The organism is Myxococcaceae bacterium JPH2 (genome assembly GCA_016458225.1).
Classification (GTDB): domain Bacteria; phylum Myxococcota; class Myxococcia; order Myxococcales; family Myxococcaceae; genus Citreicoccus.
Genome location: JAEMGR010000003.1, coordinates 922745 through 980415 on the forward strand (window position 1 = coordinate 922745; position 57671 = coordinate 980415).

The window sequence follows — 57671 nt, forward strand, 5'->3', positions numbered from 1 at the left end:
CGCAAGAAACGAGGTCCTCGTTGCCTCCGCGATAGAGGCGAGCGTGTCGGAACGATGCACTCAGCTCAAGGGCTGGTCGCGGCGCAAACTGGGCGGTCGGCGCAGCGGAGTGCTCAGCCCGGCCGCCCCGCTGCTGCGATGGATCCGAGTCCCTGTCCCGAGGGAGTCAGTGCAGTCATGCCGGCTGCGCAAGGTTCGCGAGCGCGTTGGAGCGAAGCGCTCGGTTGGAAGTGCGAGGCACCGCTTCGAGCCGGCTCTGAAGACTGCGCTGACTGGCCGAACAGCGACTGACGATTCAGCCGCCCGGTATGACGCTGGCCGATGGTGGCGAGCACGTTGGAACAAAGCGCTTGGTTGGAAGTGCAAGGCACCGCTTCGAATCGGCTCCGCGAATCGCTCTGTCTGGCCGGACAGCGACCGACGATCCAGCCTCACGGGGCGCTGGCCAATGGTGGCGAGCGCGCTGGGGCGAAGCACTCGGCTGGAAGTGCGGGGCACCGCGTCGAACCGGCTCCGCGAATCGCCCTGTCTGGCCGGACAGCGACCGACGATCCAGCCTCACGGAGCGCTGGCCAATGGTGGCGAGCGCGCTGGGTCGAAGCACTCGGCTGGAAGTGCGGGGCACCGCTTCGAACCGGCTCCGCGAATCGCCCTGTCTGGCCGGACAGCGACCGACGATCCAGCCTCACGGAGCGCTGGCCAATGGTGGCGAGCGCGCTGGGTCGAAGCACTCGGCTGGAAGTGCGGGGCACCGCTTCGAACCGGCTCCGCGAATCGCCCTGTCTGGCCGGACAGCGACCGACGATCCAGCCTCACGGAGCGCTGGCCAATGGTGGCGAGCGCGCTGGGTCGAAGCACTCGGCTGGAAGTGCGGGGCACCGCTTCGAACCGGCTCCGCGAATCGCCCTGTCTGGCCGGACAGCGACCGACGATCCAGCCTCACGGAGCGCTGGCCAATGGTGGCGAGCGCGCTGGGTCGAAGCACTCGGCTGGAAGTGCGGGGCACCGCTTCGAACCGGCTCCGCGAATCGCCCTGTCTGGCCGGACAGCGACCGACGATCCAGCCTCACGGAGCGCTGGCCAATGGTGGCGAGCGCGCTGGGTCGAAGCACTCGGCTGGAAGTGCGGGGCACCGCTTCGAACCGGCTCTGCAACCTGCGCCAGCTTGCCGGATAGCGACTGACGATTCAGTCGCTCGGAGGGCTGGCCCATGGCGGCGAGCGCACTGGGACGAAGCGCTTGGGTGGAAGGGCGGGGCACCACTTCGAACGGCTCTGCGAGTTGCTCTAGCTGCCCGCACAACGGCCGACGATTCGGCCGCTCGGAGCGCTGGCCAATGGCGGCGAGCGCGTTGGTACGAAGCGCTCGGTTGGAAATGTGGGGCACAGCTTCGAACCGGCGCTGCAAACTGCGCTGACTGGCCGAACAACGACTGACGATTCAGCCGCACGGTGCGTTCGCGGAAGCGGCGAAGTCTTGCAGGCTTCGCGATGGTGCCGAGCGTGACGGAGTGATTGGTCAAGTGCATGACCCAGCACCTCTTCAAGTGCATGGCCCGGCACCATGCCGAGCTCGTGGACGCCGGAGGCTGTGCAAGGCCGGGAGTAATGCGGCAGATGATTGCGCCGAGGCGTGACGCTCACGGGGCCAGCGAAGTCATGTGCGCTGCGATGGTGCTGCGCGTGCCGGTCTGAGGGGCGCACGGAGGGAACGGCGGCGCTGTGCCGAGCTGCCTGCTGCGAGCCGTGTGCACGAATCAGCTGCGGCGAGAGGGTGATTGCCGTCGAACGCTCGCGCCGACGCAGGCGATGATGTCCTAACCGGCCACGCACGGGTTCCAGGCGAATCGGAGCGCAGTACGCGGTTGGCGGCATGGCGGCGCTGCGAAGCGCGTGGCCCGAACCTGCTGACTGCGAGCCCAGTCACAACGCAGGTGATGACGGACGCGAGTCCCACCGACCCACTCAAGCGCTGAACCAGGTGAGGCGTGATGAAGGGGAGCGTGCCGGAACGAAGTGCTCGGCTGGAGGTGTAGCGACACTGCGAGCCACGCTGGCGAATGTCGCTGGCTGCGCAGGGGGGCCGCACTTGAACTGCTGCGGGATCCACCCCCCCCGCGCCCACGCCGTTCGTGAAGTCCTGGCCGGGTGCGCGATGGTCGCGAGCGCGTTGGAAGGACGCGCTTGGTCGAAGACCTGGCGAGACTGCGAGCCGCACGGACGGATGCTGCTGTTTGCGCTGCCGCGACTGAAGGAGACGAGCCCTCAGGCGCCTGTAGCCGTGAGGTCGTGTCTGGGCGCACGACAGTCCTTCGCGATGGAACGAAGCGCTCAGCCGGAGGAGGTCGGGGCCGCTGGGAATGGGGTGGTTCAATACCGCGGAGCGCTCAGACCGCTCGCCCTCCGGGCTTGGCTCACTCCGACTGACGATGAGCCGGAACCGGCGCTTGCAATACCTGCACGCGCTTGTTTGCCGCGTGATGAGGCTGCGCGCGTTGAACGGAGCGCTCGGTTGATGGGCTGGTGGTTCACCCCATCGCGCCGACCGAAGTGGTGGGCTGCACAGCTCGGGCGCATCGTGACCGACGACTGTGTCGATCCCTTGTTCCCTCGTCACTCAGCGAGGGCTGGCTCGGTGGCTCGGAGGTGCTGTGCGTAGGGAGCCCAAGCGCTTGGGCGGCTGAATGGGGGGATAGGTGTCACTTCACGTTCAGAATCCTGAGCGCCCTCGGACGCTGGCCGCACTCAGCTCGTTTCGGGATGTGGCTGCGCCCCATGAATCACGGAGATACCAGCGTCGAGTGCGGATGCTCGACGGTGCCTCGTTTGTTGAAAGAGAGGACTCGGTTGATGCCGTGGATAGTGGCCGGCTCTCCTGCCTACTCGCATTGAGACCTCGCTCGCGTCGCGGCGTAGTTGAGCTTCTGCTCACTGGATTTGTCGGGAGCGTTTCGGTGCGATGCATCCGTGCGTGCTGATTGCTGTCTCGGAGGTGTTGATTGCACGCCTACGGGAAGCGCGTCGCTGCGAGCGCCGCACGTTGGGTGCCCCACGTCGGAGTTGAGGCCGGTGCGCGGTGGCTGTGGATGCTGTTGAGCGCTTGGACTCACTCGCCTCGGTGATGGAGGTGGCTGAGTTTCGCGCGTGTGTTGGAACGACAGGCCCAGTCAGAACTTGGGTGTGGTCGCGCGGATCATCTGTCTATTCGTGGATGACGCGGCCCGAATTCTCCTTCGTGCGTGGCTTGTGCGCGTTCACGGTGTGGCCTGAACTCCGTGCAGACGATGGCGCGGAGCTCCTCCGCCTGTGATGTGCTCGGACGATGTGGTGTTTGCCTGAGGGACGTCTGGGCTACGCGTGTCGATGACTCGTTTGCGGAGTGTCGGCGGGGGTGTCTTCGACACGGGGTTCGCTTTGGTCGTGGAACAGGGGCGCATTGTCTTGTGCTGCTTTGCCTATCACCACGCTTGCGCGACTTCGGATCCAGCTGTTCATGGGTAGCTGACGACTGGTCGCGATGCGCAGTGCCTCGTTGAATCAGTCCACTTGTCTTCGTGGTTTGCTGACCGCGAGGCTTTGCCTTGCGAGTTGCTCACTCTCGCTCAGCCTGTGCTGCATTCAGGGCTCGACTTGGCGCAAGGCTTGAGTCGTTTCACTCCACGAAGGCGCGACCCTGATGGGCCGGACCTTGAATGCGCGAGGTTCACGGTCCACGCATGTCGAACAGAATGGGTTCCATTGCCGCGCCGCGATTCATAGGCCGTGACGGAAGCTGCTTCGGAAGAACGATCCGCACCTGCCTGAGGAGGAGCGCGTCAACGGAATGGCAGACAGGCGGTCCTTGCGGGCTCGTGGAGCCGCTGCGCCCAATGGCCAACGTCGGACCGACCGCACATGGTTTTGACATCCACGTGCCTCGCGGCTCTCGTGTGCGTTCTCCGCACGGAGCTTCGTCATGACTCGGAAGGACATTTTCAGTCCGTGCAGCACTTCCTCGACGTGGTCGACGCGCGGACTTATTTCGAGGACCGTGAGCGAGCGCTGCGCGCGGCGCTGGACCGTTTGGCGCTGGCCTCGCACTTCGCCGAGGCGCCGCCCGACGACACGGAGTATCCAGACGCGCCCGAGTCCGACTATCAGGCACTGCTCGGATCCATCGCGCCACTCTTCCCCGGCCTCGGCCTCTACAACGCGGCCTTGAACATCGCGGACTCCGTGGGCGAGCCCTCACTCAGTACAGGCGATGCGCTCGACGACCTCACGGACATCGCTCGGGACCTGCGCGACGTCCTCTTCTTCTGGGAGCACACGCGCGAAGAGAACGCGCTCTGGCACTTCCGCTTCGGCTTCGAGTCCCATTGGGGACTGCACCTGCGCAGCTTGCAGCTCTACCTCCACGCGCGAGCCACCGGCCGCTGAGCTGCCTCCGCGGCGGGTGTCCATGCTGCGCCGCGCCTCCCACACGTGCGGCGCCGCTCGGCTGCTCGGCGCCAGTGAAGGCTCAAGCGTCGCGGGCCCTCGCACCGTGCCCTTCCGCTGATCGCCTTGCGCGACTTTGGCGAAGTTCTTGACCCGCACGCGGCCGGAAAACGAGGGAGCGACCGGGCGACTCTCACAAGAGCGGTCGCGAATTTGATCGGATCACAAACCCCGTGCTAGCTGCCGGGGCAGCGTTAATGAGTGCGCCTCCGGCACGAATGGATGCGGAACCCCGAGCCTCGGGGTGAGAGAGGATGGAGCACGTGGGTCGAATCATCTGCATCTCCAACCAGAAGGGCGGCGTGGGTAAGACCACCACCGCCATCAACCTCGCCGCGAGCCTGGCCTCCGCCGAGCGCCGCACGCTCCTGGTGGACATGGACCCGCAGGGGAACGCGGGCAGCGGACTCGGCCTCAAGCGCGACGTGCTCCACGGCACCGTCTATGAGGCGCTCCTGAACGGCCGCCCCGCCGAGGAGCTGCTCCACGCCACCGAGCTGCGCTACCTCCAGGTCATCCCCGCGACGCCCGACCTCACCGGCGCCGAGGTCGAGCTGGTGAACCAGGAGGGCCGCGAGTTCCGCCTCCGCGAGGCGCTGCGCCCCCTCAAGGCCGCATACGACTACATCATCATCGACTGCCCGCCGTCGCTCGGCCTGCTCACCCTGAACGCGCTCATCGCGGCGGACTCGGTGCTCATCCCCCTCCAGTGCGAGTACTACGCCCTCGAGGGCCTGTCGCAGCTGACGCACACCATCGACCTGGTGAAGCAGGGCCTCAACCCCGAGCTGAAGATGGAGGGCATCCTGCTCACCATGTTCGACTCGCGCGCGAACATCGCGCACCAGGTCGTCGAGGAAGTGCGGGGCTACTTCAAGGAGCAGGTGTTCGAGGTCCTCGTGCCGCGCAACGTGCGCCTGTCCGAGTGCCCGTCCTTCGGCAAGCCCATCATCCTGTACGACATCAAGTCGAAGGGCTGCGAGAGCTACCTGGCGCTCGGCCGGGAAATCATGCGCCGGGAGACGCCGCCCGCCGCGCCCAAGCGGCGCGTGGCCTGAGTTGCGTCCCTCGTCGCGAATGAGGGGATGCCGCCGCGGGTTGGCCGCGCGTCCCCTCTCCCTTGAGTGAATCGCCGCGAGGCACTGGAGCGAAGACGACGTGGTGAATTCAGACAAGCACAAGCGCGCGCTCGGGCGAGGCCTCTCCGCGCTCATTCCGCAGGCCGCTCCGGCCCCCGCGCCCGCGGCCGAGCCGCCTCCGCGCGCCGGCGTCCTCAAGCTGCCCATCGAGTCCATCCACCGCGACACCGAGCAGCCGCGCCGCCACTTCGACCCGACCAAGCTCACCGAGCTGACCGAGTCCATCAAGGCGCAGGGCCTGCTGCAGCCGGTGCTCGTGCGCAAGTCCGGGGATGGCTACAAGCTCATCGCCGGTGAGCGACGGTGGCGGGCCTCTCAGGCGGCCGGGCTGAAGGAGATTCCGGCCATCGTCCGGGAGGTCACCGAGGTCCAGGCCTTCGAGCTGGCCCTGGTGGAGAACCTCCAGCGCGCGGACCTCAACCCGATTGAAGAGGCGGACGGCTACAAGCGCCTCATCGACGAGTTCAAGCTCACGCAGGAGCAGGTGGCGCAGCGGGTGGGCAAGGAGCGCTCCACCGTGGCGAACGCGCTGCGGTTGCTCGCCCTGCCCGACGACGTGAAGGACATGGTGGCCGACGGCGCCCTCTCCATGGGCCATGCGCGCGCGCTGCTCGGCGTGCCTCGGCTGCCGGAGCTGCAGAACCTGGCGCGCCAGGTGACGGAGAAGAAGCTCTCCGTGCGCGACACGGAGAAGCTCGTCCAGCAGAACCGCTCGACGAAGAAGGACGCGGGAAAGCCGGCACCCAAGCAGAGTCCGCAGGTGCGCTCGCTCGTGGAGGAACTCCAGCGCAGATTGGGGACGAAGGTCCGCCTGTCGGAGAAAAGCCCAGGAAAAGGCACCCTCGAAGTGGACTTCTTCTCCTACGATGACCTGGATCGTCTGTTGAAGATTCTCAGGAAGGAGTAGCGCGTGGCGCTCCTTGGCGGGAAAAAAGACGAAGCACCCAGCAAGCCTCTGTTCAAGCGGGAGGAGGAATTCGTGTCGACGCGTCCTGGTGAGGTTCACACGCTCCTGGGCAAGGGGAGCGAGTTCGAGGGGAAGCTCACCTTCGAAGGGCAGGTCCGGATTGATGGGAAGTTCCAAGGGCAGATCGTCACCAAGGACGTGCTCGTCATTGGGGATGGCGCCCGGGTGAATGCGGAGATTCAGGCCGGCACGGTCATCATCAACGGCACGGTCGAGGGGAACGTGAAGGCCACGACCCTCATCGAGCTGAAGCAGCCCGGCCGCATCAAGGGCAACCTGGAGACGCCCGCGCTGTCCATGGACCGCGGGGTCATCTTCGAGGGCTCGCTGAAGATGGAGAACATCAGCAAGTCGGTGCCCCCGCCCGTGGGTGGGGAAGGCGCGAAGAAGTAGTGCGCGGCCTCCCACATGGTGTGTCGCTGGCCTCGGGGCTGGCGCTCGCCCTGCTGGTGGGCTGTCCGGAGTCCAAACGCGAGGCGGAGCCGTCCGCCGCCTCCCCAGACGCGTCGCCCCGCTCCACGGGACTCCGCTCGGGTGTGAAGGTCCCGCTGCCATCCGGGTGGTCCGCGCAGGTGGCGGCGGATGGCAGCTTCCAAGCAGGTCCCCCGGGACGCTCCAGCCTCCGGGTGGACCTGCGCCCAGGGCAGGGCGAGCAGCTCCCGTCCGCTCGCGCGCTGACCCAGGCCATGCGAGGCCCCCTCAAGGACTTCGTCGTCACCTCCGAGCAGGAGGAGGGCACGGAGGACTTCACGCTGGTGCGCGGGGCGCTCGCGCCGAAGCTCGGGGATGGAGGCGTGGGCTCGCCGGCGCCGGCGTTCTTCGCGGCGCGCCGCGTGGGGCAGGACCTGTTCCTGTGCGCCAGCCTCCCGGGTGCGTCGGCCGAAGAGGTCCGCCTGGGCGCTGACGCGTGCCGCGACATCCAGGTGCAGGCCGCTCCGCGCTGAAGCCTCCCCGTGAGGTTCGCTCCGATGGCGACTCCCGAGGAGGGGCCGCGCGGGGCTCGTGCGCGCGCCCCGCCTGGAGAGGCGCGCTCAAGTGGGCGCTGCGTGAGGACGCGGAGCGGGGCGCCTCGCGGGTTGGGCCGCGCCGTGAGCGAGCCGCTTCGTCGGGTAGCGGGCAGGCGGTGTCCTGCCGCGTGAACTTCCTGCGCCGCTCGCGTGTCCCAGTTACGTGAACCGGGTGCTCCTCTCGCGTCAGGTCAACGACAGGACGATGGCCTCCGACGCGGGAACACCCAGTCGCGACGCGGGGTGCAATTCCGTGCACGGCATGTCTTCATCTGTTCGCAGGGACTTCCCGAACTCGTCACGACTTCTTAACCTTCACATTCTGGCCTGCGAGCGCGCCCCCCGGGGCTCGCGCCAGGTCGTCACGCAGTGCCCGCTTGAAGGAGTTCGCGCATGACGCTCGCCGAGATGCTTCCCCTCCCGCTCGCAGCCGTGGACCTGGGTTCGGTGGGAGAGCGCATGGTCGCGGTCGGGGGCCTGGTCATCACGGCGCTGGCGGGCCTGTGGCTGGCGTGGGCGCGCCCCGCCGTCCAGCCGGTGCCGGTCCGCGTCCCCGCGCGGCGCACCCCGCAGCGTCGTCGGTAGTCGCGGGCCACGCTCGGCCCCACGCGCCGGTGCCCCTGAAAAGACAACGGGCGCGGTCGGTCAGGAGGGTTGCCCCCGGCCGCGCGCCCGATGAATCCCCCCGGCGTGGTGTACGAGCGCCAGCCTCCGTCGAAGCGGGTGCGGTGGAGCCGAGAAGGCCCAGGGATGCGTGCCAGGGGGTGTGAACGTCCGCCCCTCGCCCGGTTCCCTCTCCCTCGAAGGGAGTTGCGCCACCACGTGGAGTCGCCTCGATGAGGAGGTCAGCAGGGTCCCCGGCCCTGTTGGACCCCATGCCGGGTACACCGAATCCGGCATTTCCCGAATGATGGCGTGAAACCCTCCGAGTTTCCCCCTCGCTGTGCGCGAGGGGACCGGTTGACCGAGGGTCTGTCACTACCCGGGAGCGACGCGGCGCTCAGCGTCGCAGCGCGAGGGACAAGGCGAAGTCCCCGGCGCTGTCGGTCCACCACGCGGCGAGCTCCAGGCCGGCCGCGGACAGCTCCGCTTCCACCTGGGCGCGGCGGAACTTGCAGCTCACCTCGGTGCGCAAGACCTCGCCCTCGGCGAAGTCCACGCGCCGCTTGAGCCCGCCGAGCCACACGGTCTGCGCGCGCCGGGAGATGAGCTGCATTTCGATCCACGCGTTGGACTCGTCGAAGGGCGCGTGGTGCACGAAGCCCTCGGGCTGGAAGTCCGCGCCCAGCTCCCGGTTGAGGACGGTCAGCACGTTGCGGTTGAAGCTCGCCGTCACGCCGGCCCCGTCGTTGTAGGCGGCGAAGAGGCGGGCGCGGTCCTTGATGAGGTCCGTGCCCAGGAGCAGGCCGTCTCCGGGCTTGAGGCCGGCGGACAGCTCGCGCAGGAAGAGGGCGCGCTGGGCCGGCTTGAAGTTGCCGATGGTGCCGCCCAGGAAGGCCACCAGCCGGCGCCCGCCGCTGGGGAGCTGGCAGAGGTGGTGGTCGAAGTCGCCCACCACCGCGTGGACGCCGATGCCCGGGTACTCGCGCGCGAGGTCCGCGGCGGCGCGGCGCAGGAAGGCCTCGCTCACGTCGAAGGGCACGAAGCGCGAGAGCTGTCCGGCCTCCAGCATCGCGTCCAGGAGCAGGCGCGTCTTCTCACTGGTGCCGCTGCCCAGCTCCATCAGCGTGTCCGCGCCACTCAGCCGCGCGATGTCGCCCGCGTGGGCCAGGAGAATCTCCCGCTCGCGCCGCGTGGGGTAGTACTCGGGCAGGCGGGTGATGTCGTCGAAGAGCTGGCTGCCGCGCTCGTCGTAGAGCCACTTGGGGCTCAGCTCCTTGGGCATGCCGCACAGCCCCTGGAGTGCCTCGGCCCGCAGGGCGCGCCGCGCGTCCCCGGGCTGCACGAAGACGTCCACCCTCACCCCCGGAACCTGCCGCCGTCCCGGAACCCCCGCCCCCGTCTGCGCCGTCCTCACCCGCATGGCTCACCTCGCGTCGCGTGCACAGCGGAAGCCGGCGAAAATCTGCCGGCGAATGGGGAAGTCCCAGTTGCGGAAGCTGCTCCGCACCGCCACGGGCGCGCTCGCCCAGGCCCCTCCCCGAAGCACCTTCGAGTCCGGTCCGAAGAACACCTCCGAGTACTCGCGGTACGGAAAGGCGCGGAAGCCCGCGTAGGGGCGGAAGTCGCTCGCGGTCCATTCCCACACGTCGCCCAGGAGCCCCCAGACGCCGTCGTGGCTGACGCCCGCGGGGTGGCTGCCCACCGGGGACGGTCCCCAGGTGTCGCCGCCCAGCGTGGCGTGCTCGGCCGTGGGCGCGGTGTCTCCCCACGGGTGCGCGCGGGGCGCGCCGTCGCTGCCGCGCGCGGCCTTCTCCCACTCGGTCTCCGTGGGCAGGCGCTTGCCGGCCCAGCGCGCGTAGGCGTCCGCCTCGTACCAGCACACGTGCTGCACGGGCTCGTCCAGGGGCAGCGGCTCCACCGCGCCGAATCGCCGCCGCTGCCAGGTGCCCGAGCCTTGCGGAATCCAGAACAGCGGATGGCGGATGCCCTCCGCGCGGATGAACGCGAGGCCCTCGGGGTGCCACCAGCGCGCGTCGTCGTAGCCGCCGGCCTCCATGAACCCGAGGAAGTCCCCCGTCGTCACCGGGTGCGCGTCCAGGAAGAAGCTGGGCACCCACGCTTCATGTCGCGGGCGCTCGTTGTCGTAGGCCCAGGGCGCGTCGCTGCCCAGGCGCACCGGGCCCTCGGGGATGAGGACCTCGCGCCGTGCCACCGCGCCCGGCCGCGGACGCGCCCGCTCACGGGGGCGATAGCGGAAGCCCGTCATGAGCTGGAGCGTGGCGGCCAGCGTCTCCGCGTGCTGCTGCTCGTGCTGCGCCACCATGCCGAAGACGAAGCCGCCCGCGAGCAGCGCTTGCGGGCCGTGCTCGGGCAGCGCGTCCAGGTGCTCACGCACCGCGCTCCGCACGCGCGCGGCGTAGGCGAAGGCGGCCTCGGGCGTGAGCAGCGGCAGCGTGGAGCGCGTGCGCCGGGGATGCAGGAAGGCGTCGTACAGCGCGTCGAACGCGGCGTCGGTGAAGGCCGGCGCTCCCAGGGCCCGCAGGAGCCACTGCTCCTCGTAGTTGGCCACGTGGGCCACGTCCCAGACGAGCGGCGACATCAGCGGCGAGTGCTGCCGCATCAGCTCCGCCTCCGGCAGCCCCTCGAGCATCCCCAGGACTCTCGCCCGCGCGCCCTCCAGCTCAGCCCACGCCCGCGCCTTCCAGGGCCGCACGTCCTCGCCCTGGCGCCCCCCGCCCTCTGCCGTTCGCAACATGGCTGCTCCAAGCTAGGGAGGCGCGCACCCACCCGGTAAGTCCCTGTCGCACCCGGGCGGGAGGCTTGCGTGAGGAAATGTACGTTTCACCCAGCCCACAACACAGCAATCCATGGAATCCACGCGACAGTCGCGGGAATCGGCGCTGTTGTTGATATTCAAACGACTTGGGCGAGGCGGCTCAGCCGCGGGGGCGGCGCCAGCGGTGCCACCACAGGCGCAGGTCCACCTGTCCGGGCAAGGTCCAGCGGTGCCGCATGGCCAGCAGGCGCAGGAAGCTGGCCACGCCCACGGCGGCGAACTCGCCGACGATGGGGCGCATCTTCAGCCCCAGCACGAGGGCGACATAGAGGAACGCGGCGATGAGCGCGGGAGTGGCGTACAGCTCGCCAGGGCTGATGAGGCTGGGGCGCTCGCCGTTGAGGACGTCGCGCAGCACGCCGCCGCCCACCGCGGTCAGCAGGCCCAGGAAGATGGAGCCCGGCACGGAGAGCTGGAGGGCGAGCGCCTTCTCCAACCCCAGCACCAGCCACACACCCAGCAGCATGGCGTCCACGTAGTCGAGCACGCGGTTGAGGCGGCTGAACCACGGGCCAAAGAGCATGGACAGCACGGCGCACGCGGCCACCGCCGCCAGGTAGCGCGGCACGCGCAACGCCGTGGGTGGGCCATGCGAGAGCAGCACGTCGCGCAGCATGCCGCCGCCCACCGCGGTGACGACGGAGAGGATGAGCACCCCCATCGCATCCGCGCCCTTGCGCATGCCGTGCAGCGCGCCGGAGAGCGCGCCCAGCGCCACCGCGCCCATCTCCACGTAGACAGGCAGAATCATCATGGCCGCTGCCCAAGGTAGGCCCGGGTCTTCACGGACCGTGGAGTGAGCTGCGCGCATCGTGTGATGGAAACCGGAAGTCCCTGCTTTCTGTCCACTAGTGGCCGCCCCCCCGAGCGCCCTGGGTATTGGTGTGGGGCCCCGAGCCTCTATGCTTGCGCGCCATGGTCACTGCTTCGCGCGGGTCCGTGCTCGTCGTGGAAGACGATGACGACATCCGCGCCGCCGTCGCGGAAATCCTCGAAGGTGAAGGCTACGACGTCGCCATCGCGGCCAATGGGCGCGAGGCGCTGGACGAGCTGGCGACGATGCGTGCGCCGGGCCTCATCCTGTTGGACTTGATGATGCCGGTGATGAACGGCCACGAGTTCCTCACGCACTTTCGCGCGCAGGCTCGGTACCGCGACGTGCCGGTGTTGGTGCTGACGGCGGTCTCCACCGAAGCGCCCAAGGGAACGCGCGGGGTGCTGCGCAAGCCCTTCGTGGTGGAGGAGCTGCTGGATGCCGTGCAGCAGCTGTGCGCGGTCGCGGCCTGAGCGCGCGGGACGCTAGATGTCCGAGACGCCCAGCAGCGTGAGCGTGCGTTCGCGCTCGTCGCGGGCGTAGCGCAGCTCCAGTCCATGCGCGGCCAGGACGTGGCGCATGGGACCGTCCGCCAGGTCTTCGAGGGGAGGGCCGGCTTCCGCGAGGTGGTGGAGCGCGCGCTGGAGTGCCTCGAAGGTTTCTGAGGACATGCGGCCCACCTCGCGCCAGGCGGGTGGTGTGTAGTGGATTCGGTAGGGAGTGGCTGTTCTGACACGGACTTGGGACATCGGTCTCTCTTCCTTGTCCGGCCATCCTGCGAACCGCGTGCCTTGGGCGAGGCCGCTCGAAAGTTCTCGGGAACCCGTGGCCGCCGCGAAAGGGAGCGGTCACGGGGCGCGAGAAGGAGTTACAGGCCCGGGGCTGAAGAAATGACGGCGGGGAACGATGCGACGTGGACGTGGGGTCCTGGTCCTGGTGACGGAGGGGAGCGTCCCCTCCTCGACGCGGGGCGGAGCGCGAGTTGCGCGCGAGAGGGACCGTGTTGATGGTGGAAGGGGAGCGGTGGGCCGCGGAGCGTGTCCTCTCGAGGGCGCGAGCAGGTGATGCGCGGTTCATGTTCCCAGGAGCGACGGCCCTCGCTCCGCCCGATGGGAGTGAGCCCGTGGGCTCGCGCGCGGGTGACACACGTCGAAGGGCCGACGCCCGAGTTTCCGTGAGGCACGCCTGCGCGTTGGGGCTCAGGTGCGCGCTCGATGCGTCAGCGAGAGTCCGTGGTGCGCCGGCACGTGGCGCTGCGCGAGAGGTGCGTTCGCGCGTGAGAGGAGTGGCGCGCGTCGCGGGGGCGAAGACGCGCGGCGATGCGCGTGCACGTGTGTGGTGTTGCTGCGCGATGGGCGAGGGATGCGAGGGGGGCGTCGTCGCGCGATGGGTGTGGAGCGCGTGCGCGTCATCGCTCGCAGGACGTCGTCGCGTGAGCCGTATCGTGGTGCGACGGGTGAAGGATGCAGGGGCGCCATCGTCATGCGGTGTGTTGATGTTCGTGTCTCACGCTCGAGCTCAATGCGCTGACCCTGTGCTGTGCGCCGGCGATGCAGGAGGGGCTCGCGGCACGGCGGCCCAATCCCTTGCGCTGAGCACCTCATGCGCAGTTCGTCTCGTTGCTCTGCCGCCGTGGGACGAGGCGTCGCGTGCCTCGGTGTGGCCTCACGCCGTGGATGGACCGTGCTCCGCGAAGCCCCAGGGATGCGCCGTGTGTCGAGCGATGCGCGTGCGCTGCCTGGGTGAGCCATTGCGTTGAGATGCGCATCGCGACACGACGAACTTCGAGCAAGCGCTTCGGCCGTCGCGTCATGCCGAGGCGTGTCGTGGATGGGCATGCGCGCCGATGCGATTCGCGCGCGCGGATCCGTCACCTCGATTCGCGAGATGCGTTGTGCTTGAGCGTCATGCGGTGCCCCGAAGTGCATCCGCTGGGCGAACGATGGTTGTTATTGCGCGGCAAAGTTCGACACGGGGCGGACGGGCGTTGAGGACAGCGTCTTCGTGGGCCTGCTCGTTTCGTTGAACCCTCGCGCTTCCGTTGCCACGAATCGTGCGGGGCGGGTGGGGCTGTCGCGGAGGTCTGTCTTTCTCGCCTCCGTGCTCGCGACACGCAGGCCCGGCTCCTCGGGCCGCCAGCGTCATGGCTTGTCGTCCATCGCGGGACGGCGCGAGCCTGTCGCTGCGTGGCCGTGGAACCTCGGGTTCTGGCGCGCGCGATGGACGCGTGTCTCAGCGAGCCCGCCTCACCGTGGATCCGCATCGAGACCGCTCTCGCGATGAGACCGGATCCGTCTCCACGCCCCTCTCGTCAGGCGACGCCGGACAGGGGCTCGCCCGTGTGGCCGGGAGACGAGGACACGGCCTCCCGTCCAAGCGGGCTGACCGGCCGGGCGGCGCATGTGCACCGTAAGACGAGAGCGGACCTCGGGCGGGGACCGCGAGGAGGCGTGCATGTCGTCTCGGGAGGACACCCCCTGGTCGGCCGTGAATGGCTTGCTCTTCGGTGTGGCCGCGGGCGCTGTGTTTGCGCTCGCGGAGATGGCGCTGGCCACCGCGGCGGGCGAGGGGCCGAGCCGCCCCGTGCGCATGGCCGCCGCCGTGCTGCTCGGCACGCGGGCGTTCACGCCTCAAGTGTCCATGGGCGTGGCCGCCGCGGTGGGGCTCGGCATGCACCTGGTGCTGTCCGCGGCGTGGGGAGTCCTGTACTCGCTCGTGGACTCGCGGCTGCCACCGGACGGGCGCGGGCGATGGGAATTCCAGGCCGCGGTGGGCATGCTGTTCGGCATGTTCGTGTGGATGGTGGACTTCCAGTTCGTCGCGCGCGGCTACTTCCCGTGGTTCCTCGACGTGCCCCAGTTCACCCAGGTCGTCATGCACGCGGTCTTCTGGGGACTGTCGTTGGCGCTCCTTTTCACTGCGGCCGAACGCCGTCGCACCGTCATGGCGGACGAACCCATCCCGTAGGGTCCGTGTCACCGGAAAAACGCTGAAGGTATGGTGACAGGACCCGACCCTCAGGGTTATCACTGGGACTGGGACCGAATGGGGAGGCCCCCTCTTCTTCGTGGATCGACACACGCATGGACAATGAACTCGCGGGCATTCTGGGCGCTGCGGCGCGAGGCGCTCGGGTGCGTTTGGGCCTGACGCAGGCGGATGTGGCGGAGCGCATCGGCATGGCCTCGGAGGTGTACGGCCGGCTCGAGCGAGGACACATGCTGCCAAGCGTCCAGAACCTGCGGCGACTGTGCACCGTGCTCAACGTCCCGCCGCATGACCTGCTGGGTCTGGGCAGCGAGTTCTCCGGGCCCATCGCGGTGCGAGAGACCAAGCCCAAGCCCCGCCCCGAGGAGGAGCCCCCGGAGATGCGCCGGCTCTTGCGCAACCTCCGGAAGCTGTCCCCCGTGCAGCTCAAGCTGATGAATCTGGTGGCTTCCGCGATGCACCAGAAGAAGAAGCCGTAACCCAGTCTCGGACGTGGGCGGCTACTGCGAGCCGCCACCCGTGCGCTGCCACAGCTCGCGCAAGAGGATGATGCCGAAGCGCGAGTCGTTGAGGATGTAGCGGCGCCACAGGCGCTTGGGCTCGTGGGTCAGGCGGTAGAGCCACTCGAAGCCCGCCCGCGCAATCCACTGCGGCGCGCGCTTGGCCGTCCCCGCGATGAAGTCGAAGCCCGCGCCCACGCCAATGGCCACGGTGGGCCCCAGCAGGTGGGCCACCTGGGAGATCCACACCTCCTGCTTCGGGCTGCCCAGCGCCACGAAGAGCAGGTGCGGATCCTTCTCGCGGATCCGCGCGACGATGGGGTCGTTCTGCGCGTCGCTCGCGTCGGTGCGCACCATGGGCGAGTCCCAGCCCACCACCTCCACGCCGTACTGCGCCTCCACGAGCCGGGCGACCTTCTCCGCGACGCCCGGGCCCGCGCCCAGCAGGTACACGCGCCACTTGCGCCGCGCGCCTTCCTCCATCAGCGGGAGGATGAGGTCCGAGCCGGCGATGCGCTCGGGCAGTGACACGTCCAGCATGCGCGAGGCCCAGACGATGGGCATGCCATCCACCACGGAGATGGACGCGCGCGCGTAGGCGTCGCGGAACACGGCGTTGCTCTCCGCGAGCACCACGTGGTCCACGTTGGCGGTGAAGACGTAGCCACCCCGGCGCGAGTCCACCAGCGCGCTGATGTCTTGGATGGCCTCTGGGAAGGAGAGCTGGTCGATGGAGAGCTGACCGATGCGCAGGCGCGGACGGCGAGCCTGGGCGGCGTCGGGGGCGGGCGGGTGGGTGTGGGCGGTCGTCACAAGGTCCTTACTTCACCGTCAGGTCGAGCACGGTGATGGAGTAGGGGGGCAGGCGCTGGGCCAGCGAGTGTTCCGCGTGCGTGCCCGCGGGCTGCTCGGAGAAGCCACCGGGCGCGCCGGAGAAGCCGAGCACGCGCACGGTGTCGAGCGCGCCGCAGCCCTTCAGTTCCAACTGGGCCTGCGCGGCCTGCTCCGGGTCGAGGTTGAGCACCACGGCCACCAGCTTCTTGCCGGAGGCGTCGCGCGAGGCGAACACGCTGGTGCCCTCGCTGGCGGTGGCGGGCACGTAGTTGTCCTGGAAGCGCCCGCCGTGGCCGTCGAAGTCGCGGTACGCGCGGAACGCCCAGAACGTGGGGCTGTTCTCCAGCGGGTACTGCCAGAAGAAGGCGGAGGTGATGCCCTGCTCCGCGAAGCGCCCCAGGGCCTCGGCCTGCGCGAGCCCGCCGCTCATGTGCTTCATCGCGCCGAAGTTGTACTCGCCAATGGAGATGCCTCGGCCCGGGTAGTTCTCGGCGATCCACTGCTTGAGGCGCGGGATGAGCTGGATGGGCTCGCCAATCCAGGACTCGTCCTTGTACGTGGGGTCCCACAGCGCGCGGGTCGAGCGGATCCGCCGCGCGTTCGTGGCCGTGTCGGTGTCCCCCGCGATGCCCAGGCCCACGTTGCTCTGCGGATAGAAGTGCACGTCCACCACGTCCAGCACGCGCACGCCCGTCTTCTTCTCGTGCTCGCGGAGCTGCTGGAGGTACCAGGGCAGGAAGGGCATGTCGCCGTGCGCGCGGCGATCCGAGTGCGTCAGCTTGCCGGGCGCGAAGTCCGCGGCGGACCAGAAGTAGTTCGTCCAACCCCACTCGGCGGGGCCGGCGATGACCGCGTCAGGGTCCGCCTTGCGCACGCCCGAGCCATACGCGACGGTGCGCTGGAGCAGCTCGTCGTAGGTGGTGGGCTCGGGGTGCACGTCCCGGTGGGTCGAGTTCCAGAGGTTGGGCTCGTTGTCCAGGATGTACATGTGCACGCCGCGGTCGCCGCGCTTCGTGTCCGCGTCGCGCAGGGTGCGCACCCACTCGGCGATGAACTCGGGCGGCGCGGCCACGCTGGTGCGCGAGGGCGGGCCCGGCTTGAGCGGCGTGCCGTCGCGGCTGTTGCCGTTGCCGCCCGCGGGCTCGGTGGCGTCCAGGTTCTGCTGGGGCGCGTAGTTCTCCACGGGGAAGCCCACGGACTTCGTGTCCTTGGCCACCCAGCCGAGCATGGGCAGCGTGAGCGCGGACTGCACGCCGTGCTGGCGATTGGAGGCGAGGAAGTCGTCGGCGCTGAAGCCCAGCTCCACGTTGCGGAAGAACCAGTCGTTGGCCGTGTTCCACGCGCGGCCCAGCTTCCAGTTGTAGCGGGAGGTGGGGTTGCCGCCCCAGCGCCGGATGGTGGCGCCCAGCTTCCACTGGTGCGTGTCTTGGGTCTCTCGGTTGCCGTCCAGCGCGATGCCGTAGATGAGCGGGCTGATGCGGTGGCCGGGCGCGGCGCAGTCGATGCTCAGCGTGGCCTCGCGCGAGGGGCCCGTGCCCGCCATGCCTCCCCCCGCGGCGCGCGCGGCGGCGGCCTCGGGTGACAGCGGGACGAGCGTCACCTTGTCGAAGAGGACCTGGTCACGTCCCACGTCCTTGCCCGCGCGCAGCACCATGCGGTCGAACGGCGCGTTGCGCGGGTTGAGCGCCTCCATGGGGATGACCACGTCGGACCACTCGCCGTCCTTGCGCACGACGTAGCGCGAGGTGACGGGCACGTGGGGGAAGACGATGGCGCCGGGCGCGTCGAGGTGGACCTCCAGGAAGTCACCGAACGACTCGGGCGAGTGCATGCGGAACGACAGCGCGTCGAAGGCGCCTTCCAGCTTGGGCCGGTAGAGAATCCAGCCGCCGCGGTTGAACAGGCGCAGGCGCGCGGGCGCGGCGTGGGGCAGCTCGCGGGGCGCCCAGCCAATGTCCTTCCAGTCCGCGGACAGGCCGCCGTCGTACACGGTGACGGGAGTCGTCAGGACCGGCTTCGCGGGCGCCTTCGTCGCGGGCTCGGTCTCCAGTCCTCGCGCGGCCACGGCGCCGCCCGCCAACAGGGCCCCCGTGAGGACCGCGCCCGCCTTCCACCTCGCACGCTTCACGTCGCTCTCCATGGCGCGCTCCGCCCCCAGGCGCCGGTGGTCCCGGGACGCCTCACAGCCCGATGTCGTCCGAGTCCTTGCGCGGGAAGATGCGCGCCGGGATGCCCACGGCGACGCTGTCCGGCGGGACGTCCTGCAACACCACGGCATTGGCTCCGATGCGCGAGCGCGCGCCCACGCGCACGGGCCCGAGGATGCGCGCCCCGGCGCCAATCCAGACATCGTCCTCGATGATGGGGTAGCCGTTGTCCTTGGCGGTGCCCACGGTGTTGTTGCCGTAGAAGCGCACGCGGTCACCGATGCGCGAGTCTCCGCCGATGACGACGCCCAGGCTGTGGACGAAGTAGACGCCGCGGCCCAGCGTCACCTCCTTGCCAATCTCGATGCCCATCACCGCCGTCTGCGCCACGCGCAGCACGTGATTGACGAGCGGGATGTGCCAGGAGAGGGCGGCCTCGCGGGCGCGGTTGAGCGCGGTGATGCGGTACGAGTCGCTGGTGAGGACGACCTTGGCCAGGGACTTCGCGTCCGGCGCGCCGGTGGCGGCTCGGGCCAGCTCCACCGCGTCCGTGACGAGCGTTCCAAACAGGCGCTTCATGGTTCATCCTCCCCGGCCCGGATGTAACGGTAGAGGCCGCGAGCGATTCCCGACCAACCCCCGGCCTCGGCGCGCGCGCCTCGCAGGTACTCCATGCCGTACGCCACGGAGGTGCCCGCGAAGGCCGCCTTGCTCAGGCCCAGCTTGTCCGCCGCCTTGGCCGCGCTCATCACCGCGTGGGTGAGGGTTCGCGTGGCCTGGGGCGCCACCACGGCCGAGGCGAGCAGCGGGCGCGCCAGCGGGTTGGTCTCGAACAGCAGGCGCCACGGATTCACCTGCGCCACGTCCGGATGTTTTTGGGACACGTGCGTGTCGAACATGCCGTAGCGGTTCGCGCGGCGCATCCACTTCTCGAAGCTGACGTGGTCACTTCCGTGCAACACATACGCGTCGCTGGCGAAGCGGAAGGTGCAGCCCGCCTTCTCCAGGCGCACGCCCAACTCCACGTCCTCGGACTGGCCCAGGCTCTTGTCGAAGCCGCCCACGCCCACGTAGTCCGCGCGGCGGAAGGACACGTTGCCCGTGTACAGGTGATTGCCGCGAGCGCGCGCGCCAGGGACGGACAGCTCCTCGGCCATGCGGTGGTTGAGATAGGCGTACCAGCGCTCGAAGAGGGGCATCTCGCCCACGCCCGGGTCGGGGCGGATCCGTCCGAGCACGACGTAGCGCGAGCCGGGCGGGTGCTGCTCCAGGTGGCGCTCGAGGAAGTCCGGGGCCACCTGCATGTCGTCATCGGTGACGAGGACCACGTCACCCCGCGCGGCGAGCACGCCTCGGTGTCTCGCGGCGGCGGCGCCCGCGTTGGCCTGCACCTCCACGCGCAGCGCGTAGGGGAGCGAGAGGGCCTCCAGCGGCGCGCGCACCGGCGTGGCCGAGCCGTCATCGACGACGACGACCTCGAAGTCGCTCGGAGGGAGCGTCTGCTGGGCGAACTGGCCCAGGAGCCGTTCGATCAACGACAGCCGGTTGTACGTGGCGACGACGACGCTGAGCCGGAAGGTGGCGGGAGACGCGGGCGCGTTGCTCATGGTTTCGGCTTGGGGGCGGGCTCGGCCCGGCGCTTCTTCTTCGCCCGGGGAAAGGTGACGCTGCCGACGAAGCGCTCGCGGCCCACCAGGTCGAGCGTCTTCTGCGCGGAGCCGAAGTCCGACTCGCCCAGGGTGACACACAGCAGGGCGGCGTCCGCGGCCAGGGCCAGCGGGAGGCTGGCGGGATGGGTCATGAGTGAGTCGATGACGACGATGATGCGCTCGCCCTGGGCGATGCGGTGGCGGATCTCCGTGACGAGTCGCGGCGCACCCGCGGGCTCGATGCCGGTGGCGTCCACCAAGCGCAGCGGTGGTTCCGGGTAGGGCGAGCCGGCCTCCAGCAGCGCGTGCGCGGCGTCCAGCGCGGGGGCGCCGGGGTGCGCGGGGATGACGGTCAAGAATGACCACGGCCGGCGCTCGAGCGCGAACCAAAGTCGCTGCAGCTCCGGAGAGGGGCCGGGGCTCGGCGCGGACGAGTCCGCGGGCTTGGGAGGTGCGCTCGAATCTGCGGCCATGGGACGCGCCAGGGTATAGCGCAAGGCGACCACGCCGCCCAATGACCTGGACGGGCGGGAGGTGGGGTTGGTCGGTGTCCGTGTTGGCTCTCGGATTCGCGGGACCTGCGGAAAGTGGCCCGGACGGCAAAAGCTCGCGTCCGCCGTGTTATGGAATGCCCGTGCAGAAGATTGGCTACCTGATTCCCGAGTTCCCCGGGCAGACGCACATTTTCTTCTGGCGCGAGCTGCAAGCGCTGCCGGCGAAGGGTGTGTCTCCGGAGCTGGTGTCCACCCGGCCCCCCCCCGCGCGCATCATCAGTCACAGTTGGGCGCGTGAGGCGATGTCTCGCACGGAGTACCTGGCGCCGCCGGGGCCGTGGGGATTGGCGGAGGCCGCCGCGGAGGTGGCGCGAGCGCTGCCCACGGGGTGGGCGCGGTGTCTGGCTTCCATCGCGAGGGCGCGAGGGTTGGACGCGAAGGGGCGGGCGCAGTTGTTGGCGTTCGCGGTGATGGGGGGGCGGCTGGCGTCACTGGCGCGGCGGCGCGGGTGGACGCACGTGCACGTGCACAGCTGCGCGAACGCGGCGCACGTGGCGATGTTCGCGCACCTGTTGTCGGGGCTGACGTACAGCATCACGTTGCATGGGCCGTTGGATGACTATGGGCCCAACCAGCATGAGAAGTGGCGGCACGCGAAGTTCGCGTTCGTGATCACGCGCAAGCTGTTGGGCGAGGTGAACGCGGAGCTGGCGGGGAGCCTGCCTTCGCGCATCGAGCTGGCGCCCATGGGCGTGGAGCTGGCGCGCTTCCAGCGGAGCACGCCGTACGTGCCGTGGACGGGCGAGGGGCCGCTGCGCATCTTCACGTGTGGGCGCCTGAATCCTTGCAAGGGGCACGCGGACCTCATCGACGCGGTGGGGATGTTGCGCGCGAGGGGCGTGGACGCGCGGCTGGCCATCGCGGGGGAGGACGAGGCGGGCGGCACGACGTACCGCAAGGTGTTGGAGGCGAAGCTGGCGGAGTCCGGGCTGGGCGACGCGGTGACGTTGCTGGGCGCGGTGAGCGAGGACGTGGTGCGCGGGGGAATCGAGAACGCGCACATCTTCTCGCTGGCGAGTCTTCAGGAGCCGCTGGGGGTGGCCATCATGGAGGCGATGGCCATGCGCGCGCCGGTGGTGGTGACGGGCGCGGGCGGAGTGCCGGAGCTGGTGGACGACGGGGTGGACGGCCTGTTGGTGCCGCCGCAGCAGCCGAAGGTGCTGGCGGACAAGCTGGAGGCGCTGGCGAGGAACCCCGCGGAGGCCGCGCGACTGGGCGAGGCGGGACGGCGCAAGGTGGAGACGCAGTTCAGCAGCGAGCGCAGCGCGGACATGCTCGCGAAGCTGCTGGAGGTCGCGGCGTAGTCTGGCGGGCCCTCGCATGGGAGCCGGTTTGTTGCTCGATGCGCGAGGTCCGATCGCGAGGATGCAATGCGCCTCACGTGGCTCGGGTTGATGGGCGCCCTCGTGGCCTGTGCCAGCACGGGCTACCGATACGTGGGACCCGGCATGTGGTTTGGGCAAGAGGAGGCGCAGGTTTGGGTGAAGGGGCCCTGGCCGGCCATTCGCCCCTCTCGTGACGTGGATGACGTCATTGATCAGTTGTGCGGCGCCATCCTCGAAATGGATGGGGCTCGAGACGGTGACTACGGGCAGGAGTGCTGCGGGGTCCTCTACTCGATTGGAGATGGAAACTACTTCGCGAGTTATCCGTCACCCCTGGGCGAAGTGCAGCGTGTCGGTCCGAGCAAGCGCAAAGTCTGTACGTCTCCACGTACTGTGCGGGACTCACGCGGTCGGGTCTCGGGTCTCGCGGATTATCACGGTCACCCATGGGCCCCTTCTCCGATGTCTGAGCAGGACCGACAGGAGTCTCATCAGCGATGGTTCATCCGCATCCAGTTCGATTCGGATTGCCATGTGATGAAGCTCATTCCCCATGTGGGCGAGTCGGCGCCAGGAGAGGTCTACCTGCGGAAGGGAAAGTCGTGGAGGCTCATCGGTAGCATCCGGCCGGAGGACAAGGCGCGCGGAGTGGTGACGGACGTGAAGGACTAAGGGGACAGTCATGAGGCGCGCGATTCTGTGGATGGGGGCGCTGGCCCTCTCGGGGTGTTCGCTCTTCCATCGCGGTTATCGTCCCGAGCACGCGCCCAAGGCCGAAGCGGATGCCTTGCCTTATCCGCTGGGGTTTCCCTCGTCCGGTCAGGTGCAGGTCCCCGCGGAGATGGCCGCCGCCATCTCCCTGGCTCTGGATGACATTCTCCCGCGCGATGTCGCTCCTCCGCGGAACGCGACTGCGGACGACGTGTGCCTTTATCGGCGCGACTCGTATGACGTGGATGCGGCTCCACTCAACGCGGACGTCATGCTCGTGCGCTTCCGGGTCCGCGCCGGTGCGTGCAACGCCGAGGGCCGGACCGTGACCGAGGTCGCCACCTACGCCGTGGATGTTCGGCGTGGCCGCATCCTGGTCGTCCAGGAGTAGCCGGGGCCGCATCGCTCTTGAGTGCGTGGTAGCCTTCCCAGGTTGTCTCTCACGGAGAGGACTTCATGCGTCGTGTGTGGATAGCGTTGATGATGTCGCTGTCCGGCGTGTTGGGGCTGGGCGGATGCGCCGCGCCCACCCATGGCTTCAAGCTCTATGACGGCGCTCCCAATGAGGTGTTGGCCTCGCGCCCCAGTGAGGGGGACTCGCTCGAGGTGACGTATCTGGGCGTCGGTGGGTATGTGCTGCGCCATGGCTCGGATGTCGTCGTGCTCGCGCCTTCGTTCAGCAACCCCGGCATCCTCAGCCTCGTCGCTCATGGGCTCGCGGGCGGACTGAAGTGGGATCCGGATCAGGTCAAAGCCTGCATGAGTCGCGCGGAGCAGATTGCGGGCCCGACTCAGGACGCGAGCCTGGTCCTGGTGGGCCACTCGCACTACGACCACCTGATGGACACCGCCGAGATGCTTCAGTCCGGCCAGTGGTTTCCCAAGGCCCGCATCCTGGGCTCCGCGACCACGGGGCACTTGCTTGCACCGTTCGGGCTCTCGGATCGCTTCGACGATGTGACGAAGTTCGCCTCGCGCAACGGCAAGCCGGGTGAGCCACTGAAGAACAAGACGAGCACCGTGCGCGTGTACCCCATCGCTTCGGATCACTCGCCGCACTTCATGCACTTGAAGCTCTTGAGTGCCGCTCACCTCACGGAGGACGCGAAGACGAAGCCGTCGAATCCGCGCTCGGGTTGGTTGGAGGGCGAGACCTATGCCTATGTCGTGGACTTCCTGAAGGAGGCGAATGGCCCCGTCGCGTTCCGCCTCTACTACGAGGACGCGGCCAGCAGCCCGAACGTGGGACTCATCCCCGACGACTTGAAGCAGGACGGGCATCGCGTGGATGTGTCCATCACCTGCGTGGGCGCGTACGAGCAGATCTCCGCGAGTCACTATCCGCAAGAAGTGCTGGCGAGCACGCGCCCTCGCTACGTCATCCTGGGCCACTGGGAGGACTTCTTCGGCAATGACTGTCTCAAGCCACCGAGCATCGTGCGCATGACGGGACGCAAGGGATTGTCGCGCTTCATCCGCCGCGTGGGCGAGGTGACGCCCGAGTCGCGATGCGTGCTGCCCGTGCCCCTCGCTCCGACGATGTTCATCCCGGAGGGCAGCGCCGCGCCCGCGCGCTCGGGGCCCGCCTGCCTGCCCGTTCCTCCCGTGGAGGATGACGTGTGGGGCGCGCCGGTGACGACGTCCGGCACGGGCAACTAACGCCGGGCGAGCGGGCGGAGCGGCCGGGGCCTCGTGATAGGTTGAGGCCCCCGTTCTTCCCAAGGAAACATGGCCGCTCCCGCTTCGTCCCTGAAGGCCGTTGTCGCCGCGCTGTCTGGCAATGTCGTCGTCACGCTGGTGAAGTTCATCGCGTTCTTCCTGTCCGGCTCGGGCGCGATGCTGTCAGAGGCGATCCACTCGGCGGCCGACACGGGCAACCAGGCGCTGTTGCTCCTGGGCCTCAAGCGCGCGGCGCGCAAGCGCGACGACGAGTTCCACTACGGCTACGGCGGGGAGCGCTTCATCTTCGGCATCCTGTCCGCCTCGGGCATCTTCTTCGTGGGCTGCGGCGTCACCGTGTACCACGGGCTCCAGTCCCTCCTGCATCCCCACGTGGCCGAGGTGGGGCCGCTCACCTTCGCGGTGCTCGGCGTGTCCTTCCTCATCGAGGGCGGCGTGCTGGTGCTCGCGGTGGTGGGCCTGCGCAAGCAAGCGGCGGGCATGCCGTTCTTCCGCTACGTGCGTGAGAAGGCGGATCCCGCCGCCGTGGCCATCCTGCTGGAGGACGGCGCGGCGGTGCTCGGGTTGGTGTTGGCCACGGTGGGCATCGTGCTCGCGTATGTCACCGGCAATCCGGTCTGGGACGCGGCCGCGTCGCTGACGGTGGGCGTGTTGCTGGGCATCATCGCCATCTACCTGATGGTGGAGAACCGAGGCTTGTTGCTGGGGCGCGCGGTGCCGGACGACGTGGAGCAGCGCTTCGTGGACGTGGTGCGCGCGCGGCCGAGCCTCGCGGATCTGCACGACGTGAAGACGCGCCAGCTCACGCCGGAGACGTTCCAGTTCAAGGCCGAGCTGCGCTTCAGCGAGACCTTCGTCGCCGCGAAGCTCGGCGAGGCGCTGCCTGCTTCGGGCTTGCCCGCCTCAGGCGCATCACGAGAGCAGGCGCTCCAGGGCGCGGCCCGTCACCTCATCCGCGCGCTCAGCGAGGAGATCGACGCCATCGAGGCCGAGGTGCGCCGGGTCATCCCCGAGGCGAAGCACATCGACCTCGAGCTGGAGCACCTCACCGCGGAGGCCGCCGAAGCCGCCGAGCAGCGCGCCGCCCAGGCGAGCTGAGTTCGCGACGTCGCGCGCATCAAGAGGACACCTCGGTGCGTGAGGCCGTGCGCGTGTCGCTCGATGAGCGTTCGCGCCTCGAACGGAGGGCACTGCGCTGCGACCTCTGCGTGAGGCCGTGCGCGTGACTCTTGCTCACGTCCCTTCGCCCGCGAGCCTCCACGCGGGCGGGTAGTGGGTGACGAGCCCCCGCGGATCCACGTCGAGCTCGGCCACGAAGCGACCCCCGTTGCTCTCGTAGCGGTAGCGCGACTCCGCGAGCCGCGTGTAGCGCTGCGGCAGCACGACGAGGGCGAGGTCCGGCATGCGCACCCACGCGGCCACCACGTCTTCTCCCTGACCCACCGCGAGCGACAGCCGCCGGATGGGGAGCGTGTTCGTCGCGGGCGTGAAGCCCAGGTCCACGTCGGTGCAGCCTCGGAACTGGGTGACCTCCTCGTCGCCGCGCCACCAGCATTGCCGCGCGTCCACGCGCAGGCGGAGATGACGGCGAGCCCCGCTCCGAGCCAGCGCGACGCGCACCTCGCGCGTGCGCCAGTCTTTGTCACACGAGACGACGTACTCCACGAGGCACGGAGTTCCCTGCTCCCAGAGCACCACCGAGCCCAGGAGGTCCCAGCCCGTGGGCTGCTCATGCAGCTCACCGTACTCGCTCCCGGGTGTGTCCAGGCGCTTCCACATCCAGGCGTGGAGGCACGGCTTCGCGGGGACGGCGGCTTCAGCGGAGAGGAGCATGCAGGCGCTCGCGGACGGTGGTCGTGAAGCCGGGCATCACACCATGGCGGCACCGCGGACGTGATGTCTTTCCAGTACCGCGCACTGTCATCCGGCACGAGGGTGCGTGGGCCTCGCGCCGACGTGCGCCCACCTTCCTGCGCAGGGACTCGACTGGGGGAGGGGACGCATGGCCAAGGCGGCGAAGAAGCCCAACATCCTCGTCATCTTCGGTGACGACATCGGACTCTGGAATCTCTCGTGCTACAGCTCGGGGGTGATGGGGTATCGCACGCCGAACATCGACCGCATCGCGGCCGAGGGCATGCGCTTCACGGACTGCTACGGCGAGCAGAGCTGCACCGCCGGCCGCGCGTCCTTCATGACGGGGCAGTCGGGCTTCCGCACGGGCCTCATCAAGGTGGGTGTCCCCGGCGCTCCCGTAGGGCTCCAGGCGGAGGACGCCACCATCGCCGAGCTGCTCAAGCCGCAGGGCTACGCGACGGGCCAGTTCGGCAAGAACCACTTCGGGGACATGAACAAGTTCCTGCCCACCGTCCACGGCTTCGATGAGTTCTTCGGCAATCTCTATCACCTCAACGCCGAAGAGGACCCCGAGGACCCCGACTACCCGAACCCGAAGGAGTTTCCGAACTTCCGACAGCGCTTCGGGCCGCGCGGCGTCATCCACTCGTGGGCCACGGACAAGGATGACCCCACCGAGGAGCCGCGCTGGGGACGCGTGGGCAAGCAGCGCATCGAGGACACCGGCCCGCTCACGCGCAAGCGCATGGAGACGTGTGACGACGAGTTCGTCGGCGCCGCGCAGGAGTGGATCAAGAAGCAGAACTCGGCGGGCAAGCCCTGGTTCTGCTGGCTCAACACCACGCACATGCACCTGCGCACGCACACGAAGCCGGAGAGCATCGGGCAAGCGGGGCGGTGGCAGTCCCCGTACCACGACACGATGGTCGACCACGACAAGCACGTGGGCCAGATGCTCCAGTTGCTCGACTCGCTGGGCATCACCGAGGACACCATCGTCGTGTACAGCACCGACAACGGGCCGCACATGAACACGTGGCCCGACGGGGCCATGACGCCCTACCGCAGCGAGAAGGACACCAACTGGGAGGGCGCCTTCCGCGTCCCGCTCGTCATCCGCTGGCCGGGCAAGATTCCCGCGGGCAAGGTCTCCAACGACATCATCAGTCACCACGACTGGATGCCCACGTTCCTCGCCGCCGCGGGTGAGCCAGACATCCAGCAGAAGCTCCTCAAGGGCTACAAGGCCGGAGACAAGACCTTCAAGCTGCACCTGGATGGGTACAACCTGCTGCCGTACCTGACGGGCCAGGCGCCCAAGTCGCCGCGCGAGGGGTTCATCTACTTCAGCGACGACGGCGACCTGGTCGCCATGCGCTTCGACAACTGGAAGATGGTCTTCATGGAGCAGCGGTGCCGGGGCACGCTCCAGATATGGGCAGAGCCCTTCGTGACCCTGCGCGTCCCCAAGCTCTTCAACCTGCGCACCGACCCCTTCGAGCGCGCCGACACGACGTCGAACACGTACTGGGATTGGTACATGAGCAAGGCCTACCTCATCATGGCCGCGCAGGGACTGGTGGGCCGCTTCCTGGAGACGTTCAAGGAGTATCCGCCCCGCCAACGCGCGGCCAGCTTCACCATCGATCAAGCGATGGAGCGCATGGAGCAGTCGCTGGGGGGCTCGGGACACTAGCCGTCGCGCGAGCCGTCAGTCGTTGAAGGCCTCGATGGCAGGCGGAGCGTACTGGCCTTGGAGGGCCGCCTCGGATGGACCGTAGATGCGCAAGAGGACGTAGAACGGTCCATCCGGGACGGGCAGCCAGTTCGCGCGCCGCGAGGGCTCGGGGCTCGCGTGCTGGAGGAACAGCGAGAGCGAGCCATCCGAGGACTTCACCAGGTCTCGCGAGTGGCCTCCTAGCGAGTAACGCTGGATGGGATTGTCCACCAGCATGTGCGTCTGCGCGTCGTAGGCCGTGAGCGACCAGAAGAAGCGCGCGGGTGGCAGGGCGTTGTCCGGGAAGCGCAGCACGTAGCGCCGCTGGCCTCCATCAAGCAGACGGTCCGCGCTGTCTCGGTGCGCGATGGGGTAGATGGCCTCGGCGGGGGAGTTCGCGTAGAGGTAGTTCCACGCGACGCGTGCTCGCAGCGCGTAGTCCTCTCCGAAGTCACCCACCTTGGGGTCTGGCATCTCCCAGCCGTGTGGGGTCGCGGGCGGCTGGCGGAGCATCGCGCGCGCCTCGCGGATGCCGTCGAGCATCGCGGCGCGCACGTCCGGAGACAATGCCCCTTCATCGAAGTGGGCTCGGCCCGGCCGCACGCCGATGCGCGCGAGGCGCCGCAGGAGCGGCAGCTCCCGCTCCGAGAAGCGGTGCCACTGCATCATGAAGTTCACGTACTCGAAGGCCTTGAAGCCGTCGTCCTGCTTGTCCTCGAAGTACGGCGGCCAGTCGATGTCTGGCAGCGCGGGCGCATCGCCTCCCATGACGGCGTGCAGCGGCTCGGCGCGGAACTGGGGCTGGAGCGCGGTGGCCGCGGCCACATCGTCAGGGCCGGTGACGCCGATGCGCAGCAGCGCCAGCACGAAGCGCGAGTCCGAGCGGATGACGCGCGCGTCCCGCAGCTTCGGAGGCACGGCGCCATCCCACTCCGGCCCGGCGATGAGGAAGCGCCTCGCGTCGTTCCCGGTCGCGCGCGTGCCGATGTACGGCAGGTTGTTCGTCGTGAGGTCGACCAGCTGGATGCAGAAGTAGCGCTGGCCCAGGTCTGGCGTCTCGAGGAGGACGGGCTCGCCTCGGAGGTCCAGGTTGGCCTCCGAGTAGAGCGTGTCGTTGTTGGGCGAGACGACGTCGCGGTCCTTCGGTGTGAAGCGTCGCGAGAAGTGGAGGAAGACATCGGCGGGCCTCGCCATGGGCGAGCGGGGCAGGAAGCCCTGGGCCAACAGCTTGTAGTTCTCCACGAAGGGGAGGCCAAAGACATACGCCTCGCGCGCGAGGTCGTGTGCCTCCTGGGGTGTCAGCTCCGCGGTGGACTGCTCCAGCATGAGGGTGCCTCCCCTGTCAGGGCCTGCCGTGCATGCGTCAGAGGCAACCTGAGGCGCTGCCATCCGGCAGGCAACATTCGAGGGGAGGCGTAGGACGCGGGGCTCGGCGTCCCGTCTGGTGTCAGCGGACCTGGATGGCGTCCGCGACGACGTAGGCGCCCGCGGTGGTCCAGCGGCTGAGCTGCACCTTGTTCCAGCCCGCCGCGAAGCTCCACGTGCCGAGCGTGTTCCACTTCGCGCCATTGAGTTGCTGGTTCACCTTCACGTTGGCGAGCTGTGTGCCATTGGCGCTCCAGACGATGAACGGCGCGGCGGTGGCGCGGTCGGTCGCCGCGGTCCACCACGCGTCCACCGTCTTGGTCGCCGCGGCGGGCAGGTAGAACCAGAACGTGATGGGCTCGGACACCGACTGGGTGGGCGAGACGAGGTAGTTGTTGCCGTAATAGCCAGACACGTTGACGGAGGTCACCCAGCTGGTGCCCGCGGTCTCGATGTAGCCCTTCGTGGTGTCGTTGTTCGCGTTGTTGTTGTCGATGACGAGCGCGCCGCTCGAGCTGGTCGTCCACAGGTACGTGACGTCCACCCAGTCGTTGTCGGTCATCCCCAGGTCGGTCCAGAACGTGCCGTCCGCCAGGTCGATGCCCGCCGGGTTCGCCGGGCGGCGGCCGAACTCATCCAGCCCGCCGTTGAAGTTGTCCTGGTACGCGGCCTGCGCCTCGGGCTTGCCCTGCGGCAGCGACTTCCACGACTGGCGGATACTCGACGGGTTCCAGTAGTCGTCCGTGGTGTTCCACGGGCCGATGTCCCAGACGGAGGCCGTGGCGCACTTGGAGGTCTTCGCGTAGCAGACGCGCACCTGGTACTCGGAGCCCCCGTTGGACGCGAGCCCTCGCCGCGAGGGCAGCGCGACGAAGCGGTCGTAGCTCTTGATGATGTGGCCGTTCGCCGTCTGCGAGCCGACCAATCCCTCGCGCGTGGCATAGATGCGGTAGGTCAGCGGGACGAGCGTCTGCAGCGCCTCGCGGGATGCGACGCCCTCCTGCCAGCCCTCCACTTCCAGGGACTGCACCTCGGGGCCGCGGCCGTGCTCGTCCGCCACCAGCGCCAACCGCACCTGCACCTCCGTGCCCGACGCGGGCAGGTGCACGGCCTCGCCCGGCGCGGCGGTGCGCCACTCACTCCAGGCCCCGCTCGGAGCGCGCACGCGCACGTCCACCTCGACGCTCGTGCCCGGCGCCGCCGTGGCCGTCACCACGGGCCGGAACGTGTCCACCGGCTGCTCCAGCGTGCGGGCCGGGAAGGTCGTCAGGCCCGTGAGGCGGCTCACTCCTTCGGGACGGCGCATGACCGCGCTGGGCTCGTAGCGCAGGCCGCTTCGCGAGTGCACGAACTCGCCTGGGGCGTCGCCCGCGGACAGGGTCTCCGTCCAGCGCGCCTTCCCTGCGCCACGCTCGGCCCCGTTCTCTTGAGGCGCCGCCGAGTCCGCGGCGGGCGCCGCGCCCGCGAGCCCCGCCGACAACACCGCTACCACGACAGTCGATCGCCACGACGCCTGCATGGAATTCCTCCAGTAAAACTGGAACAAGGTGGAATTCCATTAAATCATAAAGTGAGAGGTCAGAGCTTCAGCTCCCAGGTTTGTTCTCGCTGGCCCGGGCCGAAGAGGGGCTGCGGGGCCTCGTGGATCAACTGGAAGCCGGCGTGTTCATAGAGGCGCCGCGCGGCGTGCAGGGCGCTGCTGGTCCACAGCACGACCTTTCGGTAGCGCGCCTGTCGCGCGAAGCGGAGGCTCTCCTCCACCAGTCGCGCGCCAATGCCCAGGCCCCGAGCGCGGGGCTCCACGAGCAGCAGGCGCAGCTTGGCCACGGTGTCCGACTTCCTCACCAGGAAGATGGAGCCCACGGGCTCGCCGTCCAGCTCCGCCATCCAGCAGCGCTCGCGCTTCGCGTCGAAGTGCTGGATGAAGTCGGCCACGACGCGGGCGACGAGCGCCTCGAAGCGCTCATCCCAGCCGTACTCCTGCGCATAGAGCGCGCCGTGACGGTGCACCACCCAGCCCATGTCTCCGGGGCGGTGCGCGCGCAGGCGATACGGACGCGGGGCCTCCGCGGGCGCGCCGAGGAGCCGCTCGAGGGTCCGCATCGCCTCGACGACGTGGCCCTGTTCGCGAGGCGCCAACGGCTTCAGCAGGGCCGCGACCTCTCGGCGGGAGCGCGCGTCGAGCGGCGCGAGGACCTTCTTTCCCGCGCGCGTGAGGGACAGGAGGACCTGTCGCCCATCGCGGGGGGAGGGCTGCTTCGTGATGAGCTGCTGCTTCGCGAAGGCGCGGAGGATGCGGCTGAGATAGCCCGCATCCAGGTCCAGAGCCTGGCCCAGCTCGGAGGCCGTGGGTTGCTCGCGGTGGGCCAGTTCGTACAGCACGCGCACCTCGGTGAGCGTGAAGGGACTGTCGAGCAGCCCTTCACGCAGCACGCCGATGCGCTGGGTGTAGAAGCGATTGAAGCGCCGGATGGCCGCGACACGCTGCTCCAGGGACCGCCGAGACTCGACCGACATGGCTCGCTCCGGGATGAATGGATGGGACCGGAGCGGGCAGTGTAGATGATTGACTCCGTCAAATATCGGAGTGGCGTTGCGCTACTTCCAGGTGATGGGGATGGGCGCGGCGCTGCGGATGCCCACGCCCACGACGTCGTAGCGGTAGGCGTGATGGAAGAGGTCCTGACCGGTGGCGTAGGGCTGCTGACGCACCTTCACGCGAGAGAGGATGAGCTGGTCCTGGTAGTTCAGCGCGGCGTTCATCCCGGGGGTGATGATGAAGGAGCCGGTGTCGCGCACGGCGCAGGTGATGACGTTGGTTCCACTGGCGACGCGGAACTCGAGCAGCACCATGTCCCCCGTGGGACCGCTCCACGACACCTCGGTGGGCTTCCCGCTGGAGAGCGCCAGGGTGGCGCTGCCCGGAACGGGGGCCTCGGGAAGCTCCAGCAGGGGGCCTGAGAACGCCGGCTCCGAGAAGTCGCCGTCCCACGACACGGTGTAGGTGCCCGCGCCCAATCGGTGCGTGTCCGAGAAGCCATACGACACGGGCATGGCGCTCCCGCTGTCCAGCGTCTTGGCGAGGGCGTAGCGCACGCCTTGCGCGCTCTCCAATCGGACCTGGCTGCCGATGGAGACGCCGACCTTCGTGTTGGAGGAGCCGCGCGGTGCCAGGGACAAGATGTGTCCCTGCGCGTGGCAGAGGCCATTGGGAATTCCTCCGATGAAGTCGAAGCCCTCGTCGTCCGCGCGGCCAAAGAAGGCTGTCCCCCGGGGGCCCAGTGCGTCCGAGTCCGTCACCGCGACGACGCCCGTGACCGCGACGGACGTGGGGCCCGCGTCGACTCCGCCATCTGGTTCGGGCTGGGTGCCCGCGTCCGCGCAGTCGCCGGTGGGCTGCGCGTTCTCGGGAGGGGGCTCGTCGGAGCCGCACGCGAACAGGCTCGCGCCACCCAGCGCGAGCGCAAGGCACATCATCACACGATGTTTCACGGAGTTTCTCCCGCACAGGCGAGGAATCGCCCGATGCGGGGAAAACATGCCTGCGTCGCGTCTGGTGTTACAAGGCGCGGGAGCAGACTGTGTCTGTGTCGCCCTGGGCTGTGAGGCTTTCGCGGGGGCGCCTCAGTGCTTCGCGTTCTGGGGAGGCTCCCAGGTGAAATGGACAGTCGGCGCGCGCACGGCCTTCGCGTCCTTCATCAAGAATCCCTCTTCCCGCTTCGCGGCACGGTCGAGCGCGGGCCGCAGGGACGCGGGGATGGGGAGCAGCAGGCCCACCACGAACTTGTTTCCACGACACGATTCATTGTCATAGCCAAACGCGATGCGCACGGCGACCTTGTCTCCTTCAAGGTGATGGAACGCCACGGCGCGCTTCACCGGGTCGAGTCCATACGCGAAGCCCACGCAGTCCTCACCGGGCACCAGGGCTTGGAGGAGCGCTTCCACGCTCTTCGCCTGCTTGAACGCGGCGGCGTCTCCGATGTGCTTGCGCACGAACGGATCCGCCTGGAGCGCCGCGACCACGTCCTTCTCGGGGAACACGGTGAGCAGGGAGAAGGCGTCCTTGCCCTTCGTGACGTCCTCGGTGACGTAGGTGGTGCGCTCGTAAGGATGCGCGCCGCCGGTGTAGCCCGCCACGTTGTGCTCGGAGCTGACCCAGGGGCCCACCACGGAGAGCACGGCGAAGGACTCGGCGCCTTCCCAGTTGGACAGGTCCTCGCCGGGCTGGGGCTGGAAGCGGGCGCGGAAGGCGGCCTCGCGCGACTTCAAGCCAAACACCTCCTTGCCGCCGCGCAGGCCGCGGAGGTCCTGGGCGGACATCTCGAACGTCACGTCCGTGCCCGACACCTTCCACGTTCGCGTGGGAGCGGGAGCCGCGGCGATCATCAGCGTCAACATGGAGGTCAGGAGCATGGCCGGCATCCTGCCCGAACCGCTCGGCACGCGGGCGTGACGTGGTGGGTCCTCTGTGTCGTGGAGACAAAGACAACCACGAGGCAAGTCACCGCGGGCCGTCGTGTCCAGGGGTGGACCCTGGTCATTCCTCACCCCACGCGCGGAGGCCGAGGATCCGACCTTGGCGTGGACGGAGGCTATTGCCGGGCTGCGGGTTGAGATAGGACTGGCGGTCCCTATGGCTGCTGGCGCTCGTCCCCGTGTCCTCCTGATTGCCGAGCTGTGCAACCCCGACTGGGTGAGTGTTCCCCTCGAAGGGTGGTCCCTGTTCCACGCGCTGACGGACGTGGCGGACGTGCACCTGGTCACCCAGGTGCGCAACCGCGAGAACATCCTCAAGCAGGGGCTGGTGGAGGGCCGCGACTTCACCGCGCTGGACTCCACGCCGGTGGAGCGTCCGCTGGACAAGGTGGGCGGGCTGCTGCGCGGACAGGCCGGGGTGGGGTGGACCACCGCGACGGCGCTGAGCGTGCTGCCGTACTACTTCTTCGAGGAGCTGCTGTGGCGGCGCTTCGGGGCTCGCATCCAGGCGCGCGAGTTCGACGTGGTCCACCGCTACACGCCCATCAGCCCCACCACGCCGAGCACCCTGGCGGCGCGCTGCCAGAAGGCGGGCGTGCCCTTCATCATGGGCCCGCTCAACGGCGGACTGCCGTGGCCCAAGGGCTTTGGTGGAGCGCGGCGACGGGAGAAGGAGTGGCTGAGCTACGTGCGGGACGCGTACAAGCTGATGCCCTTCTACCGCTCCACGCGAGAGAACGCGGCGGCCATCATCACCGGCTCGCGGGCGACGCGCGGACAGGTGGCGCCCGAGTTCCAATCGAAGACGGTGTACGTGCCGGAGAACGCCATCGACGTGCGGCGCTTCGGCACGGCGAAGGCGGAGGCGCCCGCGGGGTTGCCGCTGCGCGTGGCGTTCGTGGGGCGCTTCGTGCCGTACAAGGGCATGGCCATGCTCATCGACGCGGCGGCGCCGCTGGTGCGCGAGGGCAAGGTGCAGGTGGAGTTCATCGGCGACGGCGCGGAGATGCCCAACCTGCGCGCGCAGGTGGCGCGTGAGGGGTTGGAGTCCGGCGTGACGTTCGCGGGCTGGGTGAAGCACCAGGAGCTGCAGGGGCGGCTGGCGAAGAACCACATCTTCGGCTTCCCCAGCGTGCGTGAGTTCGGCGGCGCGGTGGTGGCCGAGGCCATGGCGCTGGGCCTGGTGCCCATCGTGATGGACTACGGCGGGCCGGGCGAAATCGTGAGCCCGGACACGGGCTTCGCCATCCCCATGGGCACGCCGGAGGAGATCGTCCTGCGCGTGCGCGAGGTGCTGACGAAGCTGGCGGCGGATCCGTCCGTCATCGGCCCCATGGGCGAGCGCGCGCGGGCGCGCATCCTCAAGCACTTCACCTGGAAGGCGAAGGCGGAGCAGGTGCGCGAGGTCTACCGCTGGGTCATGGGTGAGCGCGGCCAGCCGGACTTCGGCATGCCGCTGGCGGACTGAGGCGAGGCGCTACCGACGCTCGGCTTCGTCACTCATCGCCCCCTTCCCTGGAGGACGGGTCGTGCTCATGCGTTCCCGCGCATGCATTGGACTCTTGCTGCTCCTTGCGGCCTGCGCGACGCCGACACCACCTCCCCACGTGCGGGGTCCTCGGAGCCAGAGACCCAGCAATCTTGAGCGGGCGGCGAAGTTGCCTCGGGCCGACGAGGGCCGGTGCGTTGTCCGCGAAGCGTCCCTGCCTTGGTATCGAGCCCTGGAGCAGGACCGGGTCGAGTTCCACGACACCACGGGGAGGTGCGCGGTCGCCTCCGCTGACGCCGCTGCCGTGGGGCTTCGGATTCTGCGTGCTTGCGGCTCCTGAGAGGGTCGTGGGCGCGGTGGTCGTGTTGGGCGTGGTGGTGGTCGGCGTCGCCATTCAAGAAGCGCTGGATGCAGATGAACTCCGCCACGCCTATCCCGAGGCAGCAGGGTCCTCGCGAGGCGCCAAGGAGGCATCCCGGGACGCGAAGGGGCAACGCACGCCGAAGTCCGAGCCCGAGGGGCAGGACTGGCAGCCCCCGTGTCGCCTCTGCCCGTGGACCGGACGGGGCACTCTGGTTGCGAGCCTGTTCCAGTGCCGCATGCGGGTGGAGCCCCCGCGCATGACAGGTGCGCCGACAGATTCCCTCCGAATCGCTATCCCGGAATGGACGTGCTCGTGGGCGGCGTGCGCTTCGATGCGTTGCAGGTCGGCGTACCCGTGCTGTGGGAGATCAAGGCCCATCAGTTCGGCGCGTACAAGGACTTCATCCGGAGACAGCAGAATGCGAAGGAACTGGAGCAAATAGAACTGGAGCAAGACGCGGCGGCAGCATGCGGACATGGCTATGCGATCGGAGTGAGCACCCAATCGCACAAAGATGCATTGCTGCGAGCGAATCGGTTCCTCACCATCGTTGTCACGGGATGCACCCGATGAGCACTCCGCAACGCCTCGATCTGACCGTCTACGCGCCAGCGCTCGTGGCCCATGACGGCCGTACCGTCGCGGTCGTCCGGGGAATGGAACGAGCGCTGCCCGGCTTGCGCCTGAATTGGGAGGTGGGCAAAGGAGGGCGTCCCATCGAGCTACCGCAGCGCGACGCGTGGCTCGTTGAGGCCGCCTCACGCGGGAAGCTCCCGCTCCTGTGCAATGGCGACGAGAACTACCCCGTGACGGTCTCGGGACGGGGGGGGCGGGACGCCTCGGCCCGGGGGGGCAGGCGCTGCTCGACGTCTCTGCGGAGTTGCCGCTCGATGAAGCCGTTATCGCGGCAGCGGGGGAGCTATTGGAGTCCGCAGGGGAGGGTGCTCGCGCGTTCTGGGGACATGCGACGCCGGATGCCGCTGCGCTGGACATCGCGTATCAGACAGCCCCCACAAGGGAAGGGCCGCCGTCCCCACGTCGGGGGCTGCCTGCGCTCAAGCTCCTCGCAGCGATTCGCGCACCCGAGGTCCCCTATTTCCTTGGGTGGCTGAACTACTGGTCGGCTGCCGCCGCGCGGGCCATTGGGTTCCCGGACCTGACCCGTGACGCTGAGCTGCTTTCACGGGCGCGGCGCACGGAGACGGGCGGGTGGGTCGTACAGCTTACGTCCACGCCGCTCGACCTGGATGACCCCGCGCACTGGGACGCGCTTCTGCGAGCCTATGAACGGTTCCCGGAGATCGGTGGGCGTGCCGCGCCTTGAGTCGTGCAGGGGCTTGGGACGTCGCTCTGGCTGTAGGAAAGAGCCTCGAGGCACGAGCGCCGCGATGTGACTGACTCTCCCGTCCCGAGGGCGTGATGCTTCTCGAGGCGAGGCGCTACCGGCGCTCGGCTTCGCGGGTGGTGCGCACCCACTCGCCGCGCTTCTCCGCGCCGGCGCCGCGCAGCATGAGGCCCACCTTCCACACCACGTAGACGGGCGCCCAGGCCAGGTCCAACAGCCCGCGCGGCCCCACGCCGGACACCCACCAGCCGCGCAGCACGTAGGCCGTCAGCGAGAACAGGCCGAACGCGGCCACGCCCGACGCCGCCACCGCGGTGCCGCCAGACAGCCACACCAGCCCGGCCGCGAGCACCGCGCCGCCCACCATCGCCAACACCAACTGGCTCAGCGGCGGCACGAGCACGTCCATGGCCAGGTCGAACAACAGCCGGCTGCCCTGCTGGAGCGAGTCGTTCAGCAGCGGCCAGCCGTGCAGCTTGCGCATCTGCTTGCGACCACCCTCCCAGCGCTGGCGCTGCGAGCGGCTCTGCTTCTCCGCGGAGACCATCTCGCCCAGCACCTCGGCCTCCCAGGCGTAGTGCACGCGGTGGCCCGCGCGGCCCAGGCGGATGCCGTACTCCAGGTCCTCCACCACGCTGAAGGCATCGTGCGGCACCTGCTTGAGCACCGCGTGCGTGAAGCACATGCCGTTGCCGCGCAGGCCGCAGGACACGCCCATCCGCTCACGGCCCTGCGAGCGCACGCGGTGGAACATGCCCAGCGCGATGGTCATCAGCCGCGTGCGCCACGACGCGGTGGGGTTCATCACGCCGTAGTGCGCCTGCACCGCGTGCGCGCCGTCCTCCAGGCGCCGCGAGAAGGCGTGCAGCAGGTTGGGCGTCACCACCGTGTCCGCGTCCACCACCACCACCGCGTCCGCCACGCCGTCGCGCTGGCTGCGCTCGAAGGCGTGCGCCAGCGCGTAGCCCTTGCCGCGCTTCTCCGTGTCCTGACGCTCCAGCACGGTGGCGCCCGCCTCGCGGGCCTTCTGCGCCGTGGCGTCCGAGCAGTTGTCCGCGACCACCAGGATGCGCCGCAAGAGCGGCGGGTAGTCCACCGAGGACAGGTTCGCCACCGTGCGCGCGATGCCCAGCTCCTCGTTGTGCGCGGGGATGACGATGTCGAACCGCCGCACCGGGGGCGCGGGCGGCACGGGCGCGGGCCTGCGCCCGGACAACACCGTCAACAGCAGCAGGTACCCACAGCCCGCCGCCACCGGCAAGAGGCCCACGCACAGCGCCACGTCCACCCAGGTCCAGACCGTCACGGATTGCTCTCCCCCGCGCGCGCCGTCAGCGCCGCTCCAGGTCCGCCAGCACCGGCAACTTCAGGATTCGCTCCACCTGCCAGCGCTCCAGGATGCGCCGCCGCAGGATGTCCAGCGCCACCGCCGCGAAGACGGCCAGCGCCACGCCCCCCACCACGCCCCCAATCGCGATGAGCTTCGTGTTGGGCTTGGTGGGCTTCTCCGGGAACAACGCCGGCGTCAGCACCGTGTACCGGTGCTTGAAGGACGCCTTGGAAATCTCCAGCTCCGTCTGCGCCAAATCCAGCCGGCGCAGCTTCTCCGTGTGGCGCGACACCATCACCCGCATCGTGTCCGTGGCCACCGCCACCTGCGGATCATCCGGCGTGCCCAACAGCGCGCCCGCCATGGGCGCCATGGATTGGTCCGTCGGCGAGTCCACGTCATGCCCGCCCATGCGCAGGTACTCCTGGATGAGCGCCTGCTCCTCGGCGCGCATCGACGCGAGCTGCGGCGAGTCCGCCTGCATGGCCGCGATCTTCTGCTCCAGGTCGGTGATGACCGGGTGCTGCGGGCTGAACACCGTGCGCTGCTCGGTGAGCTGGGCGCGCAGCTCGGCGAGCCTCCGGGCGCGCAGCTCCTCGACGTCCGCGATGGCGCGCCGCTTGGACTGCACCATGAACTTGAGCTGGGCCAGGTTGTGGTCCGCCTGGAGGAGCAGCTCGCGGGCGCGCGCCTTCACCGGATCCGAGTCCGCCTTCTTGCGGCGCAGCTCGGCCTGCTTCACCGCCGCTTCCAGCTCGGCGATGGCCTTCTTGATGTTCTCCTTCTCGCGCGCGACCTGTCCCTCCAGGACGCGGACGGACTCGCTGATGGCGGAGACCTCCGCGTCGTGGCGCGCCTCCAGGAAGTTCTTCTGCGCCGCCTCCACGATGTTCATCGCGAGCTGCGGGTCGCTCCAGTCCACGCCGATGGTGACGGTGCCCGTGCCACCCTCGGCCATGACGGTGAGGCCCTGCTCGAGCTGCGCGATGAGCGCGTCCTGCTCGTCCTCCGGCGCGAGCACCGGCGGCTTCTTCTTCAGCAGCTTCTCCTTCAGGTGGCTGATGGGCGAGCGCATCAGCTCGCGGTACTCCACCAGCTTGGCCTGCTGGATGATGGCCTTGAGGTTGTCGCGGCTGAGCACCATCTCCCACGCGGCGCGGGTGGGTTGATCCGCCTCCACGGGGATGGAGCGGCCCGGGTTCACCAGCGCCGCGATGATGAGGTTGCGGTAGGTGAGCAGCCGCGTCTCCACGTGGTACTTGCGCGGCATCAGCTTGCCCGCGACAGAGCCCAGTCCGCCCATCGCCACGATGATGACGAGCCCGAGGAACCAGTGCCGCAGCACCGCGTTCTTCACGAACCCCACCGAGTCCAGGAGGAAGCCCCAGTCGATGAGGTCCGCGGGCGCGTTCGTCTCCTCGCGCTCCGGCATGTACGGAGGCGGGGGGGCGCGCCGGGGTGGCGGGGGCGGCCGAGGCTCGGCCGCGGGTGACGTCATGGATTCCTCCGGCGCGCCGGGGCCTTGAGCGCCTGCTGCACGCGCTTGGCGAACTCCTCCGTGGTGAAGGGCTTGCCCAGGTAGCCGGTGGCGCCGGCCTCCTCGGCGTGCGCCTTGTCCTCGGGGAGGTTGCGCGCGCTGACCATCAGCACCGGCACGTCCGCCACCGCGGGCGAGCGGCGGATGTGCTCACACACGTCATAGCCGGACACGTCCGGCAGCGTGAGGTCCAGGCACACGAGGTCCGGCCGCGCGCTGCTCTGCAGGTGCTTGATGGCGGCCTGGCCGCTCGACACCTCCACCACCTCCGCGACGCCAAGGTGGTCGCGCAAGAGGTCGGCCAGCATCTTCCGGAACATCGGGGAGTCCTCCACCAGGAGGACGGTGCGCAGTTGGGGCTCCATCCGTGGAAACGCCTTTCCCTTCTTTTTCAGCCGAACCCGAACCGAGGCACGAGCACGAGGACGCCATACGCATAGGCCGCGTTGAAGAGAGCGACCCAGAGGATGGCCTTCTTCAATCCGCGCATCGGGTTGGGGTCTCTCGCGGCCGTGCCCGGCAACGCAATGGTGAAGATGAGGACGGACAGGAGGATGAGCTTCGCCATGTGCGGGCCCTTAGAGGATACCAGCTTGACGCACTGCCAGCCCCAGTGAAGCGGACCATTGGAAGCGGGCTGTTTCCACCCCAGGCGACCGGCTCCACGCGGTCCGCGCCTCGGACTCCACCGAGACCCAACGGGTGAAGGCATAGCTCGCTCCCAGCCCTCCCAGTATCAGCCGGTCCGCCGTGGCCCCTCCTACCGCGAAGGCCGTTCCTCCGGTGGCGGACACTCGGGCGCGGGGCCCCAACATCCAGGTGCCAGACGCCGTCACATCCGCCCGGGGGTACACCTGTCCCGTCAACCGGTCGACGAAGGGCGTGACGTGCGCGGAGAGCCGACCCGTGAAGTCGTACTCGCGCGAGGGGATCCGGTAACCCATCGCGACGGTGAGGTCGGGCAGCACGTCCGTGCGCTCCAGGCCCTCCGCGGACAGCGACTGCGCGACGCCCACGCCCATCCCCGCCTCCAGCGACGTGCGCCGGTCCATGCGCCAGTTCCAGCCCTCGGTGAGCGTGAGGACGGTGGCGTGCGCGCCGGTGGAGAAGCGCGTGTCGGTGGCGCCCACGGAAGTCGACAGCACCTGACGCTGCGCCAGCGCCCAGCCGAGCGCCGCCTGCGCGCGCGGGCCGTACTGCAGTGGCACCGCCTCGCGCGCGCCGCCGTTGAGGCCGCCGCTGACCGCGAAGGCCGCCGAGGCGGACAGGCCCAGCCCGCGCCCCAGCCACGTGGTGGTGGTGCCCAGCGTGGTGAGCGAGGAGAGGAAGTAGACGCTGCCGCCCTGGGGCAGCGGCTGGAGCGGGCCATCTCCGACGGGCCGCGAGGGCGAGTCCGCCACGGGCACGGTGCTCAAGAGGTCCACCCGACCCAGCACGAACTCCTGGCTGCCGTGGAGCGTGAGGCCCCGGTCCGCGCGCCAGTCACCGACGAGGCGCCCCACGTGCTGCACCTCGGTGCGCGCGCTCTGGGTGACTTCCCGCAAACTGAGGCGCGGGGCGTACTCCGCCTGGAGCTGCGTGCCGCCGTCGCGGAACAAGAGGGACAGCGAGGGCGTCAGCTCCGCGTCGCCCGTGATGGAGGGCGTGGTCGTCGTCGTCTGCGTGGTGCTGGCGTCGAGCGAGCGCACGCGCGAGTCCGCGCGCACGGCGACGCCATAGCTCACCGAGGCCGAGGCCACCTCCAGCCATGCACTGGTGAGCGCCGCCCCGAGCACGGACTACTCCACCACGACCACGTCGCCAGGGCGCAGGCGGAAGCCCACGGCGCGGCCCTCCGCGCGGATGAGGTCGCGGTAGCGCACGCGGATGCGGGTGGGGGCGGGCAGCTCGGACTCGTCGCGCCGCAGGACGAAGATGCGGTCCGGGTGGGCGTAGTCGGTGAAGCCTCCCGCGCCGGCCAGGGCCTGGAGCAGCGTGGCGGTGGGCTCCAGCACCAGCGGCCCAATGCGTGACACCTCGCCCATCATCGTCACCGTCATGGGCTTGGCCTCCTCCAGGGAGACCGTGACGACGGGGTGGTTGATGAAGTCCTTGAGGCGCGTCTGGATCTGCTGCGACAGCAGGGCCGGCGTCTGGCCCGCGGCCTCCACGTCATCCAGGAAGAGCAGGCTGATCCGCCCGTCCTCGCGCACCTTGGCGCGCGTGGTGAGCGACTCCTGGTTCCACACGCGGATGCTGAGCACGTCCCCCGGGACGATGCGGTAGGCCGCGTCCACGGCGGGGGGCTTCTCCTGGTACTCGTCCACCCAGACGTACTTGCCCAGGCCGCCGCACGCGGGCGCAAGCCCGAGCAGCGCGACGCAGGCGAGCGCGCGGGAGAGGACGGCGGGGCGGGGGCGCGTGGGGGACATGGGCGGGGAGACTCTCACGCGAGAGGAGGGACCGCGACAGGGGCGGGGGCAGGGGCGCCTCGGTTGCGCGCCAGCTTGAGCACCAGGGCCAGCTCCGCCGGGCGCACCGCGCCGGTGACGAGGATGAGCGCGACGTAGAGGACCGCCTCCAGACCCAGGCGGACCCACGGCTGGATGAAGGACAGCAGCGGATCCACCGCGAAGCACGTGAGGCACACGGCCGTCGTCTTGGCCAGCATGACGAGCGAGCGCCGGTCGAACGACGCGCGGCCCATGCGCCACAGGAACAGCGCCGTCACGAGCAGCTCGGTGATGAGCATGCACAGCGCGGTGGCGGTGGCGCCGCCGCCGTCACCCAGGCGCTCATGGAGCACGGGCACCAGCACCAGGTTGAGCAGCGGATCCAACACCGCGCCCATCACCGCCGCGGCCGTCACCCACCAGGGCTTGTTCATCATGGTGAGCCACACGCTGCTGACCATGGTGACGTAGACGAGCACGAACAGCGGGGACAGCACGCGCAGCGGCATGGTGGACTCGTCGAAGCCCGGCCCGTTCATCAGCCGCACCCACGAGTGGGCGCCCAGCACCATGGCCATCATCATGGGGACGGTGACGGAGAGCGTGCCCTCCAGCGAGCGGCGGGTGAGCTGCGTCAGCTCCGCCTCCGAGCGGGACGCGGCGCGCGACATGAGCGGCATCAGCACCCAGCCGAAGATGGGGTTGATGAGGAAGGTGAGGCTGGCGATGTTCCACGCGCCCCAGTACCAGCCCACTTCCTTCATGGAGCCCAGCGTGCCCAAAAGGGACATGTCCACGCGGCCGTTGCACGCGAGCGCGGCGGCGGTGAGGAAGTAGGGCAGGCAGTCCTTCATCACGCGCCGGGTGGCGACCCAGTCCACGCGGAAGCGCAGGCCCAGGTGCGTCTGCGCCAGACGCCAGCCGATGCCCAGCTTCACGGACTCGGCCGCGACGATGGGGATGGCCAACCACTGGAGCCCCACGCCGCCCGCCGCCGCGAGCGCGAGCCCGCCGCCCCAGATGAGCTTGGTGACGATGTTGGAGACGGAGAGCCCCGCCACCTTGCCCTTGGCGTGCAGCAGCGCCGCCATGCACGCGTTGATGATGATGAGCGCCTGCGCCAGCGCGAACCACTGCACCAGGTGGCGCACCTCGGGGGGCTCGTTGCGGAAGTGGAGCACCACCGCGAGCGCGCCCATCAGCAGCACCGTCATGCCCAGCCGCACGAGCATGGTGGTGCCGAAGAAGTCGCTGGCGTGCTCGGGCCGGACCGCGACTTCCTTGCGGATGTACGTCTCCAGGCCCAGGTTGGTGACGATGAAGAAGGTGGCGGAGAAGCTGTCCGCCCAGCTGAAGTAGCCGAGCGCCTCGGGGCCGAGGTAGCGCGCCATCAGCGGCCGGATGGCCAACGCGATGGCGAACGTCACGAGCAGCGAACCGCCGAGCTGCAAGGTGTTGCGCACCGCGCCTCGGACTTCGTTCGTGCTGTCGCCCTGGCCGCTGTCCTGCGGAGTGGAGTTCTGGGTGTTCACGGTCATGACGGCGCTGGGACCCCCGGGCCCCGGGGGGGCGCGCACATAGAAGACGAGCGGCCGCGGCACGTCAACGCCGCTCGCCCGACAGCCCGAGGACCTAGCTGGCCCCGCGTCCGGTGATGACCACCGGCACGGTCTGCAAGAGGAGCCTCAGGTCACTGGTGAGGCTCCAGTGGTCGATGTACTGCATGTCCAGATACATCCACTCCTCGAAGGAGATCTGGTTCCGTCCGGACACCTGCCAGATGCAGGTCAGACCCGGGCGCACGGACAGGCGGCGGCGCTGCCAGGTCTCGTACTTGGCGACCTCGGAGGGCACGGGCGGGCGCGGCCCGACGATGCTCATCTCGCCGCGCAGCACGTTGATGAACTGGGGCAGCTCGTCGATGGAGAACTTGCGGATGAAGCGGCCGATGCCGGTGATGCGCGGGTCGTTCTTCATCTTGAAGACGGGGCCCGACTGCTCGTTCATCGCCGCCAGCTTCTCCTTCAGCTCCTCGGCGTTGACCACCATGGAGCGGAACTTGAGCATGTAGAACGGCTTGCCGTGCTGTCCGGTGCGCAGCTGCTTGAAGAAGATGGGGCCGCGCGAGGTGAGCTTGATGCCGGCGGCCACCACCGCGAAGACGGGCAGCAGCATCCAGATGGCCACCGCGGACACCGCGATGTCGAACAGGCGCTTCATCGCCATCTGGTGCGGCTTGGGCGCCACCGCGGCGAAGTGGAGGTAGCCATCCGCCACCGCGGCGGAGTCCACCGGGCGCGCGCGGTCCAGGCGGAAGCTGTGCGCCGGCAGCGCGAACGGCACGCCGAAGCGCTCGGCCAGCTTGATGGCGGCCTGCATGGCCTCGCCCTGGCGCAGCGTCTGGCCGGCGATGAAGACCTCGCTCACCGGCATGGTGCGCAGGATGCGCTCCAGATCATCCACGGTGCCGAGCACGGTCGCGGGCAGCCCGTCTCCGGAGTGGTCGTCGTGGTAGCGCACGTAGCCCAAGAGCGTGCTGCGGCCGCGCTTGAGCAGGTCCTCGCCCGTGTAGCGGCCCATGGCCCCGGTGCCCACGATGAGCACCTCGTCCATGGGCGCCTCCTGAGAGGCCATGTGGCGGAAGACGAACAGGCGCAGCATCAGCGCCACCGGCCAGAAGATGACGAGCAGGGGTGCCACGCCGGGCACGCGCGCCGCGTCCGGCAAGCCCAGCTGCACCACGGCGAGCACCGTCACCACCGCGAGCGTCGTCACCGAGACGAGCGCCACGTGGTCCAGGCGGCTGCGCTCCGCGAAGCGCGAGTCGTACAGACACAGCGCCGTGCCGGTGATGAGCCACACCAGGACGGCGATCACAATGAGCCCCGGCAGCGCCCAGCCCGGGTTGCCCGGGAGCTGCCCGCCCAACCACGCGGAGCCCGTCAGCACGCCCGCGAGCAGGACCAGGTCCACGGTCAGGTTCATCTTGGCCGCGATGCCCGGCGCCAGCTTCGGCGTGTCGGTGGTGGTTTCCTCGACCTTGACCAGCAGCGGATTCCCGGATGGGAGCGCCGACGACGTCGGCGACTTGGGACTCTCGACCGCGGCGCTAGAGCTTGCACTGCTCATCGTGTCCACCCCCCTCCGCCAACCATCTGGACGCTGGCAGAGGATGCCGTTGTGCCTTCAAAAGTACAAGAAGAGGGAAAAACCTGTTTGCCCGATAGGGCGGCGCGTTGCAACCTCTGCACGGTAAGTAAGACGTGACAAGAGGTGAATTCTTGGCGGCGACCGCCCCCGGTCGCAGACGGCGTGTTGCGCGGAACACCTTGCCTGGGACCCCTGTCACGCGCCGCCGGCTGCTCGGGGACACAGTGCAGGTCCGGTGCCGTCCCCTTGCTGTCTTTATGAGAGATTGGGGAACCCGCTGAGTGCGAAATCCCCGTGAAACTTCAAGGTGTTGCATGGCGCGGGGGAAGGGCGAGGCGGGAGGCGCCCGCGTAGACGTTGCAGCGGCCGTTCCGCGCGAACGCAGCCAGCGTCACGCCAGAACGCAGCGCCAGGTCGATGGCCAGGGAGCTAGCGGCTGAAAAGCTGACTATCATGCTTAATCCGGAAGCTATCGCCTTCTGGACAATCTCGAAACTGGCGCGACTGCTGACCACCAAAGCGACGGGTGGGTTTGAAACGACCTGGGCGCGCGCCAGGGACGGGGCGCGGACCTTCCCGGCGAGCACGAGGGCGCCCACGACCTTGTCCACGGCGTTGTGGCGGCCCACGTCCTCGTAGGCGGCGAGCACCTGTCCGGAGGCGTCCAGGGCGGCGGCGGCGTGGACGCCTCCGGTGCGCTCGAAGTTGCGCTGGGCCTCCTGCAGCCGCTGGGCGGCGAGGGCCATCAGCTCCGGGGACAGCGGGGGCCCAGGCGGGGGTGGGGCGCAACGCTCGAGCAGGTCGCTGACGGAGCGACGTCCGCACACGCCGCAGGCGGAGGTGGTGAGGGTGCCCCGTCGGGTGGTGGCCAGTCGCTCGACATCGAACACGACGCCCGGCGCGGGAGTGACCTCCAGGACATTGCCCCAGCCCTCCTCCCCCGGACGACCGCAGTGGGCCAGCCCGCCCAGGTCGTCCACGCTGCGCAGCAGGCCCTCCGCGAAGAGGAAGCCCACGGCGAGTTCGCGATCATTCCCCGGGGTCCGCATGGTGGTGGCCACGGGGTCTCCGCTCACGCGGATCTCCAGCGGCTCCTCCACGGCGACGCGGTCCTCCTCGGTGGGGTTCAGCGTGGTGCCGTCCCAGCGCTGGACCTCGCGCGTGGCGACGCCTCGGGGCTCACCGGCCATGGGCGCTCCCCAGCTTCAGCGTGGCGAGGACGAGGTCCGCCACCGCGCGCGCATCCGACGCGGCCACCCTGCGCGCGGCGAGCGAGCCCAGGGCGTGCGCGGGCGCGTCCGTGAGGACGGCGAGCACCTCCGGACGCGTGGTGGCGAGCGGGGGCTGGAGACCCTCTCGCCAGACCTCCAGCTTGGGCAACGGGCCGTCCTTCCATCCCTCCACGAGCACCAGGTCCACGGTGTCCGCGAGCCCTGCGAGGAGCGGCCCCAGCGCATCGTCGAGCGGCTCCGCGCGGGTGAGCTGCACCCCCTCGGGCGTGGCGAAGCCCACGAGCGCCGCGCCCGCCGTCTGGAAGCGCGCCGTGTCGCTCCCAGGGCGGTGCAGCGGATGCGTGTCGGACGAGTGCTTCACCACGGCGACGCGCAAGCTCCGCGCGGACAGCTCCGTGACGAGGCGCTCCAGGAGCGTCGTCTTGCCGGCGCCGGACCAGCCGACGACGGCGAGGGCGGGAGGCACGCTCATGGGCTCGGGGACTCCGAGGTCGCGGGCGTGAACGTCGGACGGTCGAACAGCTCCACGTCCACGCGGTCGCCCTCGGCGAAGTCGGCGCGGCCGGTGGGGAGGACGGCCCAGCCCTCCGCGCCCACGTTCTGCAGAATCTGCCCCGAGCCTTGAGGCCGCAGCCGCGCCCACGGGTCGCCACCGTCGCCTCGCGATTCCAGCGCGGAGACGGTGAGGAGATAGGTGAGGCCCGCTTGCTTGTGCCGAGCCTCGGTGAGTCGCGCGGTGATGCGACGGCGATGCTCGTGCACGCCCTGATGTCGCAGCAGGAGCGGGCGCGCGAGCTGGTCGAACGCGACGGTGGCCGCGCCAGGATTGCCGGGCAGCACGACGACGGCGGTGGTGCCCAGGCGCGCCACGGCCACGGGCTTGCCGGGCTTGAGGGCCACGCCGTCCACGAGGAACCGCGCACCAAGCGCGGTCAGCACGCGCTTCACGTGGTCACGGTCTCCCACCGACGCGCCGCCGGTGGTGATGAGCACGTCCACCTCGGGCGCGAGGCGCAGCAGGGCGTCTCGCAGCGCGGCCTCGTCGTCGCGCACGCGAGTGAGCTGTGTCACCTGCGCGCCGGCCTCACGGGCGAGCGCGGAGACGAGGACGAGGTTGCTCTCGTAGACCTGGTGCGCGAGCGCGGGCTGGCCGGGAGCGACCAGCTCATCTCCCGTGGCGAGCACCGCCACGCGTGGGGCGGGGCGCACCAGCGCGGTGGTGTCTCCCAGGGACGCGAGCACGCCGAGCACGGCCGCATCCACGCGCAGCCCTGCTGAGAAGAGCGGGCTGCCGGAGAGGACTTCCTCGCCCATTCGGCGCAGGTCGTGGCCCGGAGTGACGGTGACGAAGATGTCGACCTCGCGTCCCTCATCGGCGGGGCGCGCGGCCTCCTGGCGGACGATGGCGTCGGCTCCGTTGGGGAGCGGGGCGCCGGTGAAGATGCGGGCGGCCTCGCCGGGGCGCAGCGCGCGAGCGGGCAGGGCACCGGCGTAGACGGTGTCGACGACGCGCAGGCGCACCGGGTGGTCGCGGTTGGCGCCTCGCGTCTCCTCGGCGCGCACGGCCCAGCCATCCATCGCGGAGTTGTCGCAGCCCGGCAGCGAGCGTGTCGCGCGGAGCGGCGCGGCCAGGAAGCGCCCATGGGCGAGCGCGAGCGGCAGACGCTCGGGGGCCGCGGGAGCGATGGCGCCGAGGGCGGCCTGCCGCGCGGCGGAGAGGGACAGGAGCGACATGACTCGGCCGCACCTTAAGCGCGTGCGCGAGTTCCTTGTCCATCGTCACGGCGTGAGGGGTGCTCGCCTCCCTCCTGACCTGTCGGGAAGGAGGCGATGGTTCGGGATGCGGCCCTGGGTCATTCTCGCCGGCCTTGGAGTGCAACGGGAGCGCAGCGGGAGCGTCGCGCTCGCGTGACACGGGGCCGGCATGGGACGGTGTCCGAGGGAGGTGTGCGTGGAGAAGAGTGCCCGAGCCCCGGAGCATCCGGACGTGACGCTCGCCCTCATCGCGGGAGGACGCGGGACGCGGCTGTCCGGCGTGGCGAAGGGGCTGCTCGTCGTCGAGGGGCGCACGGTGATGGAGCGACAGCTCGCATTGGCCCCGCTGTTCGCGGAGGTGGTGCTGGTGGCGAACGCGCCGGAGCCCTATGCGCGCTTCGGGCTGCGCACGGTGCCGGACGCCATCGCGGGGAAGGGCGCGCCGGGGGGCGTGCACGCGGCGCTGGGGGCCGCGCGGACACCTTGGGTCTTCACGGTGGCGTGCGACATGCCCTTCGTCTCGGCCGAGGTGGTGCGCGCGGTGCTGGCGGCGCGGAGCTCGGAGGTGGACGCGGTCTGCGGTGAGGTCGAGGGGCGATGGGAGCCGTTGCTCGCGGTGTATCGCGCGGGGCTCGCGGCGGAGTGGGGTGCCGCGCTCGCGGAGGACCCCTCCCTGCGGCGACTGCTGGCGCGCGCGAGGACGCGGGTGCTGCCCGAGTCCGAGCTGCGCGCGGTGGATCCGACGTTGCGCGCCTGGGTGAACGTGAACACGCCCGAAGAACTCGCGCGCCACGGCGTCTCCCTGCCGACGCGATAGCGCGGCGTGCGCCGGGCCCCGCCCGCGTGGACGGGGCCCGACACGTCACGGGCTCAGCGGCACGCGTCCACGAGCCGACGCCGCGGCCGTCCCTCCCAACCGCGCTGGTGGAAGGCGTAGCCCGCGACCAGCGGCAGGGTGACGGTGGCCTCGCCGTAGACCATCTGCTCGTGCACGGTGGACACCTTGCCCCAGCTGCTGGCCTCGCGGAGGGTGGATCCGGAGAGGGCGCCGTCGCGCTCGTCAGCCACGGTGAGCTGGATGGCGTACTGGTGCATGTCCACGGGCTTGCCGACGAAGTCCGCGGCCACCACCACGTCCTGCGCGAAGTTCTTCGGCACGCCGCCGCCCACCATGAACAGGCCGGAGGTGTCCATGGCGAGCCGGCAGCGCGTCAGCTCCAGGAAGTCTCGTGCGCTGTCGATGGACAGGTGGGGTTGGCCCTGCCGCTCCCACTGGTGACGCACGAGCCCGAAGCCCGCCGAGCAATCACTGAAGGCGGGGACGAAGATGGGCACGCCCGCCTCGTGCGCGGCGAGCACCACGCTGTCGCGCGTCTTCCCGTGCTGCGCGAGGTAGCGCCCCATCTCGCCAATGAACTCACGCGAGGAGTAGGGCCGCGGCTCCAACGCGCTGGCGAGGGTGGCGATGGTGGCGTCGCACTCGCGCAGCTCGTCCTCGTTGATGAACGTGTCGTAGATGCGGTCGATGTGCAGCTCACGCAGGGCGTTGTCGTCCGCGTCGGCGCGGCCTCGGTAGTGGCGGAAGCCCAGCGCCTCGAAGAAGTCCTGGTCGACGATGAGCGCGCCCGTGGCGACGATGGCGTCCACCATGCGGTTGCGCACCAGCTCCACCACCACCTGCTTCAGGCCCGCGGAGAAGAGGCTGCCCGCCAGGCAGAGGATGATGCCGCAGCGCTCGTCGCGCAGCATGGCGTCATAGAGGGTGGCGGCGCGGTGGAGGTTGCGCGCCTGGAAGGCCATCTTCCCCATGGCCTGGACGAGCGGACGCACGTCATGCGCCCGGATGTCGATGTGCTCGATGGTGTCGCGAAGATGCTCGGCTTGAGAGGGAGTCACGTCGGAAGTGTCCTGCCTGGCCCGATGAACGAATCCAGGGGCCCAGGGCCGACGTGGCACCACCCGGAGCGTCCTTACGGCCTCTCCCGCTCGGGAGAAGACCGCCATCGGAGACGCCAGGTGGCATGAGCGGCTTCTCTAACGCGCGTCCGGATGGAGGGCAACCCTGTTGCTGTAGACGACCCGTTGCATCACTCCGATGCCAGGACACCGAGCGAGTTCACTCGCATGCGCACGTCCCACGAGCGGTGAAACATTCGCATGCCGCGCGCGACGCGGTGCGCACCGTACCCATGGTGAAGCGCGCCGTCCGTGCTCGCGAGCCGCGCGAACCTGTGGAATCATGCCCCGCCATTCCGGGCTCGAGGGACGACGATGCAGACCAGTCAATGGGATACACCCGAGGCCGTGGAGCGCGATTTGTCGCAGCGCCTCGCCGCCGTCTCCGATTCCGATACCACCCGCGGCATGTTCTTCCTGGGCGTGCTGGACGCGGTGCGCTTCCTGGGCGGCGAGTCGGCCGTGGCGGGCTGTCTGGCGCAGGCCGGAGAGCAGCGCGACTTCGTGCCCATGCAGACGTACCCCATCGGGCGCTTCCTCAAGCTGGCGTATGTCGCGGGGCACCAGCTCGCGGCGCAGTTCGGCGGCTTCGAGGACGCCATGCGCCGCATTGGCACGCAGGCCACGTTGGATTTTCTCAGCTCCATGTTCGCGCGCGAGTTCGTCGCGCAGGCGGGCGGCGACCCGAAGAAGCTGCTGGACCTCTTGCACTCGGGTTACCGCACGGCGCTCAGCTTTGGTGAGCGCTCGGTGGAGTGGACGGGGCCTCGCAGCGGGCGCGTGCTGATGAAGCGCTCCATCATGCCCATCCCCTACAACGAGGGCGTGCTGCGCGGCGCGCTGGAGATGGTGGGCGCGCGGGATGTGCAGATCACCAGTCAGGCCATCGCGCTGGACGAGGCGGTCTACGACACCTCGTGGGATGACTGAGCCTCACTTCGCCCCCAGCTTCGCCCCGACGTAGCGCACGCGGTAGATGCGCCCGTTGCCGTCGTCCGTGACGAGCAGGCTTCCGTCCGGCAGCTCCAGCAGCCCCACCGGCCGCGCGAAGGTGGTGGGGCCCGAGGGCTCCAGCAGGAAGCCGGTGAGGAAGTCCTCGAAGCCACCCTGGGGTTTCCCCTCGGGGGTGAAGGGGACGAACACCACCTTGTAGCCGGTGCCCTCCGAGCGGTTCCAACTGCCCCGGAACGCGACGAAGGCGCCCCCGCGGTAGCGCTCAGGGAAGGCCGTGCCCCGATAGAACGCGAGCCCGAGCGCCGCCGAGTGCGACGGGAAGAGCACGTCCGGCGTGAGCGTCTTCGCCACCAGGTCGGGCCGCTCGCTGTGCCCCTCCTTCATCCGCCGCGGGTCCACGTTCTTCGGGGACAGGTACGCGTAGGGCCAGCCGTAGAAGCCACCGGGTTGCAGGTGCGTGAGGTAGTCCGGCACCAGGTCATCGCCCAGCTCGTCCCGCTCGTTGACGGTGACGTAGGGCTCGTTCGTGCGCGGCTGGAAGTCCAGGCCCACGGGGTTGCGCAACCCGGAGGCCAGCGTCGTCCGCTCCGAGCCATCCAACGCCATGATTTGCACCGCGGCGCGCGGCGGCGCTTCCTCGCTCACGTTGCTTTGACTGCCCACGGTGACGAGCAGGTGTTGTCCATCCGGGCTCACCCGCACGTTGCGCGTCCAGTGCTGGTTGTAGCCAAGCCCTGGCAGCGCCGTGACCTCCTCGCCCGAGCCGGTGAGGCGCTCCTGTCCGCGGTGATAGGGATAGCGGCGCACGGCGTTGGTGTTGCCCACGTAGAAGTGGGTGCCCGTGAACGCCATCCCGAAGGGGAGGTTGAGGCCATTGCGCGCCTCGGCGAAGACCGCGCGCGCGTCGGCCACGCCGATGCCTCGCGTGTCGCGCAGGCGCTGGATGCGCTGCGCGCGGCTCTCGACGACGAGCACGTCTCCTTCGGGCGTGAGCGCGAGCCAGCGCGGCGCGGACAGCCCTTCCGCGAAGACGTTGACCGCGAAGCCCTCGGGCACGTGCAGCAGCGGATCCGCGGGCACGGGGACGACGTCCGGTGACTTGCTGGCGCTCCGGGATGCGAAGGGCGGGGGCAGCGACTCCAGCGTCACGCGTCGTGGCGTGGGCTTCAGCACGTCGGTGCGCACGCGCGAGGCGGCGGGAGGCTCGGCGCGCGGCTTCGCGGTGCCCGCGTCGGGTGGCTCGGCGAAGGCGGGGACGGCGAGCAGCAGGGCCAGGGCGAAGCGGGAGGAAGGGCTCACGGACGGTCCTTTCCGCCGCAGCATGCCGTGGCTTCCGCGCGGGGCGAGAGAGGTGGCCCCCGGGCCTCGGCGCGAAGTGTTGACCCCGGCGGCGACAGCGATTGTCGCGGGGCTGTTTGCCCTCGCGGGGCGCTGGGCGCGGTGCCTGGCTTTTCAACGCGCACGGGCTGTCCGCTGCTGGGACGCGGGTGTCCCGGCCGCGGGCAATGGGCCGCACGTGAGGGCCGTCGCTCCGAGCGTGGCCCTCTGCGTCGGAGCTGGCGCAGCTCTTGCTCTGTGGTCGCCGGCCCGTGGCGCGAGTCACTCCCTTTGCTCGGGGAATGGCGTGCCCGGGATGGACCGCGCGGCGCGTTGGAGTGGGTGGGCTGCTCCAGTTCGCGCGGGGAATGCAGCACGGGAGGCCGGCCGAAGCACTCCTCCCTTCGGCCGGCCTCTAAACTTGAGAATGTCTGATAGCGGCCCAACGGAAAAATAAGGGACGCTGAAAACATCCACGCGCAGCCACGACCTTTGGTTAGAAAGAGGTCACGCGTGCCCCGGGTGAGGCTCTCCGAGGCGCGGACAGAGGAGAGGTTTCCATATGCGTGGTGCGAACAAGTTGCAGGCGCTGGCCGTCGCGGCCGGTCTCGTGGTGGCGTCGCAGGCGGGTGCGGCGGAGCAGATTACGGATCCGACGAAGGTGGCGCGTGAGCCGGGTTCGGCGAGCGGCTTCGGTCAGGCCGGGCAGATTGTCGTGAGCGCGGATGCGTCCGGCTTCTTCGGCTACAACACGGGCTCTGACGCCCTCGTGCTCCACCTGGAGCCCGCGGCCGACTACTTCATCCAGCAGAACCTGTCGGTGGGCGCGGCGGCCCTCGTCGAGCAGGCCTTCCAGGACGGGCCGAACACGACGGCGCTCGGCGTGGTGGTGCGCGCCGGCTACAACCTGGGCGTGGCCGAGAAGGTTTCGCTCTGGCCGCGCGTGGCCTTCGGTCCGAAGTACGTCCACGTGAGCGGTGGCGGCAGCGACCTGGCGTTCGTGCTGGAGGGCTACCTGCCGGCGCTCTTCCACGTCACGCCGCACTTCTTCGTGGGCGCGGGTCCGCAGGTTCGCGCGCTCATCAGCGACCGGGGCGCGGGCGTCGTGGGCTCCAGCCAGGGCGCGTTCCAGGGCAACGACGTGACGATTGGCATCTCCACCACGGTGGGCGGCTACTTCTAGTCGGTCCCTGGCTCGTTCATCCGAATGAGCCTCGACGCAGCGGAGAGGACGGCCAGGTTGCCTCTGGCCGTCTTCCCGTTGCGCAGGGGTGTTAGGATTTCCCGCGTTTCGCATGGTTAAGTCTGTCCATGCGAGCGTTCCTCCTCCTGTCTTGCTTGCCGTTGTTTGCCTGTGCCACGACGCCGGCCGTATCGCCCCCGGCGCCCGTCAGCGGCAGCGCGCTGCATCGGGTCCAGCGGGTGAAGGTCGCGGAGGGCGTTGAGCTGGAGCTCCTCGACTTTGGTGGCCAGGGGCCCGCGCTCGTCTTCCTGACGGGCCTGGGCAACACGGGTCATGTCTTCGACGACTTCGCGCCGGAGTTCACTGCGGCGTACCACGTCTACTCCGTCACCCGCAGGGGGTTTGGCTCATCGAGCTGGCCCACGCAGGGCTATGACACCGCGACCTTGAGCACGGACGTGGTCCGGGTCCTGGACAGTCAGGGGATCGCGACCGCGGTGCTCGCGGGGCACTCCCTCGCCGGGGAGGAAATCACCTGGTTGGCGACCCATCACCCGGAGCGGGTGGAGAAGGTGGTCTTCCTGGACATCTCGACCAAGGGCGACCTGTCAGCGGAGCTCTATCGGGTCCTGCCTTTGCCGACCCCGCGCCCGCCCAATCCCGCGGACCTGGTGTCGCGCGCCACGGTGGCGGCCGCGCTCGCGCGAGGTCTCGGCGGGCCGGTCCCCGCGCATGAAGTCGATGAGACGGTCGAGTTCGATCCGAAGACGGGCCACTACCTGCGCGACCGCCAGTGGTCCGGCGCGGATGCGCAGCTGACGATGGGCGCGTTGAAGGTGGACTTCGCGGCCATCCGGGCCCCCGTCCTCTACCTCCACACGGGTGAGCGTCCCCCCGACCAGGCGGAATGCTATGACGGCTTCGCCCAGATGACCCCCGCGCAGCAACAGAAGCTGCGGGAGATGACCCCCAAGGGAGTTCAGCGGGTGGATGAAGTCCGGCGCACGCCGGGCTGGAAGATCGTGCAGCTCGAGCATGCGGACCACTACGTCTGGATCACCAACCGTGACGACGTGCTGCGCGAGATGAAGGCCTTTCTCAAGAGGTGACGCGCAGTCCGCCGCGAAAGTCGGGGACGCCGCTCGGCGTCTCCGGTTGTCTTCAGCTGAGGCCGGACGTGTCGTGGCGAACCCCGGGCGTGACGGGGTTTGTCATTGGGATTGCCGGGAGTGGATGCGAAGAGGGCCGCGCTCCCGTGCGCGCGGCCCTTCGTCACTGACGCGCGAGCATCAATGCGCTGTCCACCCGAGACTGCTCCACCCATCCTCCTGCGGACGCCCCGCCCTCATGCGTGGACAGGTGGAGCTCCAGGTGCACGACGCGGGGCCCCAGCGCCTGGGCGTAGAGAAGGAGCAGGTGGGTCGCTTCGGTCAGGACGCGCGGCGACACGGGCTCGGTGTTGCCCTGGCCGCCTCGGGTCGCGCGCCAGTCGCGCAGCTTCCACGACACCAGGCGCCCGTCCTCCATGGTCACGTCCACGCCCACCCACGCCGCGCCCCCACGCGGCACCGCGACGGGGGCGAGCGCCTTCTGGAGTTGCTCCATCGCCCGCGTCAGGACCGCCTGCGAGATGCCCTTGTGGCGCAGGGGCAGCGGCCGGACCTCGGGTGGCCGCGCCGCCGTGGTGGATTGCTCCTTCTCCACCCGCCAGCGCGAGGCCTCCCGCCGCAAGATCAAGTACACCTCACCCGTGGGGTGCTGGCTCAGCTCGGTGAGCGCTCGTGCCACGTCGCCTTGCGTGTCCTCCGCGTCCACGGGGGTGCCCTCGTTCGCGTCGCGCCGCATGGCCTGGTAGCCCGTCAGCGTCAGCGCGCCCCGCTCGGACCAGAAGGTGAACACCAGCCGCGTGCCCACCTCGCGCACGCCCTCGGCCACGCCCCAGACTTGAGACGTGGCCAGCGCCACCTCCGCGTCGCGCGCCTCCTCCCAGGCCTCCTCGTCCATCGCCATCAGACCCGAGCCCCGATGCGTGCTCGGGCAGCCGCTCAGCCCTGCTCCCAGCAAGGCCAGAAGGACAGCCCGCCGCGCCTGCGGGAACGGGAAGGAGAGGGTAGGGATTCGCATGCGATGCCTCCGAGTCGGGGCGCGCGGCCGGGGTCAAATCAGGGCTATTTCTGTATTTCTTGTTTCTCCATGGTCAGACGACTCGAGTGCCGCACGCTGACGCGCTCGCCCTCGGGGGTGAGCGGCTGTCCACGGTTCATCGCGTGCGGGGGCGGAAGCCGGTGCGCGCGGCCGGGAGGGTGCCGAGGACCGCCCTGAAGGCGAGGTGCCGCGCGAGGAGGGGACTGGATGGGCTCGGTCCAGCGGAGGGGAGGAGCCACTCGGTCCTCACGGCCCACGGGTCAGGCTGTATCGCGGGCCCCGCCTGAGGGCGCCACGGCCATGCCTCCGTGCGGGGTAGCACCCGCGCGAAGCGGGTGGCCGTCGCGACCGCGCCCGGAAGCAGCGCGTCGCGGGTGAGGCTTCACGCCGGCGTCAGGGCGCGTCGTTCGCTCATGTGGGCAACCGCGGCGAGTCACGCACCTCGGCCACCACGCCGCCCATGAAGGCGCCCACGATGACGCCCAGGCCGGACACGGCGCTCACGACGCCCAGGGCCAGGAATGACACGCTGTCGCCGCGCAGCAGTGAGAACACCATCAACAGGATCCACATCCCCAGCGCCACCCACAGCGCGGGCGCGATGGCCACGCTGCCGGCCCGCGAGGAAGACCCGACGCGGTAGCCCCCGATGATGCCGCCGACGAGGCCGTTCACGGTGGGCAGGAAGAAGAGCAGCAGGCTCCACGCCACCATCCACGCCGCGCCCACACGGGCGGGGTCACCGGGTCTCTTTGGACTGACCATGCGCGTGTCCTCCTCTCCTCGAGGCTGCTCCAGAAGATTGCTCCAGAAGATTGCTCCAGGAGGTTGCTGAAAGAGGTTGTCCCAAGAGGTTGCTCACCTGTCCGGGCGCGTCGAGCCCTCGCGGGAGCCAGCGATGGGTGTCTCCCTCGTGTGGCGAGCAGGCGCGACTGTTGGCCAAGCCATGCTTCGGCCCGGGGGCTTGCGGGGAGGGTGTGCGGGGCAGGTAGGCTCGGGGCGTGATTGCCTCGGTCCATTTCGAGCACTTCCGTGGCCTGCTCGGCGTGGAGCTGACGCTGGAGCCGCTCACCGTGTTGGTGGGGGCCACGGCCTCGGGGAAGACGTCGGTGCTGGACGGGCTGCAACACCAGCTCGCCTACGAGCCCACGGACTTCTGGCGGATGGATGGCTCGCGGCGCATCGCCATCGAGTGGACGTATGCCCATGGCGATCGCACCCGCGTGGAGTATCCCTTCTCCGTGATGGACACCCTGCCCGGGCAGGGCCACGCGACGCAGCAGCTCGCGCTCAACATGAGCGCCCTGCGCGCGGGGGCACCGGCGGGGCGAGCCACGTGGCTGGAGCGCTCGGGCGGAAACCTGGCCAGTGTCTTCGCCGCGCTGCCCACGCCCACGCGCAACGCCATCTCGCGTGAGCTGTCGCGGTGCATCCCCTCGCTGAGCGAGGTGGACGTGGCGCAGGACGTGGACGGCAAGACGTACCGCCTGCGCTTCCGAGACCGCTGGAGCCCCGATGTCTGGTACGCGCCCGAGCAGGTATCGGACGGCGCGCTGTGGCTGCTGGCCTTCCTGGTGGTGCCGCATCAGCGACCGCTGCCAGAGCTGCTGACGCTCGACGAGCCCGAGCGCGCCCTGCATCCCGCCCTGGTGCGCGAGGTGATGACCCAGCTTCGAGCGCTCACGCGCGGCGAGTCCACGGGGCAGCCGGTGCAGGTGGTGCTGGCCACGCACTCGCCGGACCTGCTGGAGCTGGTGCGGCCCGAGGAGGTGCGGCTCCTGGCTCGCTCCGCGGCGGACGGCTCGGTGAGCGTGCGCGCGCTGCAGGGCGGC

Annotated in this window: 48 protein-coding genes and 3 pseudogenes (1 of these 51 cut by a window edge); 22 read left to right on the forward strand and 29 right to left on the reverse strand. The window is 69.5% G+C overall.

Translation table 11 applies throughout. From position 1 onward, the window contains the following. Positions 1–3954: 3954 nt before the first annotated feature. The 6 genes and pseudogenes from JGU66_08455 (at position 3955) to JGU66_08480 (ending at position 8176) form a co-directional block, all read left to right on the forward strand. Positions 3955–4418 (forward strand): annotated as a pseudogene (locus JGU66_08455) (DUF5063 domain-containing protein). Positions 4419–4741: 323 nt separating this feature from the next. Then, on the forward strand, positions 4742–5536 hold the full coding sequence (locus JGU66_08460; GenBank protein ID MBJ6760794.1) for a ParA family protein: 795 nt from the start codon (positions 4742–4744) through the stop codon (positions 5534–5536). Positions 5537–5636: 100 nt separating this feature from the next. Then, positions 5637–6524: a ParB/RepB/Spo0J family partition protein gene (locus JGU66_08465; GenBank protein MBJ6760795.1), complete on the forward strand. Its 888-nt coding sequence runs from the start codon at positions 5637–5639 to the stop codon at positions 6522–6524. A 3-nt stretch (positions 6525–6527) separates the two neighbouring features. Next, positions 6528–6977 carry a bactofilin BacM gene (gene bacM / locus JGU66_08470; protein ID MBJ6760796.1) on the forward strand — a complete coding sequence of 150 codons (450 nt, stop codon included), beginning with the start codon at positions 6528–6530 and terminating at the stop codon, positions 6975–6977. Then, a complete protein-coding gene (locus JGU66_08475) occupies positions 6977–7528 on the forward strand; it encodes a hypothetical protein (GenBank protein ID MBJ6760797.1) in 552 nt (183 codons plus the stop codon). The genes bacM and JGU66_08475 overlap by 1 nt, the downstream gene beginning before the upstream one ends. A 456-nt stretch (positions 7529–7984) precedes the next feature. Beyond that, complete coding sequence (locus tag JGU66_08480; GenBank protein MBJ6760798.1) at positions 7985–8176, forward strand: hypothetical protein; 192 nt, start codon at positions 7985–7987, stop codon at positions 8174–8176. 415 nt (positions 8177–8591) lie between these two features. Here JGU66_08480 and egtD read toward each other — a convergent pair whose 3' ends face one another. The 3 genes from egtD to JGU66_08495 form a co-directional block, all read right to left on the reverse strand. After that, a complete protein-coding gene (gene egtD, locus JGU66_08485) occupies positions 8592–9614 on the reverse strand; it encodes an L-histidine N(alpha)-methyltransferase (protein ID MBJ6760799.1) in 1023 nt (340 codons plus the stop codon). Between the two features lie 3 nt (positions 9615–9617). Then, the gene (locus tag JGU66_08490) at positions 9618–10949 is read right to left on the reverse strand and encodes an ergothioneine biosynthesis protein EgtB (GenBank protein MBJ6760800.1); all 1332 of its coding nucleotides are present in this window, start codon (positions 10947–10949) and stop codon (positions 9618–9620) included. A 181-nt stretch (positions 10950–11130) separates the two neighbouring features. Further along, positions 11131–11784, reverse strand: coding sequence for a TRIC cation channel family protein (locus tag JGU66_08495; protein MBJ6760801.1), 654 nt, complete (start codon positions 11782–11784; stop codon positions 11131–11133). A 161-nt stretch (positions 11785–11945) separates the two neighbouring features. Between JGU66_08495 and JGU66_08500 the strand changes: the two genes are divergently transcribed. After that, a complete protein-coding gene (locus JGU66_08500; protein ID MBJ6760802.1) occupies positions 11946–12317 on the forward strand; it encodes a response regulator in 372 nt (123 codons plus the stop codon). 12 nt (positions 12318–12329) lie between these two features. Here JGU66_08500 and JGU66_08505 read toward each other — a convergent pair whose 3' ends face one another. Then, complete coding sequence (locus JGU66_08505; GenBank protein MBJ6760803.1) at positions 12330–12515, reverse strand: hypothetical protein; 186 nt, start codon at positions 12513–12515, stop codon at positions 12330–12332. A gap of 1783 nt (positions 12516–14298) precedes the next feature. Between JGU66_08505 and JGU66_08510 the strand changes: the two genes are divergently transcribed. Further along, positions 14299–14811: a hypothetical protein gene (locus JGU66_08510; GenBank protein ID MBJ6760804.1), complete on the forward strand. Its 513-nt coding sequence runs from the start codon at positions 14299–14301 to the stop codon at positions 14809–14811. A 116-nt stretch (positions 14812–14927) separates the two neighbouring features. Next, positions 14928–15311: a helix-turn-helix transcriptional regulator gene (locus tag JGU66_08515; protein MBJ6760805.1), complete on the forward strand. Its 384-nt coding sequence runs from the start codon at positions 14928–14930 to the stop codon at positions 15309–15311. Positions 15312–15332: 21 nt separating this feature from the next. On the opposite strand, the gene JGU66_08520 is transcribed toward JGU66_08515, so the two are convergent. The 5 genes from JGU66_08520 to JGU66_08540 are packed head-to-tail and all read right to left on the reverse strand — an operon-like array spanning position 15333 to position 20477. Next, positions 15333–16145: a WecB/TagA/CpsF family glycosyltransferase gene (locus JGU66_08520; protein MBJ6760806.1), complete on the reverse strand. Its 813-nt coding sequence runs from the start codon at positions 16143–16145 to the stop codon at positions 15333–15335. Positions 16146–16152: 7 nt separating this feature from the next. Next, on the reverse strand, positions 16153–18306 hold the full coding sequence (locus JGU66_08525) for a glycoside hydrolase family 44 protein (GenBank protein ID MBJ6760807.1): 2154 nt from the start codon (positions 18304–18306) through the stop codon (positions 16153–16155). A gap of 40 nt (positions 18307–18346) precedes the next feature. Next, the gene (locus JGU66_08530) at positions 18347–18892 is read right to left on the reverse strand and encodes a serine acetyltransferase (GenBank protein MBJ6760808.1); all 546 of its coding nucleotides are present in this window, start codon (positions 18890–18892) and stop codon (positions 18347–18349) included. Next, positions 18889–19920, reverse strand: a complete 1032-nt coding sequence (locus tag JGU66_08535) for a glycosyltransferase (protein MBJ6760809.1) — start codon at positions 19918–19920, stop codon at positions 18889–18891. The genes JGU66_08530 and JGU66_08535 overlap by 4 nt, the downstream gene beginning before the upstream one ends. Further along, positions 19917–20477, reverse strand: a complete 561-nt coding sequence (locus tag JGU66_08540) for a hypothetical protein (protein ID MBJ6760810.1) — start codon at positions 20475–20477, stop codon at positions 19917–19919. Before JGU66_08540 ends, JGU66_08535 begins: the two co-directional genes overlap by 4 nt. Positions 20478–20590: 113 nt before the next feature. On the opposite strand from JGU66_08540, the gene JGU66_08545 reads away from it, so the two are divergent. The 5 genes from JGU66_08545 to JGU66_08565 all read left to right on the forward strand — a co-directional run bounded on the left by JGU66_08545 (position 20591) and on the right by JGU66_08565 (position 25330). Next, positions 20591–21820, forward strand: coding sequence for a glycosyltransferase family 4 protein (locus tag JGU66_08545; protein ID MBJ6760811.1), 1230 nt, complete (start codon positions 20591–20593; stop codon positions 21818–21820). Between the two features lie 66 nt (positions 21821–21886). Then, positions 21887–22513, forward strand: coding sequence for a hypothetical protein (locus tag JGU66_08550; protein ID MBJ6760812.1), 627 nt, complete (start codon positions 21887–21889; stop codon positions 22511–22513). Positions 22514–22523: 10 nt separating this feature from the next. Continuing rightward, a complete protein-coding gene (locus JGU66_08555) occupies positions 22524–22943 on the forward strand; it encodes a hypothetical protein (GenBank protein MBJ6760813.1) in 420 nt (139 codons plus the stop codon). 65 nt (positions 22944–23008) lie between these two features. Further along, positions 23009–24211, forward strand: coding sequence for a hypothetical protein (locus tag JGU66_08560; protein MBJ6760814.1), 1203 nt, complete (start codon positions 23009–23011; stop codon positions 24209–24211). Between the two features lie 69 nt (positions 24212–24280). After that, on the forward strand, positions 24281–25330 hold the full coding sequence (locus JGU66_08565; protein ID MBJ6760815.1) for a cation diffusion facilitator family transporter: 1050 nt from the start codon (positions 24281–24283) through the stop codon (positions 25328–25330). 135 nt (positions 25331–25465) lie between these two features. On the opposite strand, the gene JGU66_08570 is transcribed toward JGU66_08565, so the two are convergent. Further along, on the reverse strand, positions 25466–26065 hold the full coding sequence (locus tag JGU66_08570) for a putative glycolipid-binding domain-containing protein (GenBank protein MBJ6760816.1): 600 nt from the start codon (positions 26063–26065) through the stop codon (positions 25466–25468). Between the two features lie 169 nt (positions 26066–26234). On the opposite strand from JGU66_08570, the gene JGU66_08575 reads away from it, so the two are divergent. Continuing rightward, positions 26235–27785, forward strand: coding sequence for an arylsulfatase (locus JGU66_08575; protein ID MBJ6760817.1), 1551 nt, complete (start codon positions 26235–26237; stop codon positions 27783–27785). Between the two features lie 15 nt (positions 27786–27800). Here the strand turns inward: JGU66_08575 and JGU66_08580 are convergent, their stop codons facing one another. The 5 genes from JGU66_08580 to JGU66_08600 all read right to left on the reverse strand — a co-directional run bounded on the left by JGU66_08580 (position 27801) and on the right by JGU66_08600 (position 33596). After that, the gene (locus JGU66_08580) at positions 27801–29132 is read right to left on the reverse strand and encodes a DUF1254 domain-containing protein (GenBank protein MBJ6760818.1); all 1332 of its coding nucleotides are present in this window, start codon (positions 29130–29132) and stop codon (positions 27801–27803) included. A 121-nt stretch (positions 29133–29253) separates the two neighbouring features. Further along, positions 29254–30690, reverse strand: a complete 1437-nt coding sequence (locus tag JGU66_08585; GenBank protein MBJ6760819.1) for a hypothetical protein — start codon at positions 30688–30690, stop codon at positions 29254–29256. A gap of 59 nt (positions 30691–30749) precedes the next feature. After that, complete coding sequence (locus JGU66_08590; GenBank protein MBJ6760820.1) at positions 30750–31688, reverse strand: bifunctional helix-turn-helix transcriptional regulator/GNAT family N-acetyltransferase; 939 nt, start codon at positions 31686–31688, stop codon at positions 30750–30752. An 81-nt stretch (positions 31689–31769) separates the two neighbouring features. After that, the gene (locus JGU66_08595) at positions 31770–32663 is read right to left on the reverse strand and encodes a hypothetical protein (GenBank protein MBJ6760821.1); all 894 of its coding nucleotides are present in this window, start codon (positions 32661–32663) and stop codon (positions 31770–31772) included. Between the two features lie 132 nt (positions 32664–32795). Then, complete coding sequence (locus tag JGU66_08600) at positions 32796–33596, reverse strand: hypothetical protein (GenBank protein MBJ6760822.1); 801 nt, start codon at positions 33594–33596, stop codon at positions 32796–32798. Between the two features lie 211 nt (positions 33597–33807). Between JGU66_08600 and JGU66_08605 the strand changes: the two genes are divergently transcribed. Both JGU66_08605 and JGU66_08610 read left to right on the forward strand, forming a co-directional pair. Beyond that, complete coding sequence (locus JGU66_08605) at positions 33808–35118, forward strand: glycosyltransferase (GenBank protein ID MBJ6760823.1); 1311 nt, start codon at positions 33808–33810, stop codon at positions 35116–35118. 67 nt (positions 35119–35185) lie between these two features. Beyond that, positions 35186–36076: pseudogene (locus JGU66_08610) on the forward strand (hypothetical protein). Positions 36077–36942: 866 nt separating this feature from the next. Here JGU66_08610 and JGU66_08615 read toward each other — a convergent pair. The 10 genes and pseudogenes from JGU66_08615 to JGU66_08660 form a co-directional block, all read right to left on the reverse strand. After that, entirely contained in the window at positions 36943–38154 is a 1212-nt protein-coding gene (locus JGU66_08615) for a glycosyltransferase (GenBank protein MBJ6760824.1), read from the reverse strand. A gap of 25 nt (positions 38155–38179) precedes the next feature. After that, positions 38180–39676: a chain-length determining protein gene (locus tag JGU66_08620; protein ID MBJ6760825.1), complete on the reverse strand. Its 1497-nt coding sequence runs from the start codon at positions 39674–39676 to the stop codon at positions 38180–38182. Further along, entirely contained in the window at positions 39673–40080 is a 408-nt protein-coding gene (locus JGU66_08625) for a response regulator (GenBank protein MBJ6760826.1), read from the reverse strand. The genes JGU66_08620 and JGU66_08625 overlap by 4 nt, the downstream gene beginning before the upstream one ends. Positions 40081–40106: 26 nt before the next feature. Then, complete coding sequence (locus JGU66_08630; protein MBJ6760827.1) at positions 40107–40283, reverse strand: hypothetical protein; 177 nt, start codon at positions 40281–40283, stop codon at positions 40107–40109. Between the two features lie 10 nt (positions 40284–40293). Further along, positions 40294–41490, reverse strand: a complete 1197-nt coding sequence (locus JGU66_08635) for a hypothetical protein (protein ID MBJ6760828.1) — start codon at positions 41488–41490, stop codon at positions 40294–40296. A gap of 3 nt (positions 41491–41493) precedes the next feature. Beyond that, the gene (locus tag JGU66_08640; GenBank protein ID MBJ6760829.1) at positions 41494–42126 is read right to left on the reverse strand and encodes a polysaccharide biosynthesis/export family protein; all 633 of its coding nucleotides are present in this window, start codon (positions 42124–42126) and stop codon (positions 41494–41496) included. Between the two features lie 14 nt (positions 42127–42140). Further along, positions 42141–43679 (reverse strand): flippase, encoded by a 1539-nt coding sequence (locus JGU66_08645; protein MBJ6760830.1) that lies wholly within the window; start codon positions 43677–43679, stop codon positions 42141–42143. Positions 43680–43779: 100 nt separating this feature from the next. Next, entirely contained in the window at positions 43780–45276 is a 1497-nt protein-coding gene (locus JGU66_08650) for a sugar transferase (GenBank protein ID MBJ6760831.1), read from the reverse strand. Positions 45277–45599: 323 nt separating this feature from the next. Beyond that, positions 45600–47001 (reverse strand): annotated as a pseudogene (fdhD, locus tag JGU66_08655) (formate dehydrogenase accessory sulfurtransferase FdhD). After that, positions 46998–48263, reverse strand: a complete 1266-nt coding sequence (locus JGU66_08660) for a molybdopterin molybdotransferase MoeA (GenBank protein MBJ6760832.1) — start codon at positions 48261–48263, stop codon at positions 46998–47000. Before JGU66_08660 ends, fdhD begins: the two are co-directional and overlap by 4 nt. 190 nt (positions 48264–48453) lie before the next feature. Here JGU66_08660 and JGU66_08665 point away from each other — a divergent pair, with 190 nt between their 5' ends. Then, the gene (locus JGU66_08665; GenBank protein ID MBJ6760833.1) at positions 48454–49101 is read left to right on the forward strand and encodes a molybdenum cofactor guanylyltransferase; all 648 of its coding nucleotides are present in this window, start codon (positions 48454–48456) and stop codon (positions 49099–49101) included. A 53-nt stretch (positions 49102–49154) separates the two neighbouring features. Here the strand turns inward: JGU66_08665 and JGU66_08670 are convergent, their stop codons facing one another. Continuing rightward, positions 49155–50180 carry a deoxyhypusine synthase gene (locus JGU66_08670; GenBank protein MBJ6760834.1) on the reverse strand — a complete coding sequence of 342 codons (1026 nt, stop codon included), beginning with the start codon at positions 50178–50180 and terminating at the stop codon, positions 49155–49157. A 375-nt stretch (positions 50181–50555) separates the two neighbouring features. On the opposite strand from JGU66_08670, the gene JGU66_08675 reads away from it, so the two are divergent. Then, the gene (locus tag JGU66_08675) at positions 50556–51170 is read left to right on the forward strand and encodes a DUF2378 family protein (protein ID MBJ6760835.1); all 615 of its coding nucleotides are present in this window, start codon (positions 50556–50558) and stop codon (positions 51168–51170) included. A 3-nt stretch (positions 51171–51173) separates the two neighbouring features. Here the strand turns inward: JGU66_08675 and JGU66_08680 are convergent, their stop codons facing one another. Beyond that, positions 51174–52517 carry a PQQ-dependent sugar dehydrogenase gene (locus tag JGU66_08680; GenBank protein MBJ6760836.1) on the reverse strand — a complete coding sequence of 448 codons (1344 nt, stop codon included), beginning with the start codon at positions 52515–52517 and terminating at the stop codon, positions 51174–51176. A 556-nt stretch (positions 52518–53073) separates the two neighbouring features. Here JGU66_08680 and JGU66_08685 point away from each other — a divergent pair. Together JGU66_08685 and JGU66_08690 are read left to right on the forward strand one after the other, a co-directional pair. Beyond that, positions 53074–53694 carry a hypothetical protein gene (locus JGU66_08685; protein MBJ6760837.1) on the forward strand — a complete coding sequence of 207 codons (621 nt, stop codon included), beginning with the start codon at positions 53074–53076 and terminating at the stop codon, positions 53692–53694. A 128-nt stretch (positions 53695–53822) separates the two neighbouring features. Continuing rightward, on the forward strand, positions 53823–54803 hold the full coding sequence (locus tag JGU66_08690) for an alpha/beta hydrolase (GenBank protein ID MBJ6760838.1): 981 nt from the start codon (positions 53823–53825) through the stop codon (positions 54801–54803). Between the two features lie 163 nt (positions 54804–54966). On the opposite strand, the gene JGU66_08695 is transcribed toward JGU66_08690, so the two are convergent. Both JGU66_08695 and JGU66_08700 read right to left on the reverse strand, forming a co-directional pair. Further along, positions 54967–55818 carry a hypothetical protein gene (locus JGU66_08695; protein ID MBJ6760839.1) on the reverse strand — a complete coding sequence of 284 codons (852 nt, stop codon included), beginning with the start codon at positions 55816–55818 and terminating at the stop codon, positions 54967–54969. A gap of 432 nt (positions 55819–56250) precedes the next feature. Beyond that, positions 56251–56604 (reverse strand): hypothetical protein, encoded by a 354-nt coding sequence (locus JGU66_08700; GenBank protein ID MBJ6760840.1) that lies wholly within the window; start codon positions 56602–56604, stop codon positions 56251–56253. Positions 56605–56840: 236 nt separating this feature from the next. On the opposite strand from JGU66_08700, the gene JGU66_08705 reads away from it, so the two are divergent. After that, positions 56841–57671, forward strand: the 5' portion of a protein-coding gene (locus JGU66_08705; protein ID MBJ6760841.1) for an AAA family ATPase. The gene runs 48 nt beyond the window's last position; only the first 831 of its 879 coding nucleotides appear in the window; the start codon lies at positions 56841–56843; its stop codon lies beyond the right edge, outside the window.

Bases quoted from the DNA above. Each gene is read 5' to 3' on its own strand.
- JGU66_08480 (MBJ6760798.1), top strand. From the start codon at position 7,985: ATGACGCTCGCCGAGATGCTTCCCCTCCCGCTCGCAGCCGTGGACCTG.
- egtD (MBJ6760799.1), bottom strand. From the start codon at position 9,614: ATGCGGGTGAGGACGGCGCAGACGGGGGCGGGGGTTCCGGGACGGCGG.
- JGU66_08490 (MBJ6760800.1), bottom strand. From the start codon at position 10,949: ATGTTGCGAACGGCAGAGGGCGGGGGGCGCCAGGGCGAGGACGTGCGG.
- JGU66_08495 (MBJ6760801.1), bottom strand. From the start codon at position 11,784: ATGATGATTCTGCCTGTCTACGTGGAGATGGGCGCGGTGGCGCTGGGC.
- JGU66_08500 (MBJ6760802.1), top strand. From the start codon at position 11,946: ATGGTCACTGCTTCGCGCGGGTCCGTGCTCGTCGTGGAAGACGATGAC.
- JGU66_08505 (MBJ6760803.1), bottom strand. From the start codon at position 12,515: ATGTCCTCAGAAACCTTCGAGGCACTCCAGCGCGCGCTCCACCACCTC.
- JGU66_08510 (MBJ6760804.1), top strand. From the start codon at position 14,299: ATGTCGTCTCGGGAGGACACCCCCTGGTCGGCCGTGAATGGCTTGCTC.
- JGU66_08515 (MBJ6760805.1), top strand. From the start codon at position 14,928: ATGGACAATGAACTCGCGGGCATTCTGGGCGCTGCGGCGCGAGGCGCT.
- JGU66_08525 (MBJ6760807.1), bottom strand. From the start codon at position 18,306: ATGGAGAGCGACGTGAAGCGTGCGAGGTGGAAGGCGGGCGCGGTCCTC.
- JGU66_08530 (MBJ6760808.1), bottom strand. From the start codon at position 18,892: ATGAAGCGCCTGTTTGGAACGCTCGTCACGGACGCGGTGGAGCTGGCC.
- JGU66_08535 (MBJ6760809.1), bottom strand. From the start codon at position 19,920: ATGAGCAACGCGCCCGCGTCTCCCGCCACCTTCCGGCTCAGCGTCGTC.
- JGU66_08545 (MBJ6760811.1), top strand. From the start codon at position 20,591: ATGCCCGTGCAGAAGATTGGCTACCTGATTCCCGAGTTCCCCGGGCAG.
- JGU66_08550 (MBJ6760812.1), top strand. From the start codon at position 21,887: ATGCGCCTCACGTGGCTCGGGTTGATGGGCGCCCTCGTGGCCTGTGCC.
- JGU66_08555 (MBJ6760813.1), top strand. From the start codon at position 22,524: ATGAGGCGCGCGATTCTGTGGATGGGGGCGCTGGCCCTCTCGGGGTGT.
- JGU66_08560 (MBJ6760814.1), top strand. From the start codon at position 23,009: ATGCGTCGTGTGTGGATAGCGTTGATGATGTCGCTGTCCGGCGTGTTG.
- JGU66_08565 (MBJ6760815.1), top strand. From the start codon at position 24,281: ATGGCCGCTCCCGCTTCGTCCCTGAAGGCCGTTGTCGCCGCGCTGTCT.
- JGU66_08570 (MBJ6760816.1), bottom strand. From the start codon at position 26,065: ATGCTCCTCTCCGCTGAAGCCGCCGTCCCCGCGAAGCCGTGCCTCCAC.
- JGU66_08575 (MBJ6760817.1), top strand. From the start codon at position 26,235: ATGGCCAAGGCGGCGAAGAAGCCCAACATCCTCGTCATCTTCGGTGAC.
- JGU66_08580 (MBJ6760818.1), bottom strand. From the start codon at position 29,132: ATGCTGGAGCAGTCCACCGCGGAGCTGACACCCCAGGAGGCACACGAC.
- JGU66_08585 (MBJ6760819.1), bottom strand. From the start codon at position 30,690: ATGCAGGCGTCGTGGCGATCGACTGTCGTGGTAGCGGTGTTGTCGGCG.
- JGU66_08590 (MBJ6760820.1), bottom strand. From the start codon at position 31,688: ATGTCGGTCGAGTCTCGGCGGTCCCTGGAGCAGCGTGTCGCGGCCATC.
- JGU66_08600 (MBJ6760822.1), bottom strand. From the start codon at position 33,596: ATGCCGGCCATGCTCCTGACCTCCATGTTGACGCTGATGATCGCCGCG.
- JGU66_08605 (MBJ6760823.1), top strand. From the start codon at position 33,808: ATGGCTGCTGGCGCTCGTCCCCGTGTCCTCCTGATTGCCGAGCTGTGC.
- JGU66_08620 (MBJ6760825.1), bottom strand. From the start codon at position 39,676: ATGACGTCACCCGCGGCCGAGCCTCGGCCGCCCCCGCCACCCCGGCGC.
- JGU66_08625 (MBJ6760826.1), bottom strand. From the start codon at position 40,080: ATGGAGCCCCAACTGCGCACCGTCCTCCTGGTGGAGGACTCCCCGATG.
- JGU66_08630 (MBJ6760827.1), bottom strand. From the start codon at position 40,283: ATGGCGAAGCTCATCCTCCTGTCCGTCCTCATCTTCACCATTGCGTTG.
- JGU66_08640 (MBJ6760829.1), bottom strand. From the start codon at position 42,126: ATGTCCCCCACGCGCCCCCGCCCCGCCGTCCTCTCCCGCGCGCTCGCC.
- JGU66_08650 (MBJ6760831.1), bottom strand. From the start codon at position 45,276: ATGAGCAGTGCAAGCTCTAGCGCCGCGGTCGAGAGTCCCAAGTCGCCG.
- JGU66_08660 (MBJ6760832.1), bottom strand. From the start codon at position 48,263: ATGTCGCTCCTGTCCCTCTCCGCCGCGCGGCAGGCCGCCCTCGGCGCC.
- JGU66_08665 (MBJ6760833.1), top strand. From the start codon at position 48,454: ATGGGACGGTGTCCGAGGGAGGTGTGCGTGGAGAAGAGTGCCCGAGCC.
- JGU66_08675 (MBJ6760835.1), top strand. From the start codon at position 50,556: ATGCAGACCAGTCAATGGGATACACCCGAGGCCGTGGAGCGCGATTTG.
- JGU66_08680 (MBJ6760836.1), bottom strand. From the start codon at position 52,517: ATGCTGCGGCGGAAAGGACCGTCCGTGAGCCCTTCCTCCCGCTTCGCC.
- JGU66_08685 (MBJ6760837.1), top strand. From the start codon at position 53,074: ATGCGTGGTGCGAACAAGTTGCAGGCGCTGGCCGTCGCGGCCGGTCTC.
- JGU66_08690 (MBJ6760838.1), top strand. From the start codon at position 53,823: ATGCGAGCGTTCCTCCTCCTGTCTTGCTTGCCGTTGTTTGCCTGTGCC.
- JGU66_08695 (MBJ6760839.1), bottom strand. From the start codon at position 55,818: ATGCGAATCCCTACCCTCTCCTTCCCGTTCCCGCAGGCGCGGCGGGCT.
- JGU66_08700 (MBJ6760840.1), bottom strand. From the start codon at position 56,604: ATGGTCAGTCCAAAGAGACCCGGTGACCCCGCCCGTGTGGGCGCGGCG.